At 40.6% G+C, this 57,671-nt stretch carries 50 protein-coding genes (2 of these 50 only partly in view); 28 read left to right on the forward strand and 22 right to left on the reverse strand.

What is annotated here, in order from left to right; all coding sequences use genetic code 11:
- Together EHR06_RS08085 and EHR06_RS08090 are read right to left on the reverse strand one after the other, a co-directional pair.
- Positions 1-17, reverse strand: partial view of a polysaccharide deacetylase family protein gene (locus tag EHR06_RS08085; protein ID WP_135756529.1) — the beginning only. Its footprint begins 1,414 nt before the window's first position; only the first 17 of its 1,431 coding nucleotides appear in the window; the start codon lies at positions 15-17; its stop codon lies beyond the left edge, outside the window.
- Between the two features lie 181 nt (positions 18-198).
- Positions 199-711: an LB099 family protein gene (locus EHR06_RS08090; RefSeq protein WP_135756530.1), complete on the reverse strand. Its 513-nt coding sequence runs from the start codon at positions 709-711 to the stop codon at positions 199-201.
- 494 nt (positions 712-1,205) lie between these two features.
- Between EHR06_RS08090 and EHR06_RS08095 the strand changes: the two genes are divergently transcribed.
- From EHR06_RS08095 to recD, 4 genes are all read left to right on the forward strand, one after another.
- On the forward strand, positions 1,206-1,598 hold the full coding sequence (locus tag EHR06_RS08095) for a hypothetical protein (protein WP_135756531.1): 393 nt from the start codon (positions 1,206-1,208) through the stop codon (positions 1,596-1,598).
- A gap of 522 nt (positions 1,599-2,120) precedes the next feature.
- A complete protein-coding gene (locus EHR06_RS08100) occupies positions 2,121-5,522 on the forward strand; it encodes an exodeoxyribonuclease V subunit gamma (RefSeq protein WP_135756532.1) in 3,402 nt (1,133 codons plus the stop codon).
- Positions 5,509-9,168, forward strand: a complete 3,660-nt coding sequence (locus EHR06_RS08105; protein WP_135756533.1) for a UvrD-helicase domain-containing protein — start codon at positions 5,509-5,511, stop codon at positions 9,166-9,168. Before EHR06_RS08100 ends, EHR06_RS08105 begins: the two co-directional genes overlap by 14 nt.
- The gene (recD, locus tag EHR06_RS08110) at positions 9,165-10,952 is read left to right on the forward strand and encodes an exodeoxyribonuclease V subunit alpha (protein WP_135756534.1); all 1,788 of its coding nucleotides are present in this window, start codon (positions 9,165-9,167) and stop codon (positions 10,950-10,952) included. Before EHR06_RS08105 ends, recD begins: the two co-directional genes overlap by 4 nt.
- A gap of 1 nt (position 10,953) precedes the next feature.
- Here recD and EHR06_RS08115 read toward each other — a convergent pair whose 3' ends face one another.
- Positions 10,954-13,794, reverse strand: coding sequence for an adenylate/guanylate cyclase domain-containing protein (locus tag EHR06_RS08115; protein WP_135756535.1), 2,841 nt, complete (start codon positions 13,792-13,794; stop codon positions 10,954-10,956).
- A 72-nt stretch (positions 13,795-13,866) separates the two neighbouring features.
- Entirely contained in the window at positions 13,867-14,340 is a 474-nt protein-coding gene (locus tag EHR06_RS08120) for an STAS domain-containing protein (protein WP_135756536.1), read from the reverse strand.
- 105 nt (positions 14,341-14,445) lie between these two features.
- Between EHR06_RS08120 and EHR06_RS08125 the strand changes: the two genes are divergently transcribed.
- The 8 genes from EHR06_RS08125 (at position 14,446) to EHR06_RS08165 (ending at position 23,677) form a co-directional block, all read left to right on the forward strand.
- Complete coding sequence (locus EHR06_RS08125; protein WP_135756537.1) at positions 14,446-16,332, forward strand: polysaccharide biosynthesis protein; 1,887 nt, start codon at positions 14,446-14,448, stop codon at positions 16,330-16,332.
- The gene (locus tag EHR06_RS08130) at positions 16,325-16,804 is read left to right on the forward strand and encodes a ClpXP protease specificity-enhancing factor SspB (RefSeq protein WP_135756763.1); all 480 of its coding nucleotides are present in this window, start codon (positions 16,325-16,327) and stop codon (positions 16,802-16,804) included. The genes EHR06_RS08125 and EHR06_RS08130 overlap by 8 nt, the downstream gene beginning before the upstream one ends.
- Positions 16,801-18,408, forward strand: a complete 1,608-nt coding sequence (locus EHR06_RS08135; protein ID WP_135756538.1) for an NCS2 family permease — start codon at positions 16,801-16,803, stop codon at positions 18,406-18,408. The genes EHR06_RS08130 and EHR06_RS08135 overlap by 4 nt, the downstream gene beginning before the upstream one ends.
- An 80-nt stretch (positions 18,409-18,488) precedes the next feature.
- Entirely contained in the window at positions 18,489-19,400 is a 912-nt protein-coding gene (gene htpX, locus EHR06_RS08140; RefSeq protein WP_135756539.1) for a protease HtpX, read from the forward strand.
- A gap of 99 nt (positions 19,401-19,499) precedes the next feature.
- Positions 19,500-20,033 carry an adenine phosphoribosyltransferase gene (locus tag EHR06_RS08145; protein WP_100710892.1) on the forward strand — a complete coding sequence of 178 codons (534 nt, stop codon included), beginning with the start codon at positions 19,500-19,502 and terminating at the stop codon, positions 20,031-20,033.
- Positions 20,034-20,040: 7 nt separating this feature from the next.
- Entirely contained in the window at positions 20,041-21,501 is a 1,461-nt protein-coding gene (locus tag EHR06_RS08150) for a S1C family serine protease (RefSeq protein WP_135756540.1), read from the forward strand.
- A gap of 3 nt (positions 21,502-21,504) precedes the next feature.
- Positions 21,505-23,031: a S1C family serine protease gene (locus tag EHR06_RS08155; protein WP_135756541.1), complete on the forward strand. Its 1,527-nt coding sequence runs from the start codon at positions 21,505-21,507 to the stop codon at positions 23,029-23,031.
- Positions 23,032-23,326: 295 nt separating this feature from the next.
- Positions 23,327-23,677, forward strand: a complete 351-nt coding sequence (locus EHR06_RS08165; protein ID WP_135756543.1) for an LB_289 family protein — start codon at positions 23,327-23,329, stop codon at positions 23,675-23,677.
- A gap of 49 nt (positions 23,678-23,726) precedes the next feature.
- On the opposite strand, the gene EHR06_RS08170 is transcribed toward EHR06_RS08165, so the two are convergent.
- From EHR06_RS08170 to EHR06_RS08185, 4 genes are all read right to left on the reverse strand, one after another.
- Positions 23,727-23,984, reverse strand: coding sequence for an RNA recognition motif domain-containing protein (locus EHR06_RS08170; protein ID WP_086445856.1), 258 nt, complete (start codon positions 23,982-23,984; stop codon positions 23,727-23,729).
- 307 nt (positions 23,985-24,291) lie between these two features.
- A complete protein-coding gene (locus EHR06_RS08175; protein WP_135756544.1) occupies positions 24,292-25,530 on the reverse strand; it encodes an AZOBR_p60025 family cell surface glycopolymer formation protein in 1,239 nt (412 codons plus the stop codon).
- Between the two features lies 1 nt (position 25,531).
- Positions 25,532-27,118, reverse strand: coding sequence for a hypothetical protein (locus EHR06_RS08180; RefSeq protein WP_135756545.1), 1,587 nt, complete (start codon positions 27,116-27,118; stop codon positions 25,532-25,534).
- Complete coding sequence (locus tag EHR06_RS08185; protein ID WP_135626782.1) at positions 27,115-27,513, reverse strand: Fur family transcriptional regulator; 399 nt, start codon at positions 27,511-27,513, stop codon at positions 27,115-27,117. Before EHR06_RS08185 ends, EHR06_RS08180 begins: the two co-directional genes overlap by 4 nt.
- A gap of 105 nt (positions 27,514-27,618) precedes the next feature.
- Here EHR06_RS08185 and EHR06_RS08190 point away from each other — a divergent pair, with 105 nt between their 5' ends.
- Entirely contained in the window at positions 27,619-28,323 is a 705-nt protein-coding gene (locus EHR06_RS08190; RefSeq protein ID WP_135756546.1) for a leucine-rich repeat domain-containing protein, read from the forward strand.
- A 2-nt stretch (positions 28,324-28,325) separates the two neighbouring features.
- On the opposite strand, the gene EHR06_RS08195 is transcribed toward EHR06_RS08190, so the two are convergent.
- Positions 28,326-29,111: a hypothetical protein gene (locus EHR06_RS08195; RefSeq protein WP_135756547.1), complete on the reverse strand. Its 786-nt coding sequence runs from the start codon at positions 29,109-29,111 to the stop codon at positions 28,326-28,328.
- A 93-nt stretch (positions 29,112-29,204) separates the two neighbouring features.
- Between EHR06_RS08195 and EHR06_RS08200 the strand changes: the two genes are divergently transcribed.
- Positions 29,205-30,827: a peptidase M30 gene (locus tag EHR06_RS08200; protein WP_135756548.1), complete on the forward strand. Its 1,623-nt coding sequence runs from the start codon at positions 29,205-29,207 to the stop codon at positions 30,825-30,827.
- Here EHR06_RS08200 and EHR06_RS08205 read toward each other — a convergent pair whose 3' ends face one another.
- From EHR06_RS08205 to queA, 4 genes are all read right to left on the reverse strand, one after another.
- Positions 30,828-31,136 carry a YbaB/EbfC family nucleoid-associated protein gene (locus tag EHR06_RS08205; protein ID WP_108930171.1) on the reverse strand — a complete coding sequence of 103 codons (309 nt, stop codon included), beginning with the start codon at positions 31,134-31,136 and terminating at the stop codon, positions 30,828-30,830.
- Between the two features lie 56 nt (positions 31,137-31,192).
- Positions 31,193-31,381: a hypothetical protein gene (locus EHR06_RS08210; RefSeq protein WP_135756549.1), complete on the reverse strand. Its 189-nt coding sequence runs from the start codon at positions 31,379-31,381 to the stop codon at positions 31,193-31,195.
- A 225-nt stretch (positions 31,382-31,606) separates the two neighbouring features.
- The gene (locus tag EHR06_RS08215; RefSeq protein WP_135756764.1) at positions 31,607-33,226 is read right to left on the reverse strand and encodes an AAA family ATPase; all 1,620 of its coding nucleotides are present in this window, start codon (positions 33,224-33,226) and stop codon (positions 31,607-31,609) included.
- Positions 33,227-33,277: 51 nt separating this feature from the next.
- A complete protein-coding gene (gene queA, locus EHR06_RS08220) occupies positions 33,278-34,333 on the reverse strand; it encodes a tRNA preQ1(34) S-adenosylmethionine ribosyltransferase-isomerase QueA (protein ID WP_135756550.1) in 1,056 nt (351 codons plus the stop codon).
- 84 nt (positions 34,334-34,417) lie between these two features.
- On the opposite strand from queA, the gene EHR06_RS08225 reads away from it, so the two are divergent.
- The 9 genes from EHR06_RS08225 (at position 34,418) to EHR06_RS08265 (ending at position 44,418) form a co-directional block, all read left to right on the forward strand.
- Positions 34,418-35,728 (forward strand): glycosyltransferase family 87 protein, encoded by a 1,311-nt coding sequence (locus tag EHR06_RS08225; RefSeq protein WP_135756551.1) that lies wholly within the window; start codon positions 34,418-34,420, stop codon positions 35,726-35,728.
- Between the two features lie 15 nt (positions 35,729-35,743).
- On the forward strand, positions 35,744-36,871 hold the full coding sequence (locus EHR06_RS08230; protein WP_135756552.1) for a glycosyltransferase family 4 protein: 1,128 nt from the start codon (positions 35,744-35,746) through the stop codon (positions 36,869-36,871).
- 10 nt (positions 36,872-36,881) lie between these two features.
- Positions 36,882-37,493: an LIC20162 family protein gene (locus EHR06_RS08235; RefSeq protein WP_135756553.1), complete on the forward strand. Its 612-nt coding sequence runs from the start codon at positions 36,882-36,884 to the stop codon at positions 37,491-37,493.
- Positions 37,493-38,878, forward strand: a complete 1,386-nt coding sequence (locus EHR06_RS08240; protein ID WP_135756554.1) for a hypothetical protein — start codon at positions 37,493-37,495, stop codon at positions 38,876-38,878. Before EHR06_RS08235 ends, EHR06_RS08240 begins: the two co-directional genes overlap by 1 nt.
- Positions 38,879-38,941: 63 nt before the next feature.
- Positions 38,942-40,450, forward strand: coding sequence for an MBOAT family O-acyltransferase (locus EHR06_RS08245; protein WP_135756555.1), 1,509 nt, complete (start codon positions 38,942-38,944; stop codon positions 40,448-40,450).
- A gap of 7 nt (positions 40,451-40,457) precedes the next feature.
- The gene (locus EHR06_RS08250; protein WP_135756556.1) at positions 40,458-41,615 is read left to right on the forward strand and encodes an SGNH/GDSL hydrolase family protein; all 1,158 of its coding nucleotides are present in this window, start codon (positions 40,458-40,460) and stop codon (positions 41,613-41,615) included.
- 2 nt (positions 41,616-41,617) lie between these two features.
- Complete coding sequence (locus EHR06_RS08255; RefSeq protein WP_135756557.1) at positions 41,618-43,015, forward strand: MBOAT family O-acyltransferase; 1,398 nt, start codon at positions 41,618-41,620, stop codon at positions 43,013-43,015.
- 3 nt (positions 43,016-43,018) lie between these two features.
- A complete protein-coding gene (locus EHR06_RS08260) occupies positions 43,019-44,089 on the forward strand; it encodes a DUF1574 family protein (protein WP_135756558.1) in 1,071 nt (356 codons plus the stop codon).
- Positions 44,086-44,418 (forward strand): nucleotide pyrophosphohydrolase, encoded by a 333-nt coding sequence (locus EHR06_RS08265; RefSeq protein ID WP_008588869.1) that lies wholly within the window; start codon positions 44,086-44,088, stop codon positions 44,416-44,418. The genes EHR06_RS08260 and EHR06_RS08265 overlap by 4 nt, the downstream gene beginning before the upstream one ends.
- Positions 44,419-44,420: 2 nt before the next feature.
- On the opposite strand, the gene EHR06_RS08270 is transcribed toward EHR06_RS08265, so the two are convergent.
- Entirely contained in the window at positions 44,421-44,819 is a 399-nt protein-coding gene (locus EHR06_RS08270; RefSeq protein ID WP_135756559.1) for an ExbD/TolR family protein, read from the reverse strand.
- A 6-nt stretch (positions 44,820-44,825) separates the two neighbouring features.
- On the reverse strand, positions 44,826-45,302 hold the full coding sequence (locus EHR06_RS08275) for a MotA/TolQ/ExbB proton channel family protein (RefSeq protein WP_135756560.1): 477 nt from the start codon (positions 45,300-45,302) through the stop codon (positions 44,826-44,828).
- A 96-nt stretch (positions 45,303-45,398) separates the two neighbouring features.
- On the opposite strand from EHR06_RS08275, the gene EHR06_RS08280 reads away from it, so the two are divergent.
- From EHR06_RS08280 to EHR06_RS08290, 3 genes are all read left to right on the forward strand, one after another.
- Complete coding sequence (locus EHR06_RS08280) at positions 45,399-46,145, forward strand: ubiquinone/menaquinone biosynthesis methyltransferase (RefSeq protein ID WP_135756561.1); 747 nt, start codon at positions 45,399-45,401, stop codon at positions 46,143-46,145.
- Between the two features lie 59 nt (positions 46,146-46,204).
- Entirely contained in the window at positions 46,205-48,109 is a 1,905-nt protein-coding gene (locus tag EHR06_RS08285) for an LruC domain-containing protein (protein ID WP_135756562.1), read from the forward strand.
- Positions 48,110-48,193: 84 nt separating this feature from the next.
- A complete protein-coding gene (locus EHR06_RS08290) occupies positions 48,194-49,546 on the forward strand; it encodes a PrsW family glutamic-type intramembrane protease (RefSeq protein ID WP_135756563.1) in 1,353 nt (450 codons plus the stop codon).
- 41 nt (positions 49,547-49,587) lie between these two features.
- Here the strand turns inward: EHR06_RS08290 and EHR06_RS08295 are convergent, their stop codons facing one another.
- From EHR06_RS08295 to EHR06_RS08325, 7 genes are all read right to left on the reverse strand, one after another.
- Positions 49,588-51,555 carry a hypothetical protein gene (locus EHR06_RS08295; RefSeq protein WP_135756765.1) on the reverse strand — a complete coding sequence of 656 codons (1,968 nt, stop codon included), beginning with the start codon at positions 51,553-51,555 and terminating at the stop codon, positions 49,588-49,590.
- A gap of 155 nt (positions 51,556-51,710) precedes the next feature.
- Positions 51,711-52,163 carry a TraR/DksA family transcriptional regulator gene (locus tag EHR06_RS08300; RefSeq protein ID WP_086445833.1) on the reverse strand — a complete coding sequence of 151 codons (453 nt, stop codon included), beginning with the start codon at positions 52,161-52,163 and terminating at the stop codon, positions 51,711-51,713.
- 12 nt (positions 52,164-52,175) lie between these two features.
- Complete coding sequence (gene rpmG / locus EHR06_RS08305; protein ID WP_010514486.1) at positions 52,176-52,328, reverse strand: 50S ribosomal protein L33; 153 nt, start codon at positions 52,326-52,328, stop codon at positions 52,176-52,178.
- A 123-nt stretch (positions 52,329-52,451) separates the two neighbouring features.
- Positions 52,452-53,417 (reverse strand): bile acid:sodium symporter family protein, encoded by a 966-nt coding sequence (locus EHR06_RS08310; RefSeq protein ID WP_135756564.1) that lies wholly within the window; start codon positions 53,415-53,417, stop codon positions 52,452-52,454.
- A gap of 4 nt (positions 53,418-53,421) precedes the next feature.
- Complete coding sequence (locus tag EHR06_RS08315) at positions 53,422-54,567, reverse strand: aminotransferase class V-fold PLP-dependent enzyme (RefSeq protein ID WP_135756565.1); 1,146 nt, start codon at positions 54,565-54,567, stop codon at positions 53,422-53,424.
- A gap of 128 nt (positions 54,568-54,695) precedes the next feature.
- Positions 54,696-55,436: a ferritin-like domain-containing protein gene (locus EHR06_RS08320; protein WP_135756566.1), complete on the reverse strand. Its 741-nt coding sequence runs from the start codon at positions 55,434-55,436 to the stop codon at positions 54,696-54,698.
- Between the two features lie 67 nt (positions 55,437-55,503).
- Positions 55,504-56,133, reverse strand: a complete 630-nt coding sequence (locus EHR06_RS08325; protein WP_135756567.1) for a lysoplasmalogenase — start codon at positions 56,131-56,133, stop codon at positions 55,504-55,506.
- A gap of 103 nt (positions 56,134-56,236) precedes the next feature.
- On the opposite strand from EHR06_RS08325, the gene EHR06_RS08330 reads away from it, so the two are divergent.
- Positions 56,237-57,226: a TerC/Alx family metal homeostasis membrane protein gene (locus tag EHR06_RS08330; protein WP_135756568.1), complete on the forward strand. Its 990-nt coding sequence runs from the start codon at positions 56,237-56,239 to the stop codon at positions 57,224-57,226.
- An 11-nt stretch (positions 57,227-57,237) separates the two neighbouring features.
- Positions 57,238-57,671: the beginning of a methylmalonyl-CoA mutase family protein gene (locus EHR06_RS08335; RefSeq protein WP_135756569.1), read on the forward strand. Its footprint extends 1,444 nt past the window's final position; 434 of the gene's 1,878 nt are visible here — the first part of the coding sequence; its start codon is at positions 57,238-57,240; its stop codon lies off the right edge, out of view.

A 57,671-nucleotide genomic window follows, 5' to 3' on the forward strand; every position in this document is an offset into this window, starting at 1 on the left:
CTGATTTGTTTATACATGGACGATCAGTTCCAAGATTCTTCCTGGCAGATGACGCGCAACTTTTTACCAAAATATGAAGTACGGTAAAAGTTTATAAAATAGGGGAGAGATATGTCTTTGAGGAAGGACTTTTAGGAGGATCTCTCTTGAAATTTATTGACAAGGCCCGTCTTTCGGAAAGATCGACGGGCAGGAAGTTTATTTTTTTCCTTTTTCCTTAATCAAACGTTTCAGAACAGATTCTGAATGAGCGCTTAGTTTAATAACCGCAGCTTTGTTCGGTTTCTTTTTTTCCAGTTCTAGTAGAATGGTGGAAAAACGGAACTTTCTGCGAATATGGTTCACAGCAGGAATAGAAGTTTTGAAAAGTCTAGCCAGTTCATGATCCGCATTTCCTTCCTGATTCAGGTCGTAAAACTTGGAAAGTTTGGCATCATCCCAAACGATCTTTTCGTCCGTCTTATAGTAGTTATGGTATTCTAGACGACGGCTGTTTCTTTCGTAAGAGCCTTTGTTTCTTTTTTCTCTCCAAAAAGGATGCCTATTCCTTGCATATTTTATGTCATCTATAGTATAACCGGATTTATTTAACCATTCTGTGGTAATACTGGACTTCTTAGGTCCTTCTAGTTTTGATTTGATGGAAAATTCAATGTACTGCTCTGGCGTTTTCGCAGAGAGGAGTTTCTTTTTTTCCTTTTCGTAATCCATATCCTTGCCTTGCGATTTCTAATGCACCGTCAGGTGTTATTTTATTTTTTAGTCGGTGGATAGTGTTCCTTACCTGGACCAATACCGAAACTCTTTTTCAAATTACGGTAGGAAAAAACAAAAAGCTTATTCGTCTGATCCGGGCTATGCAGAAGAGATTCGCAAAACCTCCTTTAAAGTATACTAAGCAACTTAGAGACTCAAATGCTCTTCCAAAGTTTGTCCCTCGAAGGACTACAGGAAGCCGTTAGCATGACCTCGTCCTCATACAGAAATATCATATGATAGAAAGTTTGTGTACGATTCATTATTATTAATCGAAGTCTGAAACATTTACGTTTTTCTGTCTCAGTTCCGACGAATAATTACGTTGCCCTCCTTCTTCTTTCTAACATCTATTAGACTTCGGTTTTTCGCTTCAGATATAATTCTATCTTTCGGAAAAAAGGAAACCAGCAAAAATGACTTAAGGTCTCCAATCGAGGTTAGTCATCATGTTATTCGAAACTTCAAATAAAGGCAGAATTAGAGTAGTTACGGCTTATTTGTGCCTTTTTTACTTATTCAATTTTTCCGTTAGCGCTCATGAAGAAGGACCGAATCACTCACACGTCGACCAATGTCGTGCTGATAAAGAAAAATACTGTAAGGAAAGTCCCAAGGGAGATGTTCTCTCTTGCTTAAAGAAGAATGAGGAAAATCTTTCCGAAGACTGCAAAGAATTACTACAGGAAGTCAGGGAAAAAGCAAAACTTAGAATGGAAGCCTGCAAAGAAGATAAGGAAAAATACTGCTCCAATCGAGGAACAGCTGTTATCCGTTGCCTCCAAGAGAACAAAAATCTTTTAGGCGAAAAATGTAAGTCCGCATTATTCATCTCCAAATAGGAAGTCCGAAATCTCGGTTCACTTTTCTAAGTCTGTATACAAAAGAAATTAAGTATACGAACTTTTGAATGTAGGCACTTCTACAAACTGTGGTAGAATCCATTTTGGTATACTGCACACTCTATTGTATACAATCAAAATGGATCTTCTATGTTTGTATACAAGGCTTAGAGACATCCAAACTGAACGATCGTATAAAGTTCATTCCGAAGAATGTTCAGGATTTTGTAGTCACTTCGACGAACTTCTCCCTGGATTTCCTTTGTATAAGCCCATGGGCGAAGGTTCGCAAAACCGTCTGTGTTGTTGGCGCATGGGCGAAGTTGCGCCAAGCCCTCTGAGTTCCTTTCGCTCACGACCGATAAACCCGCCTATCCCCCAACTTCCGATAATCAGGATTATGTCGCATTAAATAAAATCATTCCGATTGGCGATTTACAAGCCTTTAAGAGCTCCCCTCTCGGACCAAAACTTTGTTTTACCGGTCCGTAATTTCTGAATTTTTGGTAGAACCGATCGAAGATGAGCATACGAGTACATAGTTCCGACAATCTTGCGGATTTATCCGAAGCATTATCCGGATCCTTGAGAGAAGAGATCTCTAGGCAGGACGGACTGTATTCTCCGACTGTGATCATCCCAAACAAAAGTATGGAGACATGGTTGAACCTGGATCTGGTCCATAGATTCGGTGTGGTATTCAATATCAGATTTTTGTTCTTGGAAAAGTTTTTAGAAGAGCTTCTTCTCGAAAAATATTCTCCGGAGATCGATCCAAAATCCAGACCGTTCCTCCAAGGCGAATCCAGAAAATTCCAGATCTACGAGACCTTACTCCTAGATCAGGAATTCCTACAAAAGTATCCGATCCTCAAAAACTATCTTTTGCCTTCCGCAAGATTGACTCCGGACCCTGTCAGGCTCTTGGATCTGTCCGGACGTTTGGCAAAATATTTCAAGGACTATGAACTTCATAGACAGGACTGGATCAGGAACTGGCTGGGAGAAAAATATTCACTTCTAAGATTACCAGGAGAAGATATTTGGGAAGAAGTCGCCACCCAGTCGGAAATTTTTTTCTTCCAGAAAGAGCTCTATTCTTATCTCACAAATTCTGATCCTTCTAAAGAAACTTTGATCCAATATTCGATGAGAAATCTTGGCTTTGAGTCCAAGGTCAAAAAACATTCTCCAAAGAATGTGTATCTATTTGCGTTATCTCAACTTTCAAGTACCTATATTTCTATTTTTCAGAACCTTCTTCCTGAAATTCATTTGGAAGTTTTTCAATTCGGAGTTCCTGACGGAGAGCCGGTCACCGGGACCGAAAGAAATCAAATCTGTAGAAACTGGGCGAATTCGTTTCGTTCCTTAAAAAGATCCTGGGAGATCTCCGGAGCGGAATTTTCACATTCTATTAAAAAAGAAAAACAGCCAAAAACAGTTTTATCCGAGTTCAAAGAATATCTTGGACGATCAGAATATAAGGTAGCATCTAGACTTGTTCCTGACGAGAGCTTACAAATTTTAGAAGCACCCGGAAAAGTCAGAGAAGTAGAAGCGGTATTCCATCATATTTTATCCACTTTATCAGAATCTAAAGAAACCAAATTAACCGATTTTGGGATATTCTGTTCCGACCTTTCCGAATATAGACCCGCCTTAGAGTTTGTATTCGAAGGCGGTATACAAGCAAAACTTGCGGAGAAGTCCGGCAGCCAAATAAAGACATTACCTTATAGCATCAGGGATGTGCTCGCTTCGGAAACAAGCGCTTACATCAGCGGGATACTTTCCTTATTTCCATTACTCTCCAAGGAAAGATCCAGAGCGGATATTTTTAAACTACTTAGAAACCCTTGTTTCCAGTCCAAATGGGAATTAGAACCTTCTTGGGTAGAGGAATGGGCAAAACTTTCCGAAGACTTGGAATTATACCAAGATGATTCATTGTCGGAAGACCAACCACTTGCATTCTCTTTTCGAAAAGGTTTTTTACGTTTAGCAGCCGGGAACATATTATCAGCGGAAGAAGAGGAAGATCTGCCTGTCTCTCCTTTCGACTCTGGATCAAGTTCTTCCGTATCTACATGGATAGGGATTTGGAAACGTGTATCTTTCTTATTGGAAGAATTTGCCTCTTTAGTTTCGGATCGGACAACCTCCGGAGAAAAAATTCTAGATTCTTTATCCGATCTGCTTATAGAATTATTTTCCTCTCCTTCTTCCAATCCGATCGAAGTTGAAATAGAAAAAAATATTATAGATTCATTATATGAATTGAGATCCGTTCAATGGGATCCCAAAACTTTCAAAGATAGACTCAAATTTTTAGAGGCATTTTTCAAACAAACCGGTGGAGAGATACAAGTTCGAAAAGGACAATATCTAACCGGAGGGATTACAGTATCTTCTCTCCAACCTATGCGCCCTATCCCGTTCCGACACGTATATATTTTAGGACTGGGAGAAGGTTTATTCCCTGGAACAGACGACACCTCCGCATTCAATCTAAGACATTTAGCTCCTCGTGAAGGAGATATAAATGTAAGAGGTTTAAACCAATCTCTTTTATATGAAACGATTCTCTCCGCAAAACAAAGCCTAGTTCTATCATTCGTTGCGGAAGATATTACAAAAGACGAAAGTATTGCTCCTTCTTCTTCCTTACTTTTGCTTGAGCAGGCTTTAAAAGAAAATATATTAGTTCCTGAAACTTCCGTCAGGGTCAAAATCCCTTTAAACAAACATAGCAAAGAATACTTTATACAAAAAGAAACTTCCTCTTCAAAGTTTGCGGAGAAGTTCCGTAAAAATTACGACCTTTCTTCTTCTCTTCTCTATGGGAAAGAAGAAGATAAAGAATATTATCGCAGAACAGTGCTCGGGAATTTCCAGGCCGGTCCTTCCGTAAAAAAAGAAAATCCGGATCTAGAAACTATAGATTGGAATGATCTGGTCCGATTCGCAAAGTCTCCGCTCTCTTATCATCTGCAGAGAAGGTTCGGCTTATATTCGGAAGAAATTTCAGAATCCGAAAGTGCAACGGAGGAACCATTCCGGATCTCGGATAATTTCAAATTTATGAAAGAGTTATGGTCTTACTCAATGGAAAGAACCGAAAAGGACATCCAAAATTCCTTGGACCGGCTTTTTTCTATTTGGGAGAAAAGAGGAAATATCCCGAGAGGAATTTACGGAGATGCGGAATTTTTAACTAAATCGGAAAAGGTGGGGAAAATTTCAGAGGCAGTCTCCGAAATACTTTCGGATACGGAAATTTTATCAGGATTTACCTTCGGAGAATCTCCTAAAAAAGGGAATCTACTTTCTTTGCCTATAATTCCATTAGAAATTTCGAATGGAGCTAAGATCAATTTAACCGGTTTGAAAGAAGATGTTTTTCTAAAAAAGGAAATGGATGGTACCTTCACCCTTATACTTGTATATCCAAACTCTAAGAAAAAGTTTAAGAACTTAATCGAACCTTTTTTAATCCAATCTTTACTGGATCTGATCCCATCCCAAAATATTCCAAGGTCAGTAACTGCGATCTTTGGTTACGGAGATAAACCTGTTATACTAAACATGAATCGAGAAGGAGGAGAAATATATCGTAAAAAATTCCTCTCTGATTTGGTGTATGAATTTTATGACCAATCTATCTCTTTGGTTTCTCCCGGTATCTGGGAAGATTTTCCGGACAGAACGGAAATCGACCTAAACGATCCCCAAAATTTAAACTTACTCTCTCAAGAATACAAAACTTGGGCGCAAGAATCGGTTCAGTACGATCCTGAAATTTATTTGGATGAGATCATCCGACTTCTGCCCTACTCTCAAAATTATATAAGTGAAAAGGATTTTTATCTCTGCTTAAAACTCTATCATCCATTGGAGAAGGTTTTTTATGCAGAAAAATAAACTCGAAGCGGCTGCCAATTCTTTCGCAGACCAGATCGATATTACAAAAAACGGTTTTATAGGTGCTTCTGCCGGAACGGGAAAAACCCATACGATCGTATTCTTAGTTCTGAAAATCCTAAAAGATTCCTTTCGGGCTTCTATGGGGTCCGATAGATCTCCTTTCGGTATAGAATCTATATTAGTACTTACTTATACGGATAAGGCTGCATCCGAACTAAAAGGCAGGATCCGAGCAGAGTTAAAAAATACGATCCTAAGATTGGAAAAAATTGAATCCCCAAGCGAAGAGGAATCTAAAGAATTAGATTATTTTTTAAACCAGGCATCTCGTTTAGACCAGGCTTATATATCTACCATTCATGGATTTGCTCATAAGATCTTAAAAGAATATTCTTTAGAATCGGGCAGTTCCGAAAATTCAGAACTTATAGAAGAATTTTCCGCGGTATCCAAAGCATTGTATAGGAGAATGCGCAACGAGTTCGGTGGAAAATATCCCAAAGAACTTTTACCTTTTATACTATCTCAGGCAAATCGTTTTTATAATGACGGATTCCAAGGAACCACTTGGGAAAATTTCGTGTCCGGTCTTGCAGTGAAGAAAGTTTCTTCCCCTGATTCAATCCAACTCCTTCCCCGCCCTCAAAAATTTCCGGAGATCGGTTCGATTAGAAACGTATTTTTGGAAATACAATCCATTCTTCCTAAATTTTTAGAATTCCAAGATTCTTTTAAAAAGAAAATCAACGCGAGTAAGTATAAAGCTCTTTCAAGTCGCCAAATAGAATTTCAAGATTCTTTGAGAAAACTTTTGGATTCTTCCGAACCGTTTTTACCTTTTCCGTTTACATTGGCCCTAAAAAAGATCTTGGATCTAAAAAGAGGAGAAAGTTTCGGCATAGGATCCATTCTTCTTTCAGACGATGAATTAAAAACCGCAAGCGGCGAATCCGGGTATCTTTCTTATATATTAGAAAGAGAGAAGATCCGGAAACTTTCCGAAAATTTAAGCTCTTTAGGATCTTCTCTATCTTCTTTCCTAATTTCTCTCGCGGAAGATATAGCGGAAGATTCAGTCAAGATCAAGGAAGAAGAAAATTCGATCACATACGGGGATATGATCCTAGGGCTTTCCAATTCCTTGGAAAAAAATCCTGAATTAGTTTCCGAATTAAAAAAACGTTTTCGTTTCGGGATTATAGACGAATTCCAAGATACCGATCCGGATCAATATAATATTTTCAGAATATTATTCTTAGAAAAGTCCGGCGGTATCGAAGCGGAAGGAAAACTTTTCCTGATCGGAGATGCAAAACAATCTATCTACGGGTTCAGGGGAGCGGACCTAGGAACTTATCTCACTGCAAAAAAAGAATTCGATATAGGCGGAAAATTTGCGGATTCTTCTATCGTTTATCCGGAACTGGATACGAATCGCAGATCTTTGCCGGAGCTAATCTCTTCCTATAATTCGATTTTTGGAAGTGTAAAAGGAGAATGGTTCCCGATTGGAGAAACCGGATTTTTGCCGATTGAATATGTGAACGTAAAATCTCCCGAAACTCCTGGAAAAGCGATTTTATATTCGGATAAAAGTAATCGAGCCGCCTTAAATGCATTTTCTCTTTCTAAAGAAAGTAATGCAGACAGACTGAAAGACCAATATTCCAAATTTTTAGCAGAGGAAATAATCCATCTGGTTTCCGAAAAATCGGAGATCTATATTAAAAAAGAAGGATATTCCTCTCCTGAAAAATTGAGTTGGTCCGATATTTCAGTTCTGGTCCGAGGAGAAAACGATTCCGAATTCCTAAAAAGACAATTCAAGGCAAGAGGGATCCCATATACTTATCCAAAACAAACCGGACTATTCGGGTCTCCGGAAGCGATCCGAATTAGAGAGATCCTTCAATGTTTAAACGAAGAAGGAAGCAGGGATTCATTTTATAAACTATTAATATCCGATCTGTTCTGCGTACGCCCGGAGGACCTTCAAAATTTCGAAGAATATCCGATCGAGTCCGGGGAAAAAAGACTTTTAGAAACCTGGAGAAAATTCTCCCGAAAAAAAGATTTTCCGGGCCTGTTCAGTTCTATCCTGACTGAAAGCAGGCTGGCTTCTCCCCTTCCGGAGGAATCCAGACAAGACTGGGAAAGAAAGATCACAAACTTCAAACAGATCTTTTTCTTCTTAACCGAAAAAGCGTCCAAATCGGACCAAAGTTTAGGACAACTAATCGTTTATTTGGAATCCAAGATGGTGTCCAAAGAAGATGAAAAAGATTATTTAGAAAAGGATTCGGAAGAAGATAGAGTTAAAATTTTTACGATCCATTCCTGCAAAGGTTTAGAATTTCCGATCGTGTTTTTATTCGGCGGATTTTCAGGCTGGGGCACACAGAGAAAAAAATTCTCAGAGTACAGAGAAGGCGAAAAACGTATTATAGATCTGGAAAATAATAAGGAAGAGATCTCAGTTTTTAATACGATCAACGAAGATAAAAGACTCTACTATGTGGCTTTAACTCGGGCAATGTACAAATTCTATTTTCCATTGCTTGCCGAACCGGATCCAAAACGCCCTTTGGAATTATTTCGAAAATCCTTTCATGCGTCAGTTCCCGAATTTCCGAAAAATTCTTCCGTAGCAAGATTCTGGGAGAATGAAGAAGGAAAATACGAACATGAATGGATTAGAGATCATAAAACGATCACCGGATTAACGACAAATCCAATAAAAGAAGAAGGTTCCGAAATTTTACGTTCCGTGGAGATCTGGCCGGACAAAGCGGAAAAGAGAAAGATTATCCTAGAAAGTTATTCTTCTTTGGACTCGTTTTTTACTTCGGAAGGGTCCGGATTCCAAGTCTCTGAAACAAAAACATTCAAAATGGATGAAACACCCGAAGAATCTAAGGAAGAAGAACTCCCCTCCTCCAATAAAATGGGAAATTTACTTCATCAACTTTTGGAAACGGAAGATTTTATTATATATAAAAACGCAAAGTCCGCGGCACAAATCCCGGAAAATACTTTGAAATCATATAAGAATATTCTAAAGTCTTATGGATACGGAAACAGCTCGGAACAACTGGAGCGATTTGCCCAAAAGGTCTCTGAAATCTTTTGGAATACTCTCAATACACCATTATCTCATTCTGAAAAGAGCATCTCACTTTCGGAAATTTCTCCTTCCGAAAGAAAGCATGAGGTGGATTTCTTTTTGAAAATCCCGGAACAAACAGGTGCTTCCGACTTATTAAAAGGAACCTTGGATTTAATATTTCTTTCGGAAGGAAAATATTGGATCTTAGATTGGAAGTCCAACCTTCTATCTTCCAATTTCGGAGAAGATCCTTATTCGGAGATCCACCTGAAAGAAAAAATCCAAGAATCCTACTCTTTGCAGATGGCAATCTATTCAGTAGTTTTGGATGATTGGTTAAAATTCAAGTATGGAAATGAGTACGATCCTAAACTTTTAGGAGGAATGTACTTTGTATTTCTCCGAGGAACGGATCCGAACAGACCCGGGCGAGGCTTGTTTTACCAGGATATAGATCCTGAATTTGTAAAAGTTTCTAAAAACAAAATAAAAGAAACATTAGATCTGAAAAATAGAATTTCGGCGGAAAAAGAATGAAAGAAGGATCCCTCGAAACAATTTTAGATCAGGAATATGCAGGATTTCTCACCAAAGAATTTTCACATTTTGCAAAAGAAATCCCATATGAAGTTTTATTCTCCTGGAATCTTTCCCTGATCCAAGCGTCAAAAACGGGAAATCTTGCGATCCCATTCTCTGAAAAAAATACAATCCCGGATATTTTATTCAAAAAGAGGGATAGTCTATTATATTTTTCTAAAGTATTTGGACAGTTAACCGCAGTAGAAGACGGTTTTGCGAACTTGCTCAAAACTATCCCCGCTACAAAGTCTGAAAAGATAAAAGAAGTTTTAAAAGAACTAATCTCTTCTAACCCTCTTGCAATCAAAAGAGGAAATAAAGAATATATACTCTGCGGAGATGGGGAACAAAAAGAAGCCTTAGAAAAAGCACTTCAATATCCATTTTTTGTTCTTACAGGTGGACCAGGCACAGGAAAAACCACGGTAGTCGCAAACGTAATCCGCGGGCTTTTACGTTTAGGTTATAATTTTAAGCAGATCGGACTTGCGGCACCTACAGGACGCGCCGCCCAAAGATTAAAAGAATCCTTAGAAAACACGATCTCAAATATTCGTACAAAAAATAAATTGGATGATTCCATTTCTGAAATCCCAACTTCCACATTACATAGGCTTTTAGAGTATAATCCTAGAAAAAGAAACTATAAATACGGTAAAAATTTTCCACTCCCCTATCGGGTCATCATCTTGGACGAGGTTTCCATGGTGGATCTGCATATGATGTATAGATTGATGGAAGCTCTGCCTATCGGTTCGGAAAATTTCAGATTTATACTTTTAGGAGATCCGAACCAATTGCCAAGCGTAGAAGCAGGAGCTGTCCTATCCGATATAGTTAAGTCTTTAAAAAAGATAAATTCCGAAAACCTAGTAGAATTAAAAACAAGTCATAGACAGGAGGAGGAATTTTCTTCTATCTCCAAAGCGGCTGAACTTTGTGTAAAAGAGAATATTTCTTTTTCGGAATTCCAGGAAAATCTTCCTAAAACTTTACAGTTAGATCCTATTTTTACCGGTTCGGGAAACGAAGATCTAAAAGGTTTTTATCAGATCCGATTGGATTACAAAAAAGAATGGAAAGAATTTTTAAAAAGAACTGCGGAAGATAAAATTCTACCTATATTCTCCAAACTTCCAAACCCGAATTCTCCTCGGGAATTAAAAGAATATTTAAACAAAGATCTAAATCGATTCAAGATACTTACGATTCTTAGAAATGGGATTTTCGGAAGTGAATTCATCAATAAAGAATTAACGGAGTTAATACTACATCATAAAAAAGGAAATTTAGTACAGATCGGAACTAAAACGTATTTTTCAGGACTTCCAATACTTATCACAAAAAATGATAGAGTGAGAGGAGTGTATAACGGGGATACCGGCCTCGTTTTAGAGGTCCAAACTCCGAATGGAGGAACTGAACTCAGGGCCCTATTTTTTATAGAAGGAGAGATCCGAGATTTTGCACTGGATACACTTCCTCCTCATGAGCCTGCGTTTGCGGTCACAGTTCATAAATCCCAGGGTTCCGAATATGATTCCGTTTTTATAATATATCCTCCTGATCCGGCCGACCTGAATAAGGAAGAAGTTTCTTTGGAACTTTTCAAAAAGGAAATACTATATACCGCGATCACTAGAGCAAAACGTTCTGCGTTTTTGGTTTCGGAAGAAAAACTATTGGAATATTCTCTCCGAAACCGTTTTGAAAGGTTAACCGGTTTTAAATTGAGTTAATCTACTTATGATCTCTAGTATATACCCCGTCCCAAGAAGTTGGAGGTGGAGTTTTTTTATACTCGTTACATCTTTCTACAAGTAGTTGTACCGCTTTATCTTCTTTGCCTTTTGCTTTTTCGGATTCTTTGAATTTTTTAACGGCAGGATCCCATTTACGATCCAAGTACAATGCTAAACCTTCTTCATATAGGCCTATAATTTCTTTTTTGGCGGAGGCAACACCTTTCAATTCTGAGATTGCTTCATACAAGATCACAGGTTCATTCTTACCCTTTACTCGGACTAGATCCAGCTTTCTAGTAAAAATAGAATCCTTAATCTCGGAATGGACCGAATCAGAAACCAAGACGGAAACTCCATAGTCTTTACCTGCGGCTTCCAAGCGGGCAGCAAGATTTACCGTATCTCCCATCATTGTATAAGATGCGAGAGCATCCGTTCCCATGAACCCGACTTTGGCAAGCCCGGTATTCAAACCGATCCGGATCTGCATATCTCTTGCATCCGGAATATATTTTTGGGCCTTCTTCCAACCGGATCGTAATTCTTCCAGTTTATCCAACATTTTAATCGATGCACGGGTCGCTTTTAAACAATGACCTTCCACATCTACGGGTGCGTTAAAAATACCTACGATCGCGTCTCCGATGTACTTATCCAAAACACCGTCATGATCTTTTAGGATCAATGTCATTGCGGATAGATACTCATTCAGTAACTCGGATAATTCCACGGAACTTAACTTTTCGCTAATATTAGAAAATCCTGCTACATCCGAGAAGAATGCTGTCACCCTTTTTTCGGTACCTCTTTTGAGAGCAGCGAGGTCTTTCATCGCCTCTCCGATCACCACCGGATCGATCATACTTCCTAGGATACCTTTGATCTTCTCCCTTTCTCTAAGACCGGTCACCATTTGGTTGAGTGCGACGGAAAGGTTTCCGAATTCGTCACTTCCACCCTGCTCGAATTCTACGTTTAGATTTCCTTTTCCTACTTGTTCCGCATTCCGGATCAGACGTTTGATCTTTTGGACCACAAAACCGGAAATAAACACGGCTAAAAAAATGGAAAATCCGCAAATCCCTAATGCGGAAAGTACTGCTCTGTCTCTGTTACGCCGAATGGATTCCAAACCTTCCGTTCTATCCACTACCGTTCGGATCACTCCTGAAAAATTGGAGGCCAATACGACCGTAGGAAGATCATCGGACACCTCTGAAATTAAAGGTGTCGAGTCCAATTTCCAGAGTACCTGTTCTGCTTCCGTTCTACTGTTCCCGATGATCCCGTCCGGAAAGAGAGCTTTTAATTTTGTTGTAGGAGTTTCACTTTCTCCGGAATAGATCCATTCTCTGACGGAATTCCAACGTTTTTGGAAAACTTCTTTTCCTTCTTCCGATTGAACCGATTTCCCATAGTCGGAACCGTCCGGCCTAAATCTAAGTAAGATCTGATCTTCTAAAGCGGAATCTCGAATGGAACCGAAAGATTCCACTTCCAACGCCTCCTCTTCTTTAGGAGGATTATTCCTTAAATAAGTAGCGTATAATAAATTTCTTTTACGAACTAATGCAGCATATTTTGTGTATTGGTTCTTAAATTCTTTGTCTTTAAAAGGAGGGATAGGCGGCTTCTTCTCTTTTAACTCTTTCAGTCTGGTTTCTAATATAGGAGGAATTTTAGAAAGTTCTGATAGAATTTCCTGCTCTTCTCTTAGATAATTTGTCCAAGGTCCGAGTGTACTTCTTCTGGATTCCAAAAGTTTAGCTCTTTCAGTAGATGCAGGATTTCTAAAATGAGGAGAATATAAAGCCTGCAATTCCAAACCGTTTTGTTGGAAAGAAGTAGGACGTATCTCTCCTAAAACTCCGGCTCCTTCTAAAAGAGAACTTAAGGCAGATTTTAAACCTTCTTCCAAATTCTCTTCCATAGGAGCTTGGTTCAAAGAAGATTCTGAATCGAAAATTTTAGTATCTAAAGTAGGCTCGGAAGCTTCTCCTGGAATGATACCTGAAACCGGAAATGTTTGGATCCTAAATCTGCCTGTATCTAATCCTAATTCTTTGATCTTTCTTTTTTTGGAATCCGCAAGAATGGAGACTATATTCTCATCCAGATCGGATCTAAGCTTTCGAGCTAAAATTAACTTTTTACGAAGTTCTTCTTCCGAGGCGGAGATCTCAGTATGATCCGGTTTTTCCTGATTTTCTTTTAATTCGCTCAGGCGTTTTCGGATCTGGTTCGCTTCTCTATCGGCGAATACGAATTTTTTAGCCATTGCTTGGAGACGTGCGAATTCTTTATCACTGACAACTTCTTCCCCGCCTTGTTGCAGCTGCAGCCGGATATTCTTTTCCAGGACTTGTATATCATCTTTGGAAAGATAAGCTGAATAATACGTATCCAAAGTTTTACGGACCGTGTTTTTGCCCAAGGCACCGAACAAACTGGTCTTGATGCCGAAAAAGGAGACTTTCTTTTCCTGGACTACGGTCTTGGTTGTTTTATATTTTTTTAATGCTTCCGTTTGTTTACTGACCCGGTCGCGAAATTCTTCGATCCGGATCAAACTTTGGGAAATATTATCCAATTCCAGAACGAGAGAAGAGATATATTTTCTGGAAATAGCAGCTTCTCTATCGTAACTTTCAGTGAGGATCTCGGTTTGTTGTCTCACGTAAATAAAGGAAAGTATAAGAATTGTAAGAACGATCAGACTCCCGGTAAACCAGGCGAGTTTCGCTCGTATCCCGGAATAAAATAGTCTCGGAAGAACTAGAGTAAGATCTAGGATTTTTTGCCCGAAACTCTGCTTGTGAGAAGTCTGTGTACCCATATAATAGTAACAGCGCCAGTCCGAATTTTTTCTGGCAAGCCTATAAAATTTGGAAATTTATTTCCGAATGGATTAGAACAATTTTTCGTAACTAGCCGTTCTATAGTCTGCGGTCAGGTAGAAGGTATGGTCGCAGGACGGACAACGATAGTTTCCTTTCCCCTGCACTCTCAAAATCTGGAGGCAAGCCGGGCAGGCCGTAGTACTTTCGTTAGGTTCCGCCGGGTTCGAAATTTGTCCGGAGACTAGATAATATTTTGCTTCTTCTCTAGTTTTGAAGTATGGTATCTTTTCTCTAAGTCCCAGGCGATTCCAATCTCCCATCAGACTCTCGGACAATCCGCAGGCTGCATATTGGGAACTCAAATGAGTGAGAGAAGAATTTTTGAGAGAAAGTAAACCGTTCTCGTCCCAGACTTGCAGGTCTCTGGCATCGAGTAGAATTTTATGGGGCTCACTTCGAAGTAAAGGATCCGTTTTTTCTCGGAAAGAGTTCCCGAGTATGGAATCCAGTTTGCCTTGTAAATTGACGATCAATTCTTTCACTAGAATAAAAGCCCTTTAAAGTTTCGAATCAGATCGGGTTTTTAAGCAACCCAAAAAACTCAAAAAGATTGGACTTTTCCTCACCTGCGACATTTTTTTTACTTAATGGGACAATGGAATCGTCGAAGCCTTCTCTTCCCTTTGGATTTAAGCTTCATGATCCTCTCCTATTTTTTAGCCCACCTGATCCGTTTCGAATCCACCGTATTTCTGCAGGAGCCTAACGACTTTTTTATCCCACTTTTGATCGTAGTAGCTTGTCGTTCTCTAGTATTTCTATTTTCGAATATTTACAGATCTATCTGGGCTTACGCTTCCATCCATGACCTAGTGGAGATTATCAAGACCACCATTCTTTCTTCACTGATCTCGAATACCGCACTTTTATTCTATAACGGATTCGAACATCTTTCCAGAATGATCCCTGTCATAGATACACTTCTTCTTTTAGGATTTTTGTGTATCCGCAGCCTTTCTTGGAGACTAGTGAGAGACCAGTACATTCTGCGCAAAAAAAAAGGAGAAGGAATTCCAACACTCATTCTAGGCGCCGGAAAAACTGGAGCCACACTTCTTACGGAATTAAGAAGGCATAACGATCTGAACCTTCTCCCCTTAGGACTCCTAGATGATGACGAATCCAAGATCGGAGCGCATATCCAAGGTGTACCGGTTTTAGGAAAAATGGACCAGGCGGAGTCTCTCATCCGCTCTCTGGAAATCAAAAAGGTGCTGATCGCATTCAGCAATCCGGATGGAAAGCAGATCGGTAAACTCATCAAAAGTTTCGAATCTGAAAATGTGGATTTTAAGATCCTTCCTTCCTTGGGTTCTCTATTTTTTGATCCTCCAAAAGTACAACAATTAAGAGAGATCCGAGTAGAAGACGTGCTCGGTCGTCCGGTTGTGGATCTAGAAATAGAATCCATCCGTTCTTATATCGCGGGTAAAACCGTTCTAATCACAGGTGCAGGCGGATCTATCGGAAGCGAATTATGCAGACAAGTTGCAGTATTTCATCCTGCAAAAATGATCCTACTCGATTCCGCAGAAACTCCTCTTTATGAAATCGATTACGAACTCAGAAAAGTTTTTAAAGACAGCGGGATCCAATTCAGAGCGGTAATCGCAGATATTAAAAATCCGTTGAGGATAAGTTCTGTTTTTGAGTCGGATCGTCCCCAAGTAGTATTTCATTCCGCGGCTTACAAACATGTACCCATGATGGAGATCAATCCATCCGAAGCGGTTTTAAATAATGTACTAGGAACCAAAAACTTAGCGGATATCTCGCGTATTTATGGGACCGAACGTTTTGTTTTAATTTCCACAGACAAGGCAGTCAATCCAGTAAACATAATGGGCGCTTCCAAGAGAGTTGCGGAGTTATATCTGCAGGCGATCTCCCAAGGCACCAAAACAAAATTTATCACAGTAAGATTCGGTAACGTGTTAGGTTCCAGCGGTTCGGTCATTCCTAGATTCAGAGAACAGATCAGCAATGGTGGTCCTGTGACTGTGACCCATCCTGATATTATCCGTTATTTTATGACAATCCCGGAAGCCACACAATTGGTTTTGCAAGCGGCAGCTATGGGGGAGAAGGAAGAAATTTTTCTCTTAGATATGGGAGAACCGATCCGCATCCTAAATCTTGCGGAAGATATGATCCGACTTTCCGGATTCAGACCTTATACGGATATTCCGATCGTGTTCACAGGTTTAAGGCCTGGAGAAAAACTATTCGAAGAACTGCTGTTAGATCTAGAAGGGATCAAAAAAACACATCATCCTAAAATCAGGATTGCAGCCCCCTTAGAGGAAGGAGATCCTAGCAGCTTCCAGGCCAGATTTAACTCTTTATTAGAAGCGGCAAAATCGGATCGAGAAGAAGAGATATTCTCTTCTTTTAAAACTCTAGTGCCTGAGTATAAAATACATAAAGAATATATCAGCGAGGAATCCTCGCGTAAGTTGAAAAATGATGGATAGTCCGAATTTAGAAGACATACAAACACTTCGAGAATTCAAAAAACAACTCTTCTCGGTGTATTGGGAAAGGTTCGGCACCTTCTACGTACACGTAATGCCTCATCCGGATCTAAAGATCGGAAAAAGAGGACTCCTGGGAGAAGAGCCCGAATCAGGTATCATCCTAGTCATAGGACCCCGCGCCGCAAGAGATATCAAAATAGAAGAAGAATGGGTCTACGCTGAACTACAGTTCGGCTACACTTGGGAAGAAGTATTCCTTCCCTGGGACGGAATTTTCAGATATTTCGACAAGTCCCAACAAACAGTCACTCAAATGAGAATTTATTTAGGTAAACCGGACATTCCTCCTAAAAAAGAGGAAACATCTACGGCAGAAACCAAAGAAGAAGTTTCGGATCCTGGATCCGGATCTTCTAAACGAAAAGATAATGTAATCCAAGTAGACTTCGGGAGTAAAACAAAGAAATGAGCAAATACAAATGGTTTGTTGCCGGGGACCTGGATGGATTCTTCGGCCTGATGATCGATAACCTGATCCAAATTTTGGTTCTGGTAGCTTTGTGTATCGGTTTTTGTGGAATGCCTCAGGACTTCGTATTCAGAGTGGTGATCCCTGGAGCTGCGATCTCTCTTTTAGTCGGAAATATTTTCTACGCTTGGCAGGCAAGACAACTCTCAATTTCTGAAAACAGAAGTGATGTAACTGCATTACCTTACGGGATCAATACGGTTTCTTTATTTGCATTCGTCTTTTTCGTAATGTTCCCGGTTTACCAAAAAACGAATAGTTATAAAGCTGCTTGGTCTATCGGACTTCTAGCAAGTTTTCTATCCGGTTTGATCGAATTTTTCGGGGCATTTGTTGCGGAGAAGATCCGCAAGGCAACTCCAAGAGCTGCGCTTCTTTCTGCGTTAGCCGGGATTGCACTTACATTTATCTCCATGGACTTTTTGGTCCGTACATTCTTAAATCCACTGGTTGCATTTGTTCCATTCGGAATTATTCTTTTACAATATTTCGGAAGAGTGGTATTTCCATTTAAGATCCCTGGCGGACTTATCTCCGTAATCGTGGGAACCTTATTAGCCTGGTATCTTCCCCATATCACCGGAAAACAGATGATGGACGGAGCTGCCTTACATTCTTCCATCGATTTTGGATTTAATTTTCCGGTATGGAGCGGAGTAGATCTATTCGAGGCTTGGAACCAGATCGGTATCAGAGAATATCTATCTGTGATCTTGCCTATGGGAATTTTTAACGTAATCGGTTCTTTACAAAATATAGAATCCGCAGAAGCAGCAGGAGATAAATACAATACCAGAAATTCTCTTATGATGAACGGTGTTGGAACAATTGTAGGTTCTTTGTTCGGATCTCCTTTCCCTACTACAATTTACATCGGTCATCCAGGTTGGAAGGCACTAGGAGCTAGATCCGGTTATTCCAGTTTGAACGGAATTTTCATGACATTGATCGCGTTTTTTGGTCTGGTCAGTTTTGTATGCGCTCTCATCCCTGTGGAAGCTGGAATGGCAATCGTACTCTGGATCGGTATCGTGATCGGTGCACAAGCATTCGAAGCTACACCCACGAGACATGCACCGGCGGTTGTGATCGGACTCCTTCCTGCACTAGCCGGTTGGGGAGTATTGATGATCCAAAGTGCATTTAATTATGCAGCCCCGATTTTAGCAAAAGCGATAGAAGGAACAGAGGCCGCTTCCAAAACCCAGAATATCTGGCTTTCTACAGTGCCTCTAGACCAACCGATTTTTCCGTATTCTTTAGGCGGGCTTTTGAGTTTATCCCAAGGATTTTTACTTTCTTCCATGGTTTGGGCTGCGATCGCTACATTTGTGATCGATCGAGATTTTAAGAAGGCGATCATCGCCAGTTTGATCGGTGCATTTCTTGCCGGAACAGGATTTATACATTCTTATTCCTTGGCTGGAAACGCAATTTTGAACTCTTTTCAGCTGAACCTGGGTCCATTTGTTTGGTCATATTTATCACTTGCGGGACTTTTTCTTCTCGCTTCTTTCTTGAAGAAGGAACCTAGAGCGGTCTAATAATCACCGGAATTTAGAAGACCGGCGGGCATGGAACTACCAAAGCCCGGAAAACTTCTAAAAAGGAGAACTGTTCGCCTATGGCGCTTTTTCGTAGATTTGGATTATTCGCGTTAACTAATATCGCGGTAATTTTCACGATCGGATTACTACTCAGACTTTCCGGATTGGATGTATATTTGGCCAAGTCAGGGGTTCCTTACGCTACTACCCTTTTATTCGCAACGATCTGGGGTATGGGAGGCGCATTCATTTCTTTGCTGCTTTCCAAGTTTATGGTAAAGGCCTCCATGGGAGTCCAAGTTATCGATCCTAGAAACGCATCCGGATGGCAAAGAGATCTTTTAACTAGAGTGCAAAGATTGGCTTCAGCTGCAGGACTTCCAATGCCGGAAGTCGGGTATTATGAATCTCCCGAGATCAATGCATTCGCTACAGGACCTAGCAGGAACAGTGCGTTAGTAGCAGTATCCACCGGACTTTTGAACGGAATGGACAGCGAAGAATTGGATGGAGTTTTAGGACACGAACTTTCTCACGTAGCCAATGGAGACATGGTGACCATGACATTGGTACAAGGAGTGATCAACTCATTCGTGATCTTCTTCTCTTGGATCGTAAGTAAAGTGATCGTTTCTCAATTGAATCGTAACGATGACAGAGGATCCAGCGGTGGATTTTTCATGGAGTTCATGATCAGACAACTTCTGATGGTAGTCTTCGGACTTTTAGGCTCCATAGTTGTGGCTTACGTTTCCAGAGCTAGAGAGTTCCGCGCAGACGCAGGCGGAGCAAAATTGGCCGGAAGATCCAGCATGATCTCCGCTTTAGAAAGATTAAAAGTAGCTTTCAATAGAGATCCAATCGATCAAAGAGGAGAGACCATCGCCGCTTTGAAAATTTCTAACAGAGCCGGAGGACTTGCTTCCTTATTTGCAACCCACCCTCCTCTAGAAGAAAGAATTGCCGCTCTTAGAGCAAAAGCATACTAACCTTAAACGTCGGCCTCTCTTTTCGGGAGGCCGTTCCTATTCCCATTGAAAAAAGAATTGTTTGTTCCTTTCCGGAAAATGGAATTGGACTTCGAGCCCATGTCCATAGTTAAAAGCAAAATTCGCACGATCCCGGATTATCCCCGCAAAGGAATCCTATTCAGAGACATCACTTCCCTATTATTAGATCCGGAAGGTTTAGCTCTTACCATAGGCACTTTCGTGGACCGGTACACAGGCAAAGGAATCACTAAAGTTGCCGGAATTGAAGCAAGAGGTTTTATCATTGGTGCACCTCTCGCATTCCAATTGGGAGTAGGTTTTATACCTATCCGTAAAAAAGGAAAACTTCCTTCTGAAACTGTTTCCCAAGAATACGATCTAGAATATGGAAAAGATGTGATCGAGATCCATAAAGATTCCGTGGTTCCTGGAGACAGGATCCTGCTCATGGACGACTTGATCGCAACAGGCGGGACAATGATCGCAGCAGTTCAGTTATTACAAAAGCTGGGTGCAGAAGTTCCGGAAGTAGGAGTCATCATTGATCTTCCTGATCTGGGCGGAGCAACAAAATTAAGTAAAGATCTAGGTGTAAACGTATTCTCTATCTGCGAATTCGAAGGACATTAAGACTCTAATGCAGATCCTGAAATCCGGTCTGATTGTACTAGTATTCTCTCTTCATTTTCCTCTCTTCTCGGAAGAAAGAAGTGATTTCGATCATGTGCGTAAAGCAGTCGTACAGATCAAAGTATATTCCCAAGCATTCAGCGCATTCACCCCTTGGGCAACAGACGGGGTCCGTGCAAGTTCAGGCACTGGATTTCTGATCGGAAATAAAAGAATATTAACAAATGCTCATGTAATCTCTAATGCAAAGTATGTTCAAGTCCAAAGATATAACCAGACAGAATGGTATAGGGTCAAGATACTACATGTTGCTCATGACTGCGATCTAGCGGTTCTGGAAGCGGAAGATCCTGAATTTTATAAGGACTCCACAGACCTAAGCCTGGGAGAGATCCCTGAACTCAATTCTTCTCTTATCGTCGTAGGATACCCAATCGGAGGAAATAAGGTCTCCGTGACCAGAGGGATCGTTTCCAGAAAAGAACAATCCAAATACGAACATTCTTCCGTAGACAGTCACTTAGTTTTACAAGTGGATGCTGCGATCAATCCGGGGAACTCCGGAGGACCCGCCATCCAAAACAATAAGGTGGTAGGAGTCGCATTCCAAGTCGCCACTAAAGGGGAAAATATAGGTTATCTAATCCCTACAAAAGTGATCCGTCATTTTCTAAAGGATATAGAAGACGGAAGATACGACGGTTATGTGGAACTTGGTATCGGAACATTCAATTCTTTTAATACTTCTCTCAGAAAAGCGAAAGGTATCCCTGAAGGTCTTGAGGGAGTATTTGTAACCCGTATCCTTCCTAACGGCTCCGCAGATGGATACTTAAAAGAAGGAGATTACCTGACTGAGATAGACGGGCTCTCCATCGGAAGAAACGGGACCATTACTTTGGATAAAGACGCCCGAGTAGATTTTACGGAAACTGTAGATGATAAATATTCAGGCGAACCGATCCGATTCAAAGTATTTCGTAACGGCAAATTGATCGATGTGGAATTCAAAGCCAAAAGAATGCCCGATTTCGATTTTATGAGAAATCGTTACGATACTCCGTTCGATTATTCCATGATAGGCGGATTATTATTCCAAGAGATGACCAGAGACCTTCTAGGTGCTTGGAGCAGAAGTGGCAGCACTTCCGGAGGCAGCCAGTTCTTATACAGATACGATTATTTTATAGAAGATGGGATCGGCAGGACCAAAAAAGCGGATGTGGTACTATACAGAAAATTGGCTCATCCGGTGAATTCTTCCTCCGATTATTTCCTGAACCTGGTTTTGGAATCGGTAAACGGAGAAGAGATCAATAGCCTTGCGGATCTAAAAAGGATTCTTTCGGGATCCAAGTCCAAATTCTTAAAATTAAAATTTTTGAATATAGATCTTCCATTGATCTTGGATCGGGACGAGGCTCAAAAAGCGGATTCCCAGATCAGAAGCACCTACGGTTTGGAGTAATACGTGAGATCCAAGATCCTTCTAGTCATTATCAGCATTTGTGTTTTCAGTTCGGGATTATCCGCTAAAAAACCGAAACCTTCACCTAAATCCGTTCCGAACGGGGTCGCGTCCCAGGCAAAAGCGGAAGAAGAATACAAAAAGAGTATAGTACAAGTAAAGATCTCCTACCAAGAACCTGACTATTTCAACCCTTGGAAAAAGAAAAACCCGAAGGTAAGAAGAGGAGTCGGGATCGTAGTCCCTGGAGAAAAGATCCTACTCCCTGCACATCTACTCACCCACTCCACATTGATAGAAGTTAAAAAACATTCTTCTTATGCGGAGACAAAGGCGACCGTTTCAAGACAAGATCCGGAATCCGATCTTGCATTATTAAAAATTGAAGAAGAGAACTTCTTCAAAGATTTGATCCCTTTCGAATTCCAAAAAGAGATAGATTATCCTAGACAGGTTTCCATCTACCAATTGGACAATTCCGGTTCTATCCAATCCGCTTCAGGCGCCCTCATCAGTATGGATCTGGACCAATATCCGCAGGGAATGGTAGAACTACCGGTTTTGGATGTGAATTCCACTGAAACACTGAACGGAAACGGAGAAGTTCTATTAGAAAAAGGGAAAGTAAGCGGTATACTTTTCGACTTCTCCGGAGATAAGAACTCGGGTAGAGCGATCCCTTCCTTTTTGATCAGTAAATTTTTAGGAGATTTCGGCAAAACCGAGATCCCTTTTAAAGGTTTCCGCTATAGGCCGATCATGGACAAGGCCACTAAGGATTTTTACTCTCTCAAAACAAAAGACCAGGGGATTTTAGTAGCGGAGATCTTACCGGATAGTTCCGCGGATGGAATATTAAAGATAGGTGATGTAATCCTAGAGTTCGGCGGCAAAAAAATAGACTCCAAAGGATATTTTCATCATCCAAAATACGGTAAACAGGTTCTATCTTACATAGCTCATATAGGAGACGAATTCGGTTACCAATTAGGAAAACAGATCCCGATCAAGATCATCCGATCCGGCAAAGAAGAAGAAGTCCAACTTACCTTAAAACCGTTTCCTTATTCTTCTATCCGGATCCCTCATAGGAACATTGCACCTAAATCGGAATATTATTTCGATGGCGGTTTCCTATTCGTAGAACTTTCAGAAGGTTACCTGCTCGAATGGGGAAAGGATTGGAGATCTAAAGTAGATCGCAAACTTCTATACACTTTCGATTATCATAAGTTTAGCACAGGCGACAAAAAAGAAGGTAAATTCGTATTACTTTCCCAGGTCATTCCGGACGAATCCAATCAGGGTTATCATGAAGTTTCCGGAAGATTAGTAGATCAAGTAAACGGTAAACCTATTCAATCGGTCCAAGATATATCCAATGAAGTGAGATCTTCCAAGTCCAGGTATATTACGATTTTATTAGATGATGGAACGGATGTTGTTTTGGATAAAGAAAGCCTAAATTCGGCTAACCAAAGGATCCAAAAAGAGTACAGGATCCCTAGATCCTCAATGGGCCCTCGTTAATAGGGCCTATACTTCTTCTTTTTTTATTAACAAGTTGTACGAAAAAAGACCCAAAACTAGGGTCCTTAGGAAAGAATTTTCGTTTAGTCTCGGTCTAATTTTATAGGAATGAAAGTTTGGACTAGTTTTACTGAATTTTCCCGTTTTTGAACCGGGGTTTTTACGAATCGAATCCAAACTTACGCCAGATCGGCAGCTTGCATGAGTTTTTCTGCTCAATTTTCAAAGGGATTTTTCTTTGCCCGTGAGCTGGTTTCGAAAATATGGCAGGTATAGCCGATAAGAGAGGGTTCTTATGAAACGGACCGAATTGGAGAGACGAGAAAGAGATCTCCGCAAAGCGCAAAAAAAACAAGAGGCCCTAGATAAACGCGGAGGCGGAAACGGAGTCGGCGATTTTATCGATCAGCTTTCCGGGTTATTCCGTTACGACGCAACAGAGATCTTCAATACAAAAGACGATATCAATATTCTGGAAGTTTTGGAAGAGATGCAAATGATCCTTCCCCAGAAAAAATGGGACGATGTTCTAAAAAAATCGATTAAGAAGACAGGCGTTTTAGAAAAAGACAGAGCCTATAAAGAACTCTTAGAACTTCTGAGTGTAGAAGAGAACGAGGATGAAGAGGAAGAAGTAGGCGTTTAACCGCCTACTTTAGAGAAACTCGGGGAAGTTCCCTCCCCCGAGAAAGATCTTAATGTCTTCTTGGTTTGTTGAAAGTCTGAGGTTTTGCGATATCGATATTCAAAGTTCTACCTTTGAATTCGGTTCCGTTTAGACTATTCTTCGCGTTTTCGGCTTGCTCCTCGCTAGCCATTTCCACGAATCCGAATCCTTTACCTTCAATTACTTTCGCATAAGCTACTTCTCCGTAGTTTGCGAACAGGTCACTGATTTCCTGCTGGCGAACGGAGTAATTAAGATTTCCTACAAAGAGTTTGCGATTCTGCATGCTTTCCTCGAACAAAAAATTTAGGCAGCTTCCGACTCGCGAACCGGGACCCAATTCGCCTTTCCCATAGACCATAACACTCTTTAAGAACTGCGGATTGATTTGAATGATGGTAAAATCGCGGATAGCAGGGTTTCTAAGAGAAGCAAAGCTCGGATTTGACCGATCTGATTACAATGACACGTGCGGATTTCTGAACAGCGGACCTACAATAAGACCATTCTAATTCTTTTATAAGAAGAATCAAGTCTAAGAAAAATTTTGCTGACTTGTTTGCAAAAAAACGGGGATACAAATAGGAGCCGGATCACCAGACCAGGTGACGCAGAGGTTTGGAAATGAATGCCAATTTTATTAAAAACGAAATTAGAATGATCCCTAATAAGGCCCAATAAGTCGCGCTGGGAAGGGTATCGTCTTCTTTTTCCCAAAAAATTAATAAAGGAAGGCTGAATGTAAACATTCTGGAAACATTCTCGTAGGTGGCCCAATAGAGAACATAACCTCCCGCATACGCGGTTAATAAAAGAATTCCAAAGCCTAACCTGAATGCCAGTCCCTTCTTCCAATCCCCTTTAAATAACAGATAGGTGCCGGATAAAAGAAGAAGTACCAAAGGGAATCTGGAGAATTTTTTGATCAGAAGGATAAAATTTCGATCTTCTGAAACTAGAGCCTGTTGGAGTTCCCCGAAATATCCTAAAAGCCCCCCGAATGGATCGAAAAAATGGCCTAAACTTCCAGGTGTCCATTCCGGGAATTGGGTTCTCAGGTAGAGACTCCAGGCTGCAGGCAGGACCAAAGAAGAAGCCACCCAGGCAGTTTTTCTGAAATCTCTTTCGAATAATGCGATCAGTCCCAAAGGGAAAAACAAAAAGATTGCCTGTTCTTTTGTGAGAATTGCAAGACCGGCTAACAAGGAGAAGACCCAGAATCTTTTTTTTATAAAACACCAATATGCTAAGACGCTTAATCCCATCATCACTGTGTCGGATACAAGTAAGATATAACTCCCCAAAGCGAACGGGGAAACTAGATAGAATGAACTTAGGTATTTTTTAGGTTCGGACAATAGGTCCCGGATCGCCAAATAAGAAAGATAGAAGATCCCTAAATTTAGGATGTACATCCCGAAGATGGTTGCATTCATTCCGAACCAACCGAATGGGGAAACTAAAAGTGGATAACCTATCCTGGGCGCTCTGAAACTTGTCTCGAAACCTTGGGGCCAATCCAAACTAAAACCGGATAACATCCTAGAATAATAATAAAAGATCTGTCCATCGTAACCGGCGCCTAGATTCCCTTCCTCTCCCAAAAATACGATTGCACCCGGAGGAGTTTGATCTTTGTTTTGGTCCGCGAATTCTTTTCCGAAATTTACCTGAGAACTAGGGCTCCAGGAATATTTTTTCCATACGCAAAAAGAGGAGAATGAATACAGAATGATAAAAACTACAGTAACTAGCTTAGGATTTCCTAAAGCTGCAATCCATTCAGATCTCAGTTTCTCATTCGGTAAAAATTTAGATAATGATCCGGACATTTTACTTTTCCGTTAGTGTTTCTAAAATCCAGTCCGCATACAGGTCCGAGGATCTTTCGGAAGCCTGGTAGGTCAAATGGTGAGGATCTAAGAAGGATCTTTTATCTTCAAAATCGGAGACTGCGTTTTTGAATGTATACTTAGTTTTTCCTAAGTTTTCCAAATAAGAAATATATCCTTTGTACCAAGGACTGGATCCGTATACTTCTCTTTCAAAAGGATTTTCAGGAGAATTTACGAGGACCACTTGGATACCTTGAGATCCCAAATAATCCACTGCCTTTTTCAGATATTCTAATTCGGACCAAACGAAAAACTTAGGAGAAGATGCCAATTTGATCTTTGCCATTCTGAGAGTGACAAGTCTGGACATTTTGGAACTTTCTCCCTTATATCCATAGATCCTTTCCGTATAATCTTTGGAATAAGTAGAATCGTCCATTTTAGAAAGTCTAGAATCATCTAAACCTGGGATCCGAATATAAGAGATATGTTTTCGGATCTCATTTCTGCAGAAGTTTTGAGAAAGTCTGATCCCGTAAATTTCTTCCGTTCCGAAAATCCTTGCATCCACTTGCAAAGAAGAGATCTTTTTATCGGAAGCGATCCTGAGTTTAGTTCTATCCGATCTTTCCGGAACATTAAATTGGATCGTATGCCAACCGGACTTAGGGAAAGTTTTATCGAATAAGATCGGTTTACCTTCTCCCCAAATCCTTAATGTAGTGCCCTTCTCTTGGAAGAATACACTCTGCTCGAAAACTCCATTTTTTAATTCACAATCGATCGAGAATTCTGGTTTGGCCCATCCTCTTAGATAAATACCTTCTTCCGGGATGATACCCGTATAATAATGGTAAGACCTTCCGCTTCTAAGATGGTTTTCTATCCAAGCATCCATCGGATCATATAAAAAGCTGCGGTATCGGATCACTAAGAATAGAGATCTGGAAAGAAGAGATAAAAAAGCGGATTTACCGGTTTTTAGAATATCTCGGTATTTCTCCCTTAGATATTGGGCAGGATAGATCATCCTGTTTTGATGTCTTGTCTTCGCAGAAACATCGTCCAAAGATTTCTCGGAATATTCCAAATTCTGAAAGTCAATGATGGACTTTTCTTGGTACAGAAGATTCTGTTTGTATTGGGCCAATCTTGCTTCGTTTTCCTTTTCTGTGATCAGAAAATCCAACTGAAGATCCGCAGGATTCAAAACAAAAAATACAAGTTTAGGCTTTTTAGAAGCTATATCTTCCTTATAAAAATAAAAATCGGATGGTGTAAGAGCAGGATGAGAATAAAACTCCGTGCGAATGGATGCGCCCTTTAGTTTCTCGTTCATTCTTTCCGGCAGGGAAGAATAAAGAGCCACACTACTTCCTACAATCAGTGTTCCTTTTTCGTTTTCGGAAAATTCGATCCTTCTTCTTTTTTCCAAGAAGTTAAACCACGGAGAAGTATCCCATTCTAGTTCGTTCGGAAATCCGAACAGTAAATTCTCCAGCACGATACGATCGATAAAGGAAAATAATGCGATGAATAGAATGCTTAGGTAGAGTATTTTAAATTTTATTTTTTTTTGATTCATTTGGAAGAGGTATTACATTCGGAACAAACGCCGTATAAAATAATTTCATGGGAATCCAATGTAAATCCCTTAGGCAAATTTTCCATTGGGAAAGGACAGATCTCCACATCAAAAACCCGATCGCACACTTTACAATGGAAATGATGATGATGGTCCAGATGACTGATCTCGAAACGAGAAGATTCTCCGGGCAATTGGATCTCATGGATAGAACCTGATTCCAATAGATGGTTCACCGACCGATACACGGTAGCGATCCCTATATTCTGTATGGATTTTTTGGAGATATCGTGGATTTCCTTTACCGAAAGAGGACCTTTTGCGTCACGGATGACTCTCAGGATCTCGCCCTTTTGTTTGGTATTTCGAGAGGCGGATTTTTTATCTTCTTCCATTCGGATCGGCTTCGAATCTTATCTTGCTCCAAAAAGGAAGCATATGTCAACCCGATTCCAAATTTTTGGTTTTCTTCTTTTTTGAATCCAAATACATTCGATCTTATGAGGAAAATATTTCTAATCCTCTACTTCTTAATTGCCTGTTCTCAATCGAATCATCTTATCTCCGTACGAAATTCTGAAGGAGAAATTTTAGGAAAGTATCCTAAAGAAATACGTTGGTTGGGATTCGAAGACAATCCTAGTTGGAACGATCTATCTGCATTTTCCGGATTAGAAGTCCTAGAACTAAATTCTAAAGATATAAGATCGTTGGAAGGTTTGCCTGATCTTCCTAAACTCAGATACATTCTTCTTTCCGGATCTTCAGTGAAAGATCTTTCTCCGCTCAATCGTTTTGCAAAATTGGATAGTCTCGTTTTGAATCAAACGGAACTAGGCGACCAAGATCTGAAAAACTATCAGTATTGGAATAGATTGACCAGGATTGAACTGACAGATTCTAAAATTTCCAATCTGGGATTTTTAGGACCTGGCTGCAGTGTGAGGCATTTACAGCTAAAACATACTAAGATCACCGATCTTAGGCCTTTAGAAAATTGTACAAAACTAATGGAATTGTATTTGGGAGGAACTCAGGTAAAGGACCTAAGCCCTCTATACGGTCTTACGAATCTGATCCATTTACAATTGGACGGTTCGGATGTGTCCGCAAAAGAGATTTCCGATTTTAGAAAGATCCAGCCTTATGTAAAGATCATCCCCGGTTTACGCAGGATCTTAAATTCGGAGAATGGACTGGACTAACACTATAAAGCAAGAGGCCTTGCTTCTCCGGGATTCGTGTATAAGATCATATCTCCCGGTTGAGCCTGATTTGACTTTTCGGTTTTGATCTCTCCGGTAGTCTCCACGGTTTTAAGAGAGTTCAATTCCGTTTTCCTTCCATCTTGTTTTTCTAATATAGCCTTAGCACCTTTTCTTACCCTCGAAAGACGGATCCCCCAGATGCTTGTGATACTAGGATCCGTTTTGAGTATAATTGCGGAAATTTGGGAAATACTGGAAGATTTGGATTTTTTAAGAAGTATCCCCTCTTCTTCTCCTTCTGGTCCTGGAGTTAAACGAATATCTTCCGGGCCGGATTTCCATATTAGAAATTCGAAATGATCACATTCGTAGGCTCTTGTCAAAGTCCAACGATCTCCAGGATTTTTACTTGTAAACATTCTGCAAAGTTTAGGACGAAATCTAAAAAATTTTCCGGACTCGTCTAAATTTAGTTTTCCCTCAAATCTTGTTTCTTCCCAATTTTTAGATCCGCTCACAGTTAGTTGACTGATCAACATTTCTTTTTTGTTGGAATGATTTAGATAAACCTGTCGGATATAAAACCCGGTTGGGATTTTTTTGATCTCTGAAAAATATTCTCCGCTATTCGGAATAGAATCGAATGCCGGAATTTGTGGACCTGAGATCGGATCTTTTTGTAAGGGAGAAGGACGAAATCCGCAATTATATCCTAACGAAATAATTACGATATATTGAAATTTTTTGGAAAAAAATTTCCAAATCTTCGGAACCTTTTTAGTCAATGATCCTTGCTCCCATTCGACCCTGAATAATTATTGACCTTAACAAAAAGGATCAAGGCGTAAAGCTAGTTTCCTTTTTCGATAGGAAAGATCATGAAGGTTTCGACCGGAGACGGTTTTTGGAAGTCCCTTTGTATGCCAATAGGCAGATCTTTCTATACGTTTGTGTTTTCGGTTTGTTTGATATTCTTATTTTCCGACTGTGTAGTCAGCAATGATGCGCTCGGCACACAAGATAAAACGGAACCTAATATAAACGACCTACTTTCCTTAGCCAAAGCATCTAGTTCCTGCGGAGGCAATAATACATTCTGGATCCGTAATCTTGTAAAAAACAGTTCCAGTTGTGTGCAAACGATTAAGGTAGCAGCCGGCTCTCACGTTAATATCTACGCAACCAGCGGTCTAGAATCCGCTTTAGATTACCAATATATCTCCCAGGAATTCGATTCTAAAATTTACCCCAGGTTAGGCGAAGCATTCGGCTTTTCGGACGATTTGGACGGAGATGGAAAAGTTGCGGTTATCGTATCGGATATTCAGGACGGAAGTAGTACAGGTTCTTCCTTTGTAGCAGGATTTTTTGATCCGGTAGATTATTTCCCAGACAGCTCGAGTTATGCTGTCCGCTCTAATTATTCGAATATAGTGTATATGGACGGGGTGGAACTGGTCACAGTCCGTAACTCAGATCTTGCCCAAGGAAAACCGGATACATTCTTAGCAACGCTTGCCCATGAATACCAACATTTGATCCGATTCCAATATGAAGCCAGGATCATGAGCCAAGGCGGAGGAAGAGACGAGGCCTGGATCAACGAAGGAACCAGCGAAGTAGCGGCGGATATCGCAGGCTATTCTCCTCAAATAAACAGGATCAATTGTTATAGAGGCAGGAATTCAAGCGCATGTTCCAGAGGTGCGAACGGAAATAGTATATTCGGAAGTCCTAAATTTAACTCTCTTGTAGATTATGCGTTCGCCTATTCCTTCATGAAATACCTATATATGATCTCCGGAACGGATACGGATTCCAGAAATTCATTCTTTAGAACTGGAGTCCAAGGTCCTAAGGGTTATAGAGCCTCGGATGCAACCGGATTATTCCATCTATTCAAAACAAACGCGGATAATTATTTAAATTCCTCGCAAGAAGTTAAAAATGCGCTTGGAGCGGACAGCTCCGCTATCTTCATGAAAATTTATCCTGCATTCTTATGGCAGTCTTTAGGAGATGTTTCTCCTGAGTTTGCACAATCCGGAACGGATACGAACGGAGCTTCCGGATTTTTGCAGGATATCACTAAAACAATCCAATCTTTCCCGTTTCCTGCGGCAGGAACAGATGGGGATATTCTCAGAAAATTATACGATCCGCTCAGAATACCTGAGATCACCCCGTTAGGAGAATTGAATCCGGGACAGATCCAATTCGTAAAAGCGGATCGTTCTAATTCGAATGCTATCGGAAGACTAGTATTATTAAAAAAGAATATAGATGGAGCGCTTTATTCTCTGCAGATCAATACAGAGATGAAAAGGACGGGAGATATTTCGGTGTCTTTAGGAATTACCGAGAATGACGACGAAGGTGGAGAAGAAGCGATCGTTCTTCCTGAATCGACCGACTCTCGTCCGATCTGCCCTCATGAGTTCTTTAAACTCTCTCGGAATCGGACGAAACAGAAAATTTTTAACGAATATAAAGGCCCTTAATTAAGGCATTCCGGAAAGAAGAGATTTAAATTCTCCCATTCTTTCTTCCGCAACTTTTTGTGCCGCTTCCATAGATTGGTTCACAGCCTGCTTTATACTTTTCTGAAGTAGCTTTTTATCGTTCTTAGCAAGTAAAGAATCTTCGATACGGATCTCTTGAACGGTTTGTTTTCCGTCAGTAATACAGATTACCAATTCGTTCTTGGATTTTCCCTCGAAGGACAGCGCCTCCAGTTCCTTCTCCAATTTTTTCATACGAACCCGCATCTGGTTCATTTGTTTTAGATTATCTAAACTTTTGCCGAACATCGAACACTCCCGGTCTTTCTTGATAGGATTTTCAGACCGGGAAGCGGAGCAAGAAATTAAACCAGGCTGGGTCCGGTTTCTCCTACTCTCTCCGGCAGATCTCGGATCTGTTCCGAGACAGGTTCATCGCTTAAAAAGCCTCCGGTCCTAACTGGGGCGATTCCCAAACTGACTAAGAATCCCATACTCGCAACCAAGGTTACCAGTAAGGAAGACTCAATATTGATATTTGCCCGACGTTCCATGACTGTATATAAAGTATCGGTCGTTTCGGGGGAGACTGATTAGAGGATTTCTGAGAAAAAATCTGGGCCGACCGGCAATTTTGGGGAAAGTTTGGCCGCGCCACTCGCTTCGCTCGGGCCGGGCTCTCGCCTCCGGTCAAAAAATCGCATCCGCGATTTTTGTGACCCCGGCTCCATCCCTCGCGGGTTTAAGACTCACGCAGAGTCGCGAAGACGCAAAGGATCTTAATTTTCTTCGCCGTCTCTTTTGCGATCGATCCTTTCTTCTATGATCCTAAAAAGAGAACCGTTCGGGTATTTACCCGATTTGGAGATCCTACCGGCTGGAACCCCGAAAATATCAGGGATCAGATCTTCTACATGGGAGCAGGAGAATATCTGGAAATTCCCCTTTTTCATACTTTCTCGGATCTCGCGGGGAAGGTTCAGATCTCTCATATTATCTTTAGGGATATAAATTTTATACTTCTCTCGGGTAGAACCTGTAAGTCGGATCACGTCATACCAGGCCTGGATCTTAGTGTTTACGGAACCCACGGGAAGAATATCTCCGTACTGAGAAAGTGCACCTGTCACTGCGATATTACAAGGGATTTCCAAACCGGAAAGAGCGGATAGAAGTGCCAGAAGTTCCGCACAACTTGCTGAGTCCCCGTCGATCGGAGAACTATTTTGCTCAAATAGAATAGAAGCATCCAAACCAAAAGATTGTGTATGAGAAAACATTCCTTTAATATAGGACTGTAGGATAAACACTCCCTTATCGTGAAGGCTGCCTGAAAGATTTACTTCTCTTTCTATATTGATCAGGTTTCCGGAGCCCAAGGAAACCCTGGCGGATACTTGGTTTACTTGTCCGAAATCGAGAAGAGAAGATTGCAGCAAAATTACGGAAAGACCGTTGATCCGCCCTGTTTTCTTTCCTTTGAGAGGAACTGAGATCAGTCCTTCTTTGATATTCTCTATATATTTTCTTTTATGGATTGCCGTTCTTTTTTGAATGAGAGAAGGACCTGCTTCTATCTCTGCCCTTCCCACCGACTTCTTACCTTTATTATTAAATGCTAATACTTCCCTTACGAAGGAACGAAGTTCGGAAAGATGTAAAGAAAGTCTAGTCTGGCTGTCATTCCATCTAAGTGCAAGTTCCAGAAGTGAATCCAATGCTGCTTGGTCCAAAGGTGGATAACCCGGCTTCTCCCAAGACTTGAGAAGTCCCGAAAAAACAGGAAGCCAGGATTTTTCCAAACTGATCTCGTACGGCATGTGGATCTTAAAATCGAAACTTCCGTAAAAGTCGGCATCTATCTGAGAGATAGAATCCACTTCCGTTTCTTCTCCCACTAAAATAAGCCTGAATCTGGAATCTATACTTGGATGAAATCGATTGATATTGGTGGAATCGGAACCTTCCGGAAGAGATAAAAAATCTATCTTACCCGTTAAGAGTACACCTTTCAGAAAATAATAAAGATCCGGATCTTCTACAAATGGTTTGATTGGAAGAAGTAGAAGTCCGCCGTTTGCTTCCGAAATTTTTCCCGGTCTATACTTGTTTTCAAAAGGAAAACCTGCCAGGGAGAGCAAGGTAGGATTCGGTTCTGCAACTACAGGCTGGGCTTTTACGATCTCTTCTAGGTATTGTCCGAATTGTAAAAGGTTTGCTTCTATCTCAGGACCGGTGATCAGGATATGCCGGAAGAGTCCCGGGTTTCCCAGGGCTTGGCGGAATGTTCTCACCTCTTCCTTATGAAATACTAAAAAGTCAGGCAGTCCGTTCAGTCTGGCCGGCTTTGCCGCTTTAAATCTGATCTCAGTTTGCCCAGGAAGAACCTTTCTTAACACCTTTCCCATTTTCCGTTTCGGCTTAGAATTCCTCAATTAAATAAGTTGGGTTCATACTTTTTCAGGATCCAAAATCAGCATGGAATCTCCGTAGGAAAAGAAACGAAATTTATGTTCTATTGCAAATTTGTAGGCATTCAGTATTTTTTCTTTTTCTGAGAATGCACTTACTAACAAAAGTAAACTGCTTTGGGGAAGATGGAAATTAGTGATCAGACCTTCGCAGCTTAGGATAGAATCTTCCGGTTGTAAAAACAGCCTCGTTTTTCCTTCTCCCGATCGGAAAGTTTTACTGTTCGGATCATAAGCGGATTCCAAGGCTCTGAGTGTCGTAGTGCCTACAGAAATGATCCTTTTACCATTCTTCTTAGCAGAATTGAGAAGATCTGCCGTTTCGGAAGGAAGATCGAATTCTTCTTCATGTAATTTTTTATCAGCAAAATGATCTTCGTTCAAGGATTGGAATGTGCCATAACCTACTTTCAATTCTAATTTCAGAAATTCTATATTTCGATTTTTTAGCTCTTGTAGTAGTTCCGGGGTAAAATGTAAACCTGCTGTAGGAGCTGCAACTGAACCTAGGTTTTTGGAATACACAGTTTGGTAACGGATATCGTCCTCTGATGTACTTTCTCTTTTGAAGTATGGAGGGATCGGAGTCCGGCCTATTATCTCGAATGAATTCTCATCAAGAGTAGTTTCCGTTTGGAAGATGGTAAATTCTTCTTCTTTTCGTCCAACTGTAAAAAGGAATTTTCCAGTTGCCTCGTCTGAAACTTTATCTCCTAACTTTAGCTTTTTAGAATTTCGAGTAAGTGTTTTCCAAATTCCAGGTTCTGTTTCAGAAAGAAACATTGCCTCATGTCTTCTTCCTGTTTTAGTAACCAAAAACACTCTTCGTTTGGAAACTCTGGTTGCATTTGCCACCAATATATCTCCTTCTCGGAGATAGTTTAATATCTTTGAAAATTCTGTTTCTTCTTTTAAAAAACCCCGGGTCCTTCCTAAAACAAGCAGCCTACTCTTATCTCTTTTTTCCGCAGGGAATTTTGCGATCTGGTCCTCGGGAAGTTCGAAATCAAAATCAGACAGATCTTGGAATTCCATTCTTCCAATGAATTCGATCCGAAGAATTCGGGAACCGATTTTTAATTTCTTGGCTTTTTCGGGCGGACAGAAAAGAGTACCTGAATGCGGATCGACCTCAAAAAATCCGGCCCTGTTTTAGTATTCATTCTATTTTTAGCTTTTCTTTACGCAAACGGGTTCAGCCGCACGGACCTATCTTCCGATTTTTCGGACTATTACGAAGCCTCCCGTAATTTCAAACAAGGCAAGGACCTATACAGCTTGGATGCTCTGTCTGAAGTGATCCAAGAATTCGAAACCGGCAAATTGAAAATAGACCAAATATTCGATCCGGAAGTATTCTTTAGGATCAAAACAAAAGTGGAAAATGTAGGCTCCTATATTTATCCGCCGACTTTTGCCTTCTTGCTCATCCCAATCTCAGGACTTCCTTTCGAAGTCGCCTCTCGGATATTTTTCACGATTAATTTTATCGCTCTGGTCTTAAGCCTGCTATTGATCGGAAAACTTTTAGGAAGAGAGAAATCATTCCTGTTCTTATCAGCGGTTTTACTTTTATCTTTAAGATTTGTAGAAAATCACCAGAACAATAACCAAGTAGGGTTCTTACTCCTATTTCTAATTTTAGTTTCTGTTTCCGTCCAAAAGGATTGGTTATCAGGACTTATTTTAGCTCTCGCAATCGTGATCAAGATCACACCTGCTGCATTCTTGTTTTATTTCTTATACAAAAAAAGACCGATGGTGATCGTTTATACGATCATCTTTGCCCTAGGCTGGATTGCACTGCCGGCGTTGTATAATTCGGAGTTCACTTGGAAGATGAACCAAACCTGGTATGATCTGGTTTTAGATAAATATCTAAAGTCTCCCGCTTTGCGTGCATGGAAGAATAACCAAAGTTTGAATTCTACCCTCTCTAAATACTTTTTAGCATATTCCGATTTGCTAAACCAGGCAAGATTCGGGATGCCTTTTACGACTTTAGCCGTAAATCAGGTAAAGATCATCTCCGGGATTTTAAGCTTAGGGATCGCAGGTCCTTATTTATATAGAGTGTTTAAAGGAGCTTCGGAAGGATTTGTTCTATCAGGGCTATTCTTCTTTTCCGTAATTTTCAGCGGGATCTCTTGGATACACGCATTCGTATTCTTATTATTCCCGACTGCATTTGCTCTTTCCAAACTTTGGCCGGAACAGGGAGAACCTCTTTTGGTCTGGGAAAAATGGAAATCAAAATTAATAGAATATAGATCCGCTACGATCTTTATCTCCATCTCCATATTGGTTCTACTCTTGAACAGAAGTTTTATAGGGAATATTGCGGAAGAAGCGATATTGATGTTCTCCTTCTTATTATATACTTCTTTGATACAATACGTATGCACTTTTTATTCGGACAGGACCGCTTAGGCCGTTCATAATCTTATGCTAAAAAAGGAAAATTTAAAATACAAGCCAAGGGTTGCGGTAGACGCAAGACCCTTGTCTTACGGGATCACAGGAAATTCCAGATACCTCGCAGAAGTTTTGCAAAGACTTTTGCGTCCGGATTCTCCTTTAGAATATTATCTTTATTCGAATAAACCTATTCATCCCGTATTCAATCATCTGATCGGGCTTACTCCCACTTTTATTCCCAGCAAACTCCCAGGAGTTCTATGGTTAAATTTTATCATACCTTCTTTGGTAAAAAAGCATAGGATAGATCTGTTTTGGGGAACCTTACAATTACTTCCTGCATTCGGTCTTAAAATCCCTACTTTAGTAAATTATCATGACCTAAATTTTAAGTCTGCACCTGAGACAATGACCACCGCAAATTATTGGCAGCATAAGATCATGTCTCCGATCACTTTAAAAAAAGCGGATAAAGTTCTATGCCTTTCTCAAAATACTAAGAATGATATTCTAAATTTTTTACCCGAATTAGAACCAAAATTAGAAGTAGTGTATCCGGGAGTCCAAGGTTTTGGATCCGTATCAGCACCTGAAAAAACTCTGCCTAAAAATTTCCTATTCTCCGTTGGTACATTAGAACCCAGAAAAAATCTAAACACTCTTGTAGAGGCATATCTTACCTTAAAAAAAGAAGAACCTAATTTTCCTTATCCTCTTGTCTTAGCGGGAAGACTAGGCTGGAAATCGGAAGGACTCACCTCTATTCTAAAGGAAGGCGGTTTAGAAAAGGACGGAGTTTATTTTATAGAAAATCCGGATGATTCTAAACTAGGTTGGCTTTATAAAAATTGTTCTTATTTTATCTTCCCTTCTTTGCATGAAGGTTTCGGTCTGCCATTACTCGAGGCGATCCGAGAAAACAAACCTTGTATTGTTTCGGACATTCCTGTGTTTCACGAGGTTTTGGATGAGTTTACAGATTCTTTCGTTTCTCCTAAGAATTTAGAGGCTTGGAAAAACGCACTTTCCCTTGCCGGTAAAAAAGGGATCTATGGCAGAAAGCCGAGTAGAAACGATTGGTCTTGGGATTCCACCGCAAAGCTGGTCGAAAATTCTCTCGTAGAACTTTGGAAATCAAGAAAGAAAAACTCCTAGGCCCTCAAGTATGAACAAATCCGATACATCCAAGTCCGTATGGTGGAATTGGGAGAATTCCGAAACGGAAATAAGATCCTCATTCTCCAGGATCAAAAAAAGTAAATTAAAGATCAATTATATACCTCCGGTCCTGGCGATCGCAGCTTACGGAGTATTTTTATCCTATTTATTCCCTTTTAGAGCTACTGTCTCTCTTTGGGTTTTCAAGTTTGTGGAACTTCTGCAGATTACCAAAGTACTAAAACTTTCCCTATTAACGGATAAAAGATTATACGATTATACTGCACTTTTTGTGATCTCTTACATCGCATTTGCATTCTTCTTGGATCTGATCCGATTCTTAAAAAAGAACCTATTCCAAACTTTCATTACGGAAGAAAACAGGCTCGCAGTTACTAAATGGGGATTTTTAGGAAAAGAAACCATTCGTTGGAATCCGGACCAAACGGGTTTACAGATCCATCATAAATCGGGATGGTTCCGTTCCCTTTTAGGTTTGGAAAAACTTTCTTTTAGAATTCATATCAACGAAGCGGAGAATTCAGTTCTCGCGGAATCTCCTTACTTCTTTTCAAAAAGTAATTCTGATTTTTTATCCTCCGTGTTTAGATCCGTTTAATGTTTAAACGTTCTCTAGAAAGCCTGGAGTTCCTTAAAAAAGCGGAGAATATATTTCTTTCTCCATCCATTTGGGCGGGTTTTCTATTCCTGGTTTGTTTTACAGGGGTCTTATTTTTATTCGATCTTAGATTTTTGTCCAGGCATTACGATTGGGATTCGATCGTATACACTCACAATATCGTAACCAACAAATACTGGAAAGTATTCTTCAATCCGCATCATATCGGTTTCGAAAGTACGGGATTATTGTACTTAAAATTTTGGTATTGGTTTCATGGACCTGACTCTGCAATGTTCGGGTTAAGACTTAGGGTTTTAGTAGTAGCATCCTTCTTCATTTTTATACTTATGTTATCCTATTGGAGATTATATAAAGATCTAGCAGGAGCTGTTCTTTTGGGACTGGCAGTTCATTGTTCCCAAGGATTTTGGTTTTATGCCCAGCATAATGACACTCCGCTTATCCATTCCTGTTTTACTGCCGCCTTATTTTTACTTTGTGTTTGGAATTCTAAGAACGGTTGGTCTCCCGGCAAACTGTACATCGCAGGTTTTTTGCAGGTCTGGAATGTTTATTATCACCAATCAGATACGATTTTTCTAACATTCGTTCCCGTTTCCGTTCTTCTTGCGGATAAATGGAGAGGTAGAAATTTCGAATATTCTTATAAGCTAAAACTGATTTTCGTATATTTATTTTCTGTAATTCTTATTCTTACGGTTTCTTATCTGTATGTCGGATTTATACTTCTAGAAAGGAATTTAACCGCTCCGATCGAAAGTGAGAAAAATTTTGCGAACTGGCTATTCTTATACGCTTCTCAGGAAAAATGGGGAGCAGCTCCCGGACCTAAAAATTATATCATGAATTTTTACAGAGGGATCGGGGATGCCTTCCTAAATTTCGAAGGCGTGAAGAACGGGCTCAGGATCAATACAAACGATCTTACATCTCTCAAAAGTTTCCCTTATAATTTAAATTTAGGATTTTGGATCGGGATCTTATTTTTAGCGTTCGTAAATTGGATACGTCTTTGGAAGTCCTATAAAACGGAACTCATTCTTCTATTCTTTTGGCTGATCCCTTCTTTCGTATTCTACACTTGGTGGGAAGGTTATTTTTTCGAATTCTGGGTATCTTCCGTGATAGGGCTTCTTATCTTTGCTGCCTTAGTATTTCGTTCTTTAGAATTTGAGAACTTCAGATTCGGAATAAGATCCATCTCTCATATTATTTTATTCTCTTATGTGAGCTTACTTTTTTTAGTTAATTTCACTTATTCTACTCTTCCTAGATCAGAAAGATCCCATAAAAGTTTTATAGAAGGAATTGAAGATAAGTACGAGGATATTACTCCTGAACCGGTGTATCGAAACGAGTAAATAAGTGCTTGTGGGTTTCCCTCAGTCCAAAAAACTGCACAGGAGTCGAGGACAAACGAACGAATGCTGTTCAATTCAGCCCATTTTCTCGTATTTTTGCCGATCGTTTTGATCCTAGCAAAGATCTTAAAAGGTACATACCAAAGAGTTTTCCTTCTTCTTGCCAGCCTCTACTTTTATAATGCTTGGCATCCCGCTTCTATAGTTTGCAACGATATCAGGACCTCTACTTGGTACGAGAACTGGATCGATCTATCCTTCTGTAATTTTAATATCAACTTATACATCATCATTCTGATCGTTTCCATGATCGTGGATTACGTTGCAGGAAGATTAATGAGCGGAGAAGGAGTTTCTGAAAAGTTCAGAAAGTTATGCTTAGTCGCTTCTTTGATCACAAATCTCGGGATCTTAGCTTATTTTAAATACACGAATTTTTTATTAGAAGTTTTTGCGGATCTATTCAACCAGATCTCTACAGGCGAGTCTCTTAAGATAGAACATCTAAAGATCATTCTGCCTGTCGGTATTTCCTTTTATACGTTCCAGTCCATGAGTTATACGATAGACGTATTCCGCAGGAACTTAGAAGCACGTAAGTCCTTCTTAGACTTTGCATTGTACGTTTCCTTCTTTCCTCAATTAGTAGCCGGACCGATCGTTCGCGCCCACACTTTTTTCAGGGATCTGGATGATACTCCTAAGGTCACTGCAGAAGATGTGCAGATAGCTTTTGCTCAGATCTTAATGGGATTTACCAGGAAGATCGTATTTGCGGACAACTTGGCAAAGGTAGTAGACTTTACATTCAATAATTATAAAATTCTAAATCCTGCAGAGATCTGGGTAGGAGCGATGGCTTTCGGCTGGCAGATCTATTTCGACTTCGCAGGTTATACGGATATTGCGATCGGAACGGCAAGACTTTTCGGATATAAATTCGATCCGAACTTCAACTTTCCGATGGTCGCAAGGAATATCGCGGACCATTGGTCCCGCTGGCATATTTCCTTCTCCACTTGGATCAGGGACTATATTTATATCCCTCTAGGCGGTTCTAGAGTAGGAGTTTTAAAAGGATATAGAAACCTTTTTATTACCTGGTTATTCGCAGGTATCTGGCATGGAGCAGCTTATCACTTTGTAAGCTGGGGACTCTGGCAGGGGGTCATGCTAGGTATTCATAGAGAATATTCCAGAACCAAGGTTGCCGCCTGGCTGAATGAAAAAGGCGGATTAAGTTACGATATAGGTGCTCGGGTATTCACGATGTTCTGCCTTTCCTTCGGATTCATCATGTTCCGAGCAAAAACAATGAAGGCTTCCTGGGAAATGATGAAGTCTCTCGTATTTGCCGTGCCCGGCGGGGTCTATTCCGTTAAAACGTTCGTAAATTATGATTACGGAATATTACTAGTGATCTGTTTCATTCTTTCCTATTATTTCTCCCGAAACCCGATAGAAACGATCGTGGAAAACAAGAAAAAGTTCGGTGTATTCGTCACGGCGAATCTATTTATCATTCTGTTCTTCGGAGCAGGAGGTCAAAACTTCCTGTATTTCGATTTCTGAGGCGAATATGAATCCGTATATCAGTTTGATCCGTCAAAGAAGTTTTTGGATCCCAATTTTAGTATTGGCGCTATTCGATCTATGCCTGCAAACGGGAGTTTATAGGCCTTATCTTAAAAAAGGATCCTTTGCCGCAAACGTTATCCGAAATACTGATTATGTTTTGGAGAAAAAGGCCGAATTCGAACCTACAATACTTCTTCTTGGGACCTCGGTCGCCCACCAGGGACTTTCTCTCAAAACTCTAAACGAAACATTGGAACCGTACGGAGAGAGGATCCAATCCATTGCTATGGAAGGAACCGAGTTAGTAGTGCAAGACTCACTTGTACGTAACCTTCTTCCTAAATTCCCTAAAGTACACACCGTTTTACATATACTAGAGATCTCTACACCTTGGGTAGACCAGGAAGATCTACAGATCCATACTCTTGCTATGTTAGGAGAGTTGGATAGAAGGTTGGCATTCCCTTTAATCTACGAATTCAACTATAATGTACGTTATGACGACCTTGGGTTTCTGGCGTTCAAGAGTATCGCATACAGAAGAGATATCCGCGACTTTATTTTAGATCCTTCCAAACGTCTGAAAGATATTAGCAGAAGAAAAAAAGAAGTTAAGCTCACTCCTTGGCCTCATGAGAATACTAATCTTCCTAGTATCAGCATGTTCCCGGAAGTGAAGGATATCAAGTCCTGTATGAAGGTCACGAATCCTGGAAACGGTATCGCAGCACCTGCCGGCTCCGACCAATTCCATAAAAAAGCGATTTGGGACACCTGTGCTTTAGGAGAGAGAACTCCGGTTAAAGTAGAAAGAACCAAACCGGTGAATAACTACTTCCATAGATTAAAAATACTGCATAATGATATTCGCCAAGTCGGTTTGGAGAATGGGCATAAGATAAAGATCATCGGAGTGATCGCGCCTTATAGCGAGATCATTAAAAATTGGAGAAGCCCGGACAGAAATCGTATCTGGGAAGAAGAGATCCGAAAGATCGACCCAAACACTCGCCTACTCGATTACCAAGCGAGCTTGGACGGGCAAAATAATGGGGATTATTATTACGATCTGATCCATTTGAATAAAGCCGGAATGGAAAAATTCTCAGCTATTTTCTCTGCCGACTTACCTTCTATTCTAGGATTAAGCCGTAAATAAAGATGATCTTTACCTCCACTTTATTTTTCGTATTCTTCCTGATCGTTTATATTCTGTACTGGTCTTGGGATAGCCGTAAATACAGGGAATGGATCCTATTAATTGCATCCCTGGTATTCTATGCTTCTTGGAATCCTCCTTTTCTTTTACATCTATTAGGGATCGTATTCTTAAATTATCTTTTTCTAAAGCCGATCGCCAAAACAAAAAGTAAAAAGCTTCTTACGATCATCGTTTTGATCGATCTGATCAATTTAGGAATATTCAAATATTTTTATTTCGTATCGGATAATCTTTTCTACATAACAAATTTGTCATTATTCAACACGAGCACATTCTCCTTTAGGATCATTCTTCCTTTAGCGATCAGCTTTTATACATTCCAAGTAATGGCATTCGTGATAGATGTGTATCGCGGAAAAGTAGAAGAACTTCCTAACTTCTTCCATTTTACTTTGTTCTTATTATTTTTCCCTCAGTTGGTCGCAGGACCGATTATGAGAGCGAAAGACTTTTTCCCAAGACTTGAAAATCTAAGAATTCACAAAACCGCGATCTTTACGGGATTATTCCTGATCGGGCTCGGCGCATGTAAGAAGATCTTAATTGCGGATAATTTAGGCGGTTTGATCGATCCTGTATTCTTAAGGCCTAAAGAATATGGAAGCGGATCCTTACTCTTAGCTACAATAGGATTTACCTGGCAGGTATATTCGGACTTCTCCGGGTACACCGACGTAGCAAAAGGCTGCGCTTTATTATTTGGATTTAATATTCCAAGAAACTTCAACGCTCCGTTCTTCAGCAAAAATATCCACGAGCTTTGGAGAAAATGGCATATCACCCTTGGGACCTGGCTCAAGGATTATATCTACATTCCATTAGGCGGAAGCAGAGGCTCCGAAACCAGAACGAATATCAACCAAACGATCACATTTGCTTTGGGTGGTCTATGGCATGGAGCCAACTGGACTTTTTTAGCCTGGGGACTTTCTCATGGACTGTTCTTGTTTGTAGAAAGAACATTCGAGAGAAAAGGTATCAAGATCCTACCCGAAACAGGAAAATTTTTCACCGGGATCCGGATCTTTTGGACCTATACTTTATTTACTCTTGCGGCGGTATTTTTCCGTTCATTTAGTATCGGAGATTGTTTTTATATTTTCGAAAGTTGGTTCTATCATATTCGCCCGGAACAAACAAATACTCTATCCTTCAATTTGGTGATCCCTTATATTATAGGCGGATTTATTTTTCACGCCGCGGAAGCTCCAGCGCACTATCCTCTTTGGTTCCAAAGAAATAGGATCAAACTTTTACTTGCTTTCCTTTTGATCGGAGCTTTGATCTTCGGAAATTACGCAGGCAAGGGACAAGACTTTATTTACTTTGCATTTTAGATTATGAAAAGAATCCCTTTGTTACATCGAAAAATTCTTTGGATCCCTCTCGGGATCGCGGCATTACTCTTAGTATGGGACAGGATACTTTCTTCCGAAAAGATCAGGCCTTATACGGAAACTGGTGCAGAATATTATTTTTATAATATGAAGGATAAGGTTCTTTCTACCATGAAGAAAGAAACCGATTCTAAAAAAGAAGACCAAAAGGTGCTCACATTCTTCGGAACCTCTCATATGGGAGAATTCTCACTCGAGGAATTTGAAAAAGAAAGCCCGGGTCTGATCGTATACAACCTTTCCGGACCTTCTGCCCCTTATTCTTTTCATAATTTCACTTTAGAAAAACTTCTTTCTAGAAAAATCCCTTTGGACTATGCGATTTTAGAATATTATCCCGATTCAGGAACGGACTTCGCAAATAGATATCCATTACGTTATTCTTATGATTTTCCATTTTTCTTAAGATATTGGAATATATTCTCCACGAACGAATGGGATAGTTTTTTAAAAGCCAAAGTCTTCCGCACTTCAGTATTTCCTCCAAGATTTAAAGAAGCTTTTTCCAGGATCAAAAATCCAGGGGAAGTCCAACAACTCGTATTCATTCGAGATATTCTGATCAATGAATCCGACAAGTTTAAGGGAGGGATCCCGAACGGACTTCTGGCAAATACTCCTGAAGATAAATTAGGATCGGAGTCCGAGAGAATTTTTAACGAGTCTTATAAAAATTTCAAAAGTTCCAAAGTACAAGAGTACTTCCTCAGGAATTTCTTAAATACCGCAAGAGAGAATCATATTAAAGTAGTTTTATGGACTCCTTTATTATATTCCACATTCTCTGAAAAAGTCAGATCCGCTCCATTTTTCCAAGAATGGATAGATCTAAGAAATAAACTCATCCAAGAATACCCGGAAACTTTGGTACTCGATATGGAAGAATATCGTTCCAGAATGAAATGTCAAAAGTTCATAGATCCTCACCATCTAAGCGGTGGATGTTATGCAGAGCCTACTAGATTTCTGGTGGAATTTTTGCAGGAAAAGGGAAATCTTCCTAAAACAAGATGAACTTCGACGAAGCCCAAAAGACGGTAGATGATTGGATCAAAACCATCGGGGTTAAATATTTTTCCGAACTTACAAACCTAGCCATCTTAATGGAAGAAGTAGGTGAATTTTCCCGCTTGGTCGCAAGAAAATACGGAGACCAATCTTTCAAAAAGGGAGAAGATCCGGAAGGTCTATCCAAGGAACTAGGGGATATACTTTTTGTTCTGACCTGTTTAGCAAACCAGATGGGAATTTCTATGGAAGAAGCTTTTAAGGCCACTTTAGAAAAGAACACAACTCGTGATAAAGATCGTCATAAGAACAATCCTAAGTTAAAAGATCTTTAATATTATTTTTGTCCTTGGACAGCAAGCTCCAGGGAAGAAGCTCCCGACCTACTGAGTAAATCCAATACTTTTACGATCTCTTCGTAATTTGCGGTTTTATCCGCGAAAAACCGGACTTCTTTTTCTTTTACAAGTCCTTGTTTTAATTTTTCTTCCAGGACCGCTTTTTGGACTTTTTCCTCCCCTATTCTATAAGAGCCATCCGGCAAAAGAACAAATTCTACTCTTTCACCTTTTGGGTCTTCTCCCTGCCCTACTTTAGGAAGTTCTAATGGAATAGATCTGATCTCCTTTCGAAAACTGACCGCTAACATTACAAAAACTAGAAGTATAAATACTACGTCTATAAAACTGGTCAGATCTATTCCTGGATCTTCTTCTTTTAAGATAGACTTTTTCATTTTTACTTATCTAGGAGGGATTTTTAACCAGGACAAGGCTTCTCTTTCCAAGTCCAATAATCTATGTTTTAAAAATTGAAAACCGAATAAGGAAGGGATCGCCACGAACAAACCTAGGATCGTTGTCACGAGTGCAAGTTTGATCCCGCCTGCAAAAGCATCTAAGCTGACTGTTCCTGCTGCTTGCAAAGAAGAAAATGCCTCGGAGATCCCGAGCACAGTCCCTAAAAGTCCGAGCATTGTAGAAATTCCTGCCAGATGTTTTATCCAGGATAGTTTGGTTTCAATGGGAAATAATACTTCTGAAAGTTTTTCTTCCCAAATGGAAGGATTGTTTTCAGTGATGAAGTTTTGTTTTAAGGATTCTTTTCTTTTGGGAAGAATACTCCATACATGGATAAAGGTTCCGAGATTCCAAACGGAAAGAAGGATGATCAGGCTGGAAACCCAATCCAATCCTTGTAGAAAGCCTAGGTCTTTCATCGTTTCTCCAAAATACGGGGGCTTCTAGTTTCTGTCATCCGAACAAAAATCCAAATCCCTCTTGCACCCTAGAGATTTGTCAAAATCCTGAGGGAAATGGCCTCTTTTCAAATGCCTTCTTCAGACACGAAGGCGGATTTCGTTCGAGTAAATTTCAATAGGATCGCTTCCAAGTACGATCGTTTCAACGATTGCAGCAGCTTCTTTTTGCATAGATCTTGGAAGAATAGATTGGTAGAAGAGATCGAAACAGAAACCAAGGGGCCGATCCGAGTTTTAGATCTATGCTGCGGAACCGGAGACATCTCCATCCGTCTAGAAAGATCCCAAAGAGTGGAATCTTTACTAAGCCTGGACTTCTCCGAAAACATGTTAGAAGTCGCAAAAACAAGACTAGAAAAACCGATCAACCAAGGCAGAGTAAAAGTTGAATGGGGAGATGCCACCAATCTTTCTCAGGTCAAAACGGAAAGCCTGGATGCAGTCAGTATAGGTTTCGGTTTAAGAAATGTGAATGATCTAGACAAGGCTTTGTCAGAAATTTATAGAGTGCTCAAACCCGGCGGAGTATTCGCCAACCTGGATGTAGGAAAGGTCAAGAATCCTTTTATAAAAGCATTCGCTGATTTTTACTTTTTCAGGATCGTTCCTCTTTTCGGTTATGTACTTTGGGGAGGCAAAAACGAGATGTTCGATTATTTGCCGGTATCTTCCCTTTATTATCCGGACCAAGAAGGTTTAAAATCCAAATTGGAACAAGCAGGCTTTGAGAAGGTCCGATATACTAACTTTGTATTCGGAAATAGCGTCCTCCATATAGGAAAAAAACCTAATAGACCGTAGTACCAATCCTTTTCATCCCGTCTCCTTAAGGTAAAGAGATTAGAGTGGGGTAACCCTTCATGAAGAAGTTCCTAGCCTTGGCGATGATTGCCGGGTTTGTTTATAACTGTGGCCATAAGAAGAATGGCCTTTTATTACCGTTTTTTTTCTTAGGAAGCCAACATACCGCAACCGGAGGAGTTCCAGGAAACACCGGTAGTCCTGGAGTGGTATTTGTTCCAGGAGACGGTTCCGGAAATCCTGTAACACCTCCTGCAGACAATACTGATAATAGCGGTGGTTCCACTACTACTCCATCGGATCCTAATTCCAATTCAGGAAGTGGGAATTCCAACAGCGGGTCTTCCGGCTCCGGCAGTTCCAGCGATTCTTCCGATCAAGGCTCTTCTAATTCGAATAGTTCAGATTCTTCTAATACATCCGGATCTTCCGGTAACTCAAGTAGTTCCGGAAATTCGGGAAGTTCTAATGATTCAGACTCGGGATCTAGCTCTTCTCCTTCTGATACAGCAAGTAATAGCGGTAATTCATCCAGTGGAAGCGGCAGTTCCGGATCTTCAGATCCAGGAAACAATACTTCTTCCAATAACAATTCCGATTCTAACTCATCCTCCGGAGATTCGACTGCATCCAATAGCGGATCATCCGGTTCCGGTGGATCCAGCAATTCTTCCGAAACTCCTACGGTAGCTGTAGTAGTGGTAGAAGATCCGAAAGGAGAACCTAGTTTTAATTACAATACTACGATCAATATTCCGCTGAACCTTACAGTTTTGGATAATAAGTCCAATGTGGTAACCGGAGCTACTGTTCTAGTATATGATGAAAATAATAATATACTATTCCAAGGTGTTTCCGATTCTTCCGGAAAAGTAACAGGAACATTAACTGTTCCGACTTCGGTTGGAAATATTACTGTAGATATTTCGATCGGTGGAGAATCCATTTCCCAATATATTAGCTTAGAATCAGTCCTCGGAATTAACAGAACGATCAGATATGAAGTCAATCTTCCTGCAGTTCAGATTACCGATACGGACGGAGACGGAATTCCAGACGATACTGATATATATCCGAACGATGCTACTCGTTCCACAGAAGTTGCTTATCCTACCGAGGGAGTGTTCACCGTAGCTTATGAAGATCTTTATCCTTCTGCCGGCGATGCCGACTTCAACGACTACGTGATCCAATTCAAGAATGAAGAAGATCTAAACTCTTCCGGAAAGATCGTAAGATTAAGAGGAAAATACCAACATGTCGCTAAGGGTGCAGGTTATAAACACCAGTTTTATATCAAATTACCTGTGGATGTAGGAGCTTCCATTACCTACAAACTTACCCAAGCGGACGGAAAAGTAGAAACTGCAACAAACACCGTAAGTGTAACTGCTGCGAACTTGAGATCAGGTTATCAGATCTTTGATGATTCCAATAAGACGATCAGAGGACAGAACGTTCACCCTGGTGATGTGTTCAAACCCGGATTTATCGCAACAGTAGAGATCGTATTCAATGCTCCTGTAGAAAGAGCTAAATTGGGATCCTTCCCTTATGATCTGTATGCGTATGTGATCAATACCAAACAAGAGATCCATTTCCCAGGATTGTATAAGAACAATAATGGGATCGACAAATATCTGGACAACACAGGATTCCCTTGGGCGATCTTGGTTCCTGGAGCTTGGAAATATCCTTACGAAAGATATGATATCAGAAAGGATTCTGAAACAGGATATTCGGAGTTCAATCTTTGGGTATCTTCCGGCGGAAAAAATTACAAAACTTGGTACTACGATGTGACCAACGAGTCCAAGGTATTCCCTGTTCCGAGCGATAGTAGTTTACTAGGTTATTTGTTTCTCTCTGTGAAAAAATTCGCGATCTTCTATTCTCTGGGGTTAGTGATTGCCGGAGGAATTGCGGTTTATTTACTGAGAAAAAAACAAAGTCTAACCGCATAGAAATCAGAAACCCCGCTTAACAAATATTGCGGATTGAAAGGCGTCGCTTAAAATTGTCGGGCGGCGCCTTTTTTATTGAAGCGAATGGAAAATTGGATCTTTTTAGGCAAACCTATCTCTGCGATTCTCGCCGCCTGGTTTTATTGGGACTTTTATCGTAAGACCTATTACTCCGGACAAGGAAGTACATTCACAACATTCGCATTCTTTTACGGAATGATCGCAACCGGGATCGCTCTTGCCTGGGAAGTGGGAGTATTCGATCTATTCGAAAATTATTCCGCATTCTCCAGGGCAATGCTCACGGGAGCCATTCCGGAAGAAACTTCCAAAGCGATACTGATATTTATATTTTTAAGACAGGTTAAAAATTCCTCCAATCTTGCAGATGGATTATATTTCGGCCTGACTCTGGGTGCTTCCTTCGGTTGTATAGAGAATGTATTCTATTCTTTTAAATTGGACTTTTGGCAGGGTCTACTCAGGTCGGGAACTTCCTTACCTTTGCATACTTTCTCAGGTGGTATATTAGGATTTTTTATTTTAAAATTCCTGCAATCTAGAAAAGGAAATTTTTCTGCTTTAGATCTGATCTCAGCATTCTCCTTTTTGGTCATTCTTCACGGGTTCTATAATTTCTTATTGATACAAGGGGGACTCGGAACTGTTTATATTCCTTTGATCCTTGGACTTTCTTTTTTGACTTTAGAATTACTCGTGGTACAAGCAGAAGTAACACTTCCATTCGAGTTATTGCAGGCGGAAAATCTATATGTGGATGATTATTCCATGATCCGCAGATTTTCCAGATACGATTCCTGGTTAAGAGCTGCTCAATCCAAAGAGAATGTAAAAGAAATTCCTTTATTAAGGGATCTTTCTACAATTCGATCGTTTCTCTCTGTTTTGTTATTCGGTGTTCCCATCTTTTGTCTGAACTTTTATCTATTCGTTCCGGAATGGATCCCATACTATTTAGCAAATATAAGCTCTTTAGAATTTATCACATTATTCATGGAATATCCTGCATGGTTAGGATTTCTGTTCCTGCTTAGAGGTATGATCAACCCATCTTTCTTTCGGGAAAGAATTCTGAAAATCCCGCTATTCCTTTCCGTAAACTTAGGACCTCAGGGAGATGAGGAACCAAGCCTTGCTTATTCTCTTTCCAGAAAAGGTTTTTATTCTCCGGTGATCCGAGAACCTGAACTAAATAAAGAAACCACTGTTTCCTTTTATATAGCAGGAAGAAATTTCGAGAAGATACCTGTCGTTCCAGTTTGGAAAAATTTCAGACCCGAAGATCCAAACCATGAAAGCGGTGCATTGTATAGATTCCCCAAGATCCCTTGGGGACTTTTAGCCTGGAGATGGTCTATCCGGATTAAACAACAGTATCGAAATACGATAGATGCGTTTTCTAGAACGAAAACTTGATTGAGAATTGTGAATGTTGGAACTCCAACAATGTGCTCCGGTTACCTAATACGATTCAGACCGTCAAAATCGTCCGTTCCGATATAGAACTCAGACGGCCCCGCTTGGTACCAAGAAATCCTCATTATCTTTGCAGTTAATGTCTTAGCTCCTGCGGGAACTCCTAAACCTACTTGGTTCACAGTAGTATTCAAAGGAGTACTTCTGGATTGTAATTCCACACCATTTTGGTCGGAGAAGATCCAACGGATATAAACAGGCTTTCCTGCTTTAGGAGCTTCTTCCAAAGCAATACGTAAGCTGATATTTCCCTTATCGCCCAAAATCCAAGAAGTCCCTGAACGGAAAGAATGATATCTTCCCCCGGCCTTCTCCTGAAATTTTGCCTTTGCGGAAAGCTGGTAAGTCTTTCTTTCTTCGTATCTGAATTCAGGACCTTGCAACTGAGAAGATTGTCGGATGAACGCTTTCGCAGTCAGTCCCAAACCGAATAGTAAACAAACCAGATTGAATGCGGGAACCATCCACCATTTAGGCAGGGTCCGGGTAGAAGGTCCGGAAGCGCTTAAAAGCCATATTAAAAGAAAACCTAATATTCCGGCTCCGCTTGTCCAAGGTTCATAGAATGTAACAGGAAAGAATAGAAGAGGCAGAAACCAATAAGAAGTTCTGGTAAATGATTCTAAGCCGACCCATACAAAGAATAGAAGGAAAAATAAGATCCCGCCTTCTGAAAGTAAGAACACCCAAGAAGTTAATGCGAAGTCCTGGGTTCCATTCGGAGGATAAGCACCTCTTGGTCCGGATTCGATCCAATGTAGAGCAAATCCACCGAATCCCTGTCCGAATACCGGAGCCTCTTTAAACCAGTTCCATGCGGATAACGTCTGGACCCAACCGTCCTTCCAGAAAATTTCCAACATTTTAGAGAATGTTTTTCCCTTGGTCCATGCGTTAGACGCATCCTCTCTGATCAATTGCCAAGGAGTAAACGCCCAGTCCATTCCACCGATGAAATAAACACCGACTAAAACAGAGATAGTCCCAAGAATAACGAATGGAATAAAAGAATATTTCCAGATCGGATTTCTAAACCCTCTTTGATAACTAAGCCCTATGACTAAAGCAGCTTGGAAAATAATGAGAAGCCAATAACCGGAACTTTGGTATTTCCCCGCAAGTCCGAGCGCAATAAATACAGCTACACTTAATAGAACTCTAGAAGAGATCCTCCAGTTCCTGCTATGGATCTGGTAAAAGAAAAATCCGAATAAGATCGGCATTCCTATTCCAAAAGAAGAAGCATCCGGGAAGAATGCGGAGACTCCGAACGTTTCTGCATTTCCTGCAGTAAAAGGAAAATCAGTGGAAGGAGCTAGTCCTTGGATTGCACCTAAAATTAGATTCCCAGTAAAACCTGCAGTGATCCCTGTTCTCCAATGTTTTCCAGGAGGATCAGTATCATGAGAACTTGTTTCTTCTGCGAAGAAGTATAAGAATGCGGATAACCAAGAACCTATACTATCCAAGCTCAATGCAAACGCATACTTAGAAGAGATCCCGGAAGAATATTCAGTATCCTGCAAAACCCAAGAAGTCAGAGGATCTGTTCCGAAATAAGCAAGTAGCCTATCTAAAAGCAAAAATACCGCTAAGATCAAAAATGCAGTTCTAGGATTTTTAGTGAACTCAAGAGAGTTCTTATAAGGACGGTTTATATAAAAATATCTTAATACTGGATCGTCGTCGTTTGCAGGATGTCCGTAAAAAGTGGAGATATATTGTCTCAGAAAAATCCCAAAGATCGCCCCGGCAAATAAAGCGGATAAGTATAAATATCCACCTTCTCCATAAAGCAGTAAACCGGGAGAAAGTAACGCGAATGCCGCAGTGAACATTCTACCTGATTTTCTATGATGAAGATTCGGAAGTAATCCAGCCAAGAACTGGATCCAAACAATTCCAAGATTCCCATCCGGATCTCTTACTACAAGTGTCCAACGAAGCAATAGGTAGGACAGGACCACTGTTAAGATCAGTGTAAGAAAGGTAGGAGTTTTAAGAGGCCTCAATCGGGCGAAAAGATTTGGCACGAATTGGAAATGCTCGCCGAAAACGAGTAGATTTCAATCCAAAAAAATAGGTCGGATGTGAGCGCGGAGAATTAATCGTCCAGAGAATCTGGATCGGACGGAATTTTATAGGTCCCGGTCAATGTAGCCGAAAGTGGACCTTTTTTGCCGGAAGCCTTGTGTTTAGAAACAGCCTCGGCGTATTCTACAGTATAACGAGTCCAAGGAATTGCTTTTAGTCTGGCTAAAGGAATTTTTTTGCCGGTCCCCTCGCAAATGCCATAGGAACCGTCCTCGATTTTCTCGAGAGCCACGTCGATTTCTCGGATGGTCTCGATCTCTGACTCGGTTAAAACGGAACTCAACATCTCTTCGTTGATTTCCGACGCGATATCTGCGATATCTCCCATTTCTTTCAGGCCGGAAGGTTTGCTATTATCTTCCCACTTCGCATACTTCTCCAATAGAGAGTTTTTTCTCTCCAAAAGAAGGTCCGATATTTCACTCAGGACCTTTTTATCGTATGCAGCTTTTTTAGTCACCATCTGGATTTGGAATTATACCTTGGATTCCTTATGTTCGACGTGGGCACGGCAAAATTTACAGAATTTTTTCGTTACCAACTTCTCGGATTTCGCCTTTTTGTTCTTGGTTTGGAAGTAAGAATTTTTCTTACAAACTTGGCAAGAAAGCTTAATGATCTCTCTCATGACGGATGATACTCTTAGCTAAGATTGGCCTAAATAAGAACCCACCGGTTAGACCAAAATTATGGCCGCCCAGTTTACCCTATTCAGACTGATTATGCTATAAAAAAAAAGAACGACCAAAAATCAAGGAAGATCGGCCGAAATTAGCGATTTTTCCCCTTCTTCCTGAGGAATGGACCTTCTCCAGATCCCCGCCAGAACACTTCCAATCAAAGAATGCACAAAACTCGAAATTGCAGCCGGAATCGCCACCAGAGGGTCGGAAAAATTATTCCGGGAAAGAACAGCGCCCAATCCACTATTTTGCATCCCCACTTCTATGGAAACTGTCCTAGCTACTACAAAAGATTTGGTCCCAAAATATGCAGCCCAGTACCCGAAAAAATACCCCGAAATATGGAGTAAGAATACGGAAGAAATTAAATGAAGTCCTGAACTGATCACCGCCTCTTTTCCGGAACCTATAATCGAAGCGACGATCAAAGTGATCAGAATAACTGCTATCAATGGAGAAACGATTTTCACCTTCTCCGCAAATTTAGGAGTATAACGATTTAATAAAATTCCGAGGATCACTGGCAAGATCACGACTTGGACTGTATCAAAAAATAGACCGGAAGCATTTGCACCCACACTATTTCCCACTAAAAATAAAGTGAGAAGCGGGGTCATGATCACTGAAAGAACTGTGGAGATAGCAGTCATCGTAACTGATAACGCCAAATCACCTCTTGCTAAAAAGGAAACCACATTAGAGGCAACTCCGCCCGGACAACAAGAAACTACTATAATCCCGACAGCTAACGGAGAGGAAAGTTGGAAGAAATTCCCTAAAAACCAACCGGTCAAAGGCATGATCGTGTACTGACCGATCACACCGATCAGGATCGGTTTAGGAGCCTTGAATACTCTCGTAAAATCTTCCGTTCTTAGGCTGATACCCATTCCGAGCATGGTCAGTCCCAAACTATAAGTGATCCAAGGTCCTTTAAATCCATGAAGTATTGATGGAAAAAACCAACTGAGTGTCACACCACAAATGACCCAGAGTGGAAATAATAAAGCTGCCTTTTCAAAAAGAGAAGCCAAGTTCTTATCTCGAAACTAGATCCACTACTCTGTCCAATTGTTCCTTGGCCAGATAAATATGAGGAGAGAAACGAACCCTTCCCAATCGAAGCGCGCACATGACGCCGTTCTTTTTGAGATCGGACACTACATTCTCCATAGAAAGTCCCTCTTTTTCTGCGACCACGATCCCTGTTTTAAAGTCCGGGAAATGATCGGAAGCAAGTTTCCAACCTGCATCTCTGAGTTTGTCGGAAAGATAATCCGCAAGTTCGTAGATCCTTTCCATTGAATTATGAAATCCTACTTTATGAAGCATTTCTAATGTGGATTGGAAATAGACCCAATCTATAAAATTCACTGTGGAAATTTCGTAACGATCCGTGCCTTTTAGTTCTTCTCTATAAGGTAAATAGACCTCGTCATTTACTACGGAGCCGGTTCCCTTGAACGGAAAATTAAGTCCTTCTAACTTTTCCTTAGCAATGTATAAAACTCCAAGTCCTAAAGGTCCTAGTAACCATTTCCAAGCAGGGAAAGCCATATAAGAAATTCCCATTTCTCTAGGTCTTACTGGAAGAAGTCCCACTCCTTGGGCTCCGTCCAAAACGAATTCAATCCCTTTCCCCGCCAGAAAACTTCCGATCTCTTCTAAAGGGAAAGGCATTCCAGTACACCAATGCACCGCGGAAAGGCTCACCACTTTTACATCAGGTGTGATGGAAGACTTTAAGTTCTCTAAAAATCCGTCCGGAGTTTCCGCCATTGGCACAAAAGAAATGGAGACTCCTTTTTCTTTCCAATGTTCCCAAGGATAAATATTAGAAGGGTATTCGTTTTCCAGAAGAAGGATACGATCCCCGCTTTTGAGTTTCAAACCCAGGGAAATAAATCCGATACCTTCGTTTGTATGGTGGATTAAGGAAAGTTCTTCTGCTTCTACGCCTAATAGTTCCGCAAGAATTGTGCGGATCACTTTTTTAACGGTTGGATATCTGCGTACTTCCGTGTTACCGCCTCTGGCAGCGTAACCTTGCAGGTATTCATTGACTGCATGTAAGGTGTCCGTGTTTGCAGGAGTGGTCCCACAATTGTTTAACCAGATCATTTCCCGGTTTACCGGGTACAAATGTTGTAGTTTGGTCCAATCCGGACTAGGATTCGTTTTCATCTCGGGGCCAGATTGGATCTGTCCTTAGGAGGGAAAACTTCTTTTTTAAGACCTTCTTCCAAAAGGTTTAAACTCTCAAGCCCGCGAAGTCAAAACCGGGAATCGAATGTTTCCCGGTTCTAAAGTTCTTACTTTTTCTTTTTGGCTGCCTTTTTTTTGGGAGAAGCTTTTTTGGCGGCAGGTTTTTTCTTAGCTACCGCTTTTGCTTTTTTAGGTGCAGCCTTCTTCACTACTTTTTTAGCCGCAGCTTTTTTGACAGGTTTAGAAGGTTTTAATCCCTTAGCAGACGACTTACTGGTTGGCTTGGAATTTCCTACCGCCTTTGCTACTTCTTCCGCTTGTTCGTCCCAGAAGTATGCTCCTCCTGCAGAACGAGTCTGGTCGAACGTATTCAACTCAGCCTCCAGCAAAGATTGGTAATTATGGCTGTAATCCATTAGTTTAGAAAACAATAGTTTAATATTCGAATCTTCGAATTTAGTGGTGAGTTTCTCGTAGAATGCTACTGAATTTTCAGCTTCTCTGATCGCGAGTTCTAGAGCCTCATGAGCGTCCTTGGATCCTGAACCTGTGATAGTGCGCTCCACCTTATTCATGATCTTTTGGATCGTAGTTTGGTGGAATTTATGGATTGCGGCCAATTGTTTTAAATTAGGAAGTTCTGCGCCTTCTGCCACTCTGTAGATCTCTTGGATAAATTTGATATGTTCATCCACTTCCTCTGCGAGTTTTTCGAATAATTCCCTAGTTCTTCCCGGAGGGAGTTTTTCGTACGTATCCATGTAAAATTCGAAGTAGTCCTTCTCATGCTGGATCGCAGCTGCAACAGCTTCCAAAAATGTAGTTTCTTTTAAAGGTTTAATACTCATTCTGCATACTCCGGTCGCGACAATTCTAGGGGATTTTCAAGTCGGTTCAATAATAATTTTTCCTATTTTATTCCTCTTCTTCTTGAGAAAGATAGATTAAAAATTGAGCTAAATAGTAAGTAGACATCACCCAAACTCCGTGGAACGGAAGTTTGTTCGGAGTGAATTGTCCGAGTGCGATGATCGAATCGGAAATTATAAAACTGATCGCTCCTAAAATTCCAAGCCATCTGTCTCTCGAAGAAACTTCTCTCGCTGCGGATCTCCAGCCCATCACACAAATTGCGGAAACGTAAACCGCGACCGGAACGGTTAACGCGGGTGCGATCCCGGGAAGAAGCCAATAAAAATAAGAAGCTCCAAAAATTACATACGGGATCAATCTTAAGAAATGTACTGGATTTCCCCAAGAAAAGCTAACCGAATATGCTACCTGAGCGATTAAGAAACTTCCCAAACCGAAAACAAAATATTTATCCGGGAAGGCCAGGATAGTATCTCCACCGAGCGAAAATACCAAACCTATCCCGAGCCAAATTCCGGCGCGAGTTTTCCATCTTCCTTCTCCCACACTTAACGCGATTAAATATAGAATGGGAACAATTTTGGAAATCAAACGAACTAGAAATATGTCCGTACCTAAAAATAGAACTCCCAAATGAATGAGAGCCAAAATCGGGAATATAATATAGATCATTAAGAGCTCCTAATCTCTAAACACCCGGTGATTTGGGATTGTCTTCCAGATCAAACCGAGGAACCTGTCTTTCAAAGGCCCAAATAGGGCCTCGGAAGCTGCGATGATCTCGTTTAGCCAAAAAGATTCTACACTTTTTCTTATTTTTTCTGTCGTGGTAGGCCTTTTGATCTATTTGGACCTATTCGTAATGAATAAAAGAGCCCATAAACTCTCTCTCAGAGAGTCGGGTTACTGGACATTGTTCTGGGTTACTCTTGCATTCAGTTTTTCTCTTTTAGTTTATATTTTTCACGAAGATCCGACTAACCCAGGACTTGCAAAACAAAAGACCCTGGAATTTTTAGCGGGATATCTACTGGAATATTCTCTTTCTGTGGATAATCTTTTCGTGTTCATCATGATCTTTGGAAAGTTCCGGATACAATCCCAGTACCAGCCAATGATCTTAAAATGGGGAATTATAGGCGCATTGATCTTCAGAGCGGCGATGATCTTTTCAGGCGCGGAACTAGTTTCCAGATTCGAATGGATACTTTATATCTTCGGATTCTTGCTACTCTACTCCGCTTGGAAGATGTTCTTCCACGATGAAGAAGAGGATTTCGATCCGGAAGAAATGAAACTTCTGAAGTACGCTAGAAAAGTCCTTCCGATGTCCAAAACATTCCATCCGGAAAAGTTTTTGGTGAAAGAACATGGAAAAACTCTTTTTACTTCCACCTTCTTGATACTGATCGTTGTGGAATTCAGCGATATTCTATTCGCGATAGATTCTATTCCTGCGATCTTCTCCATTACACAAGATAGTTTTATCATCTATACTTCCAACGTATTCGCGATCTTAGGACTCAGGTCTTTATTCTTCCTGCTTGGTGGAGTGATGGAACTGTTCGTTTACCTCAAAAAAGGTGTTTCCATTCTACTCGCGTTTGTGGGAGTAAAACTTCTTCTTCCTGCATTTTCAGGATACGTTTTCGGAAGAGTGATCCATGTATCTATAGAGATCTCTTTGATAGTGATCATAGGAACTCTGACACTTTCCATACTCGCTTCTATTCCGCATTATCTTAAAACGAAAAAAGGAGCCTGACGGCAAATCGAATGGCATCAGAAAAACTTTTCTCCGAATTTCCACCGGTTTCCACCGAAGAATGGACGAACCTGATCACTAAGGATCTGAAAGGTGCAGACTTCGAAAAAAAACTGGTCTGGGAAACCCAAGAAGGATTTAAGATCCAGCCGTTTTATAGAAAAGAAAATCTAAAAGGAAAGGAATGGCTCCTTTCCAACCTTCCGGGGAAATTTCCTTATCTTAGATCCACTCGCAAACTTACGAATGATTGGAGTATCAGACAAGACATAGATACTCCCGATCTAAAAACCGCAAAAGAATTAGCAGTCGAAGCGATCTCCAATGGAGTTTCCGCACTGGGACTCGTGCTTGCGGATGTTGGTTCCGGAAGAAAAGGAATACAGATCAAAAATGAAAAGGATCTGGCTTTCTTGTTGGAAGACCTACCTTTGAACGAGATCAC

The organism is Leptospira dzoumogneensis (assembly GCF_004770895.1).
Taxonomy (GTDB): Bacteria; Spirochaetota; Leptospiria; order Leptospirales; family Leptospiraceae; genus Leptospira_B; species Leptospira_B dzoumogneensis.

Coding starts and splice junctions, on each gene's coding strand:
- EHR06_RS08090 (WP_135756530.1), bottom strand. CDS start 711: ATGGATTACGAAAAGGAAAAAAAGAAACTCCTCTCTGCGAAAACGCCA.
- EHR06_RS08095 (WP_135756531.1), top strand. CDS start 1,206: ATGTTATTCGAAACTTCAAATAAAGGCAGAATTAGAGTAGTTACGGCT.
- EHR06_RS08100 (WP_135756532.1), top strand. CDS start 2,121: ATGAGCATACGAGTACATAGTTCCGACAATCTTGCGGATTTATCCGAA.
- EHR06_RS08105 (WP_135756533.1), top strand. CDS start 5,509: ATGCAGAAAAATAAACTCGAAGCGGCTGCCAATTCTTTCGCAGACCAG.
- recD (WP_135756534.1), top strand. CDS start 9,165: ATGAAAGAAGGATCCCTCGAAACAATTTTAGATCAGGAATATGCAGGA.
- EHR06_RS08115 (WP_135756535.1), bottom strand. CDS start 13,794: ATGGGTACACAGACTTCTCACAAGCAGAGTTTCGGGCAAAAAATCCTA.
- EHR06_RS08125 (WP_135756537.1), top strand. CDS start 14,446: ATGGGACAATGGAATCGTCGAAGCCTTCTCTTCCCTTTGGATTTAAGC.
- EHR06_RS08130 (WP_135756763.1), top strand. CDS start 16,325: ATGGATAGTCCGAATTTAGAAGACATACAAACACTTCGAGAATTCAAA.
- EHR06_RS08135 (WP_135756538.1), top strand. CDS start 16,801: ATGAGCAAATACAAATGGTTTGTTGCCGGGGACCTGGATGGATTCTTC.
- htpX (WP_135756539.1), top strand. CDS start 18,489: ATGGCGCTTTTTCGTAGATTTGGATTATTCGCGTTAACTAATATCGCG.
- EHR06_RS08145 (WP_100710892.1), top strand. CDS start 19,500: ATGTCCATAGTTAAAAGCAAAATTCGCACGATCCCGGATTATCCCCGC.
- EHR06_RS08150 (WP_135756540.1), top strand. CDS start 20,041: ATGCAGATCCTGAAATCCGGTCTGATTGTACTAGTATTCTCTCTTCAT.
- EHR06_RS08165 (WP_135756543.1), top strand. CDS start 23,327: ATGAAACGGACCGAATTGGAGAGACGAGAAAGAGATCTCCGCAAAGCG.
- EHR06_RS08170 (WP_086445856.1), bottom strand. CDS start 23,984: ATGCAGAATCGCAAACTCTTTGTAGGAAATCTTAATTACTCCGTTCGC.
- EHR06_RS08175 (WP_135756544.1), bottom strand. CDS start 25,530: ATGTCCGGATCATTATCTAAATTTTTACCGAATGAGAAACTGAGATCT.
- EHR06_RS08180 (WP_135756545.1), bottom strand. CDS start 27,118: ATGAATCAAAAAAAAATAAAATTTAAAATACTCTACCTAAGCATTCTA.
- EHR06_RS08185 (WP_135626782.1), bottom strand. CDS start 27,513: ATGGAAGAAGATAAAAAATCCGCCTCTCGAAATACCAAACAAAAGGGC.
- EHR06_RS08190 (WP_135756546.1), top strand. CDS start 27,619: ATGAGGAAAATATTTCTAATCCTCTACTTCTTAATTGCCTGTTCTCAA.
- EHR06_RS08200 (WP_135756548.1), top strand. CDS start 29,205: ATGAAGGTTTCGACCGGAGACGGTTTTTGGAAGTCCCTTTGTATGCCA.
- EHR06_RS08205 (WP_108930171.1), bottom strand. CDS start 31,136: ATGTTCGGCAAAAGTTTAGATAATCTAAAACAAATGAACCAGATGCGG.
- EHR06_RS08210 (WP_135756549.1), bottom strand. CDS start 31,381: ATGGAACGTCGGGCAAATATCAATATTGAGTCTTCCTTACTGGTAACC.
- queA (WP_135756550.1), bottom strand. CDS start 34,333: ATGGAATTCCAAGATCTGTCTGATTTTGATTTCGAACTTCCCGAGGAC.
- EHR06_RS08225 (WP_135756551.1), top strand. CDS start 34,418: ATGCGGATCGACCTCAAAAAATCCGGCCCTGTTTTAGTATTCATTCTA.
- EHR06_RS08230 (WP_135756552.1), top strand. CDS start 35,744: ATGCTAAAAAAGGAAAATTTAAAATACAAGCCAAGGGTTGCGGTAGAC.
- EHR06_RS08235 (WP_135756553.1), top strand. CDS start 36,882: ATGAACAAATCCGATACATCCAAGTCCGTATGGTGGAATTGGGAGAAT.
- EHR06_RS08240 (WP_135756554.1), top strand. CDS start 37,493: ATGTTTAAACGTTCTCTAGAAAGCCTGGAGTTCCTTAAAAAAGCGGAG.
- EHR06_RS08245 (WP_135756555.1), top strand. CDS start 38,942: ATGCTGTTCAATTCAGCCCATTTTCTCGTATTTTTGCCGATCGTTTTG.
- EHR06_RS08250 (WP_135756556.1), top strand. CDS start 40,458: ATGAATCCGTATATCAGTTTGATCCGTCAAAGAAGTTTTTGGATCCCA.
- EHR06_RS08255 (WP_135756557.1), top strand. CDS start 41,618: ATGATCTTTACCTCCACTTTATTTTTCGTATTCTTCCTGATCGTTTAT.
- EHR06_RS08260 (WP_135756558.1), top strand. CDS start 43,019: ATGAAAAGAATCCCTTTGTTACATCGAAAAATTCTTTGGATCCCTCTC.
- EHR06_RS08265 (WP_008588869.1), top strand. CDS start 44,086: ATGAACTTCGACGAAGCCCAAAAGACGGTAGATGATTGGATCAAAACC.
- EHR06_RS08270 (WP_135756559.1), bottom strand. CDS start 44,819: ATGAAAAAGTCTATCTTAAAAGAAGAAGATCCAGGAATAGATCTGACC.
- EHR06_RS08275 (WP_135756560.1), bottom strand. CDS start 45,302: ATGAAAGACCTAGGCTTTCTACAAGGATTGGATTGGGTTTCCAGCCTG.
- EHR06_RS08280 (WP_135756561.1), top strand. CDS start 45,399: ATGGCCTCTTTTCAAATGCCTTCTTCAGACACGAAGGCGGATTTCGTT.
- EHR06_RS08285 (WP_135756562.1), top strand. CDS start 46,205: ATGAAGAAGTTCCTAGCCTTGGCGATGATTGCCGGGTTTGTTTATAAC.
- EHR06_RS08290 (WP_135756563.1), top strand. CDS start 48,194: ATGGAAAATTGGATCTTTTTAGGCAAACCTATCTCTGCGATTCTCGCC.
- EHR06_RS08300 (WP_086445833.1), bottom strand. CDS start 52,163: ATGGTGACTAAAAAAGCTGCATACGATAAAAAGGTCCTGAGTGAAATA.
- rpmG (WP_010514486.1), bottom strand. CDS start 52,328: ATGAGAGAGATCATTAAGCTTTCTTGCCAAGTTTGTAAGAAAAATTCT.
- EHR06_RS08315 (WP_135756565.1), bottom strand. CDS start 54,567: ATGAAAACGAATCCTAGTCCGGATTGGACCAAACTACAACATTTGTAC.
- EHR06_RS08320 (WP_135756566.1), bottom strand. CDS start 55,436: ATGAGTATTAAACCTTTAAAAGAAACTACATTTTTGGAAGCTGTTGCA.
- EHR06_RS08325 (WP_135756567.1), bottom strand. CDS start 56,133: ATGATCTATATTATATTCCCGATTTTGGCTCTCATTCATTTGGGAGTT.
- EHR06_RS08330 (WP_135756568.1), top strand. CDS start 56,237: ATGATCTCGTTTAGCCAAAAAGATTCTACACTTTTTCTTATTTTTTCT.